We start from the raw sequence: 57,671 nt of genomic DNA, 5'->3' as shown, positions 1-57,671 counted from the left end.
ATCGTATGACTCCAATCTGTGGAAGAGAAGGACCGTCGGAGCGGCCTTGTGATTCAGGGTGATGTGCTTGTTCGGCACATAAACCGGCGCAATGCCGGGCGCGTTGGTCTATTTGTCGGCAGCCTCCTGAGCAATTTGGATAGCGTCGGAGAGCTGGAAAGCCCCCTCGTACAAAGCACGTCCGACAATGGCACCCGACAGGCCCGCCTGAGCCAGGTCGCGTACGTCGTCGAGCGTCGTTACTCCACCGGATGCGACGACCGGAAGATCGAGCGCGGCTTGCATATCTCGCATCGCCCGCACGTTGGGGCCGGCCATCATGCCATCGGTGGCAATATCGGTATACACCAGCGCGGCAATCGGCTCACCTTCGAACTGGCGGGCGAGTTCCAAGGCCGACACGCTGCTGGTCTCCAACCAACCGTCGGTGGCGACCATGCCGTCGCGGGCGTCGATGCCGAGCACCAGCTTGTTGGGGAACTTCCGACAGGTGTCGCGGAACCAGTCGGGCTGCTTAATGGCCGAAGTGCCGACCACCAGTCGATCGATGCCAAAGCCCAGCAGCTCGATAATCGCTTGTTCGTCACGCACGCCGCCGCCGAGTTCGCATTCCATGTCGACCGCGTTCACGATGTCCTGCACGCTCGGCAGGTTCACTGGCAGCCCTTCGCGGGCGCCGTCGAGATCGACGATGTGTAAATGCTTCGCGCCAGCAGCCGCAAACTCCTTGGCCACGGAAACAGGGTCGTCGTTGAACACGGTTTCCTGCGCGTAGTCTCCCTGTCGAAGACGTACGCACTTTCCTCCGCGTAGATCAATGGCCGGCCAGATCTGCATGTTGGCAGCGCTCCTGTCGCTGTTGAGGACGCGCCCAATCGAGCCAACACTCGGGCGAGCCCCCATTGGTTTGGGGAGTCCCCGAGCCCCGGAGGGCCCACAGCCGCCGACGCCCTTTTGGGTGGAGAATTCCTCGGTGAAAACTGTATGCAATATCCCAAATCGCCCCCTCTAGTTCAAGTAGCGGACAAGGCTATCCACGCCTGCTGGGACGTAAAAGATACGAGCTTTTCGAGCCCTCCAACAAAGGGCCCATTCCTCGCTGCACCGGAGCGAAGGTGGCGATTCCGCACACTCTTAATCGACGCGATAGGTACTCTTGTGCAATACGCTGGCAATCGACAAACAGGCCGAAAACACGACGAATCCTACGACCATTGCAACCACGAATCCAAGACCACGCTGGCCTAATAGTAGCTGGATGCCGCTCGCCCCGCCCACCACGAAGCCACCGAGCCCGATGCCCCGCACGAGTCCCACCATGGCCCCTGCTGCAGGGTTACCTCGCCGCTGCTCGACGTTGGGAAAGTACTCGCCACACAGTGCGCAGCGATTCGCCAGCGGGGGTGTCGGTTTGCCACACTTGGGACACAGCAGCCCCGATTCATCCGACGGTTCCGCAGGGCTGCTGGAGGATAGAAAACTCATCGCGGTCTACAGCCCATTTATGAATCAGCGAGACTCGGTGTTCACCACCGCACTCGCCTGTGAATCGGCGACTTCAGGGAGGGCCAGCAACGCTTCTGGGGCTAGATCTGCTCCACTAGGCCAAGACACCGTTTTGGCGATGGGATCCAATTTCACCTGCCGAAACACTTTCAGATCGCGAATCGGTACAAAGACGGGTCCTTGCAAGAGTGGACTGACATCAACTACTTTCTCCGTCGCGTTCGAGAACCGCAGTCGCAATTGGTAAGCGTCGACAGGTTCAACATATTCGATGTGCAGGAGCATCAAGTCATTCTAATACGAGTTCTACAGAATCCCAACTGCTACAGGGCAGCGAAATTTGCTAGCAGCTTGAGTCCCAGTTTCTGACTCTTTTCCGGATGAAACTGAGTGGCGAACAAATTCTCGCGCTCGATGCTGCTGCAGAACGATTCTGGATAATCGGTAGTGGTCGCTACGACGGCCGAGTCGTCGGGCACTACGTAGTAGGAGTGCACAAAGTAGAAGTACGACCCGGCATCGATCCCCGCGTACAGCGGCGACTCCTTGGCCGGCGCAATCTGGTTCCATCCCATGTGCGGCACCTTATACTCGGTAGGCACCGAGAAACGCACCACCTTGCCAGGCAAGATGCCAAGGCCCTGGTGCTCGCCATCTTCGTAGCTGATGTCGAACAGCAGTTGCATGCCCAGGCAGATGCCGAGCGTTGGCTTGCCAGCGGCCACTGCGGCCCGCAACGGTTCGACCAGCTGCCGCTCGCGGAGCGCGGCCATCGCATCGGCGTAGGCCCCCACGCCAGGCAGAATCAGCTTGTCGGCCTCGGCAATCACCTGGGGATCGTCGGTGATCACGCTCGAGTAGCCCAACGACTCCAGCGCCTTCTCCACACTGCGGAGATTCCCCATTTCGTAGTTAACAATTGCGATCACGGGTCGAAAGCCAAGGGGCTGAAGTTCAGTGGGTGCCGAGGGAGAGCAAAAACGGTTCTCGCTAGCCGAGCCCCCTATTCTATCCCAACCGGGGCCTTGGCTGAATAGCCGGCGTCTGGTGGAAAAAGAATGGTCAAGGAGCTTGCTGCGCAGCTCTCATCTGTAAGAGGGTAAAAAAATCGGCGAGGTCGACCAACTCTTTCGCTTCCTCCCGCTCGGCAGTGGTGAGCGTTTGCCCCAACGATTGACGGTCGAGCAGCGTTTGCAGACGTGCTGCTACCCCTTTTGGTAAGTGGAGATGCTTTAGTTCCCCGGGAACCTCGACATCGATGGTGATGGTCATTTAGACTCCTAGTGGACTGGGCAACAACATTGTATCTGAACGCGAATTGCGGCTAACTCTCAATTCATGAACATTGCGGGATTAGATGGTAATGCAACTCCCCCAAACCCTCACCATTTGCGGATCAAAGTACTTTTTGGACGGTGGTACTACTATCCTAGAGGCCATCGATCCATCTGGGCGAGAGCGGCGGGTGCTCCTTACTCAGCACGTGTTCCCATCGCACGATGAGACTCGCGATTTCATTCCAGGGAGGCTCTTTTTCGATGGCGAATTGGTCGAAATGCGTTCGAACGAAGAGTATCAGCTACTCCATCTCCTGCGTACCGCTGATTTCAGCCCCAAGACTACTGAGAAGGTCGATGGAACTCCGATAGAACGATCTTCTGATGCGATCGTATTCGGCAACGACCTGAAGAACATCTTCGAACGCAGCCCCGAAGACAATCTCCGTGCGTTCGCCGACCAGATCGTCGGTTATGTGGAGTCTGACGCATACCTCCAGTTTTCGCTTCGTGTTGCTCAGGCGTCAGATACGAATCGCTACAATGTTTGGATCGTCTGGGAACCCGAAACACGTAATCGCATCATCGTTCGTCTGGCTCGATTATTGGGAACCGGAATTCCTGGCGCGAGGGAGTTCTTAGACAGTGAAGCTCCTATCGCAACAAACGCGACTGCTCTAGAAGTAGTAGAACTAGCGAACCAATACCAAAAGGCTGATGTTCCCTTGCGGACCGAGCCTCAATTTCCATGGGCTCTTCAATAGCGTGCTACAACGCAATCGCCAAATGTTAAATGGTGCCACCTAGTTATTGCGATCACCATCGTGCAGCACCTGGTCGATCACGATGCAGGTACAGAGGATGGCGAGGTCGTCTTCGTTGTCGACCGTCTGCACCCCGTAGCTGTCGGTCCACGCCCAGTAGCTTTTGCTCACCCGAGCGACATCGCGGCCTTGTCGCGTGAAGCTAAACTCGTGCTCCCAGAACGATCCAGTGATCGAGTAATCGTTGGGGCCAGGCACATCGAGCGTGAACTTCTGGTTGAACCAGCTCCACTCTTTGATCACCTCGGCGAACACGGTGCCATCGATCTGAATCTGATAGCGTGGCTTGAAGCTGAACAACGTTTGCGTGATGCGGGCGAGTTGGCGACCGCTCATGTCCTGAAACGAAAGGTCGTCGCCCCAACTGAAGGCCGCGCCGTCGACCTGATAGACCGGCTGTCCAAACTGGTCGCAAATCGCAGAGTCGTCGCCCCACGACCAGAATGCTTCTTTGATGCGATAAATCATCCTTTATCTCCCTCCCGAGTGCGATGCCAAGTACTTCTGCGACTGCGATGTAGCAGTACTTCGCTCACCGAGCCTCGGTATTGGATGACTGGCCAACTAGTTCGCGTCGTGCTTATCGAGCAACTGCCCAAAGTTGGTCCAGAAGTCGCGTTGCTCCTCGTACTGCTCGCGGGTCATCCACCGTTTAGCGAACTCGACCCCTTCCAATGCGTCGGCGGCTGCTTGGCGGTACGAGTAGTTGCCGCTCGCCATGGGATTGGTGAAATCGGGGTCGCCCGGCTCGATCATGCGGACGAACTGACCATTCTCGTCGGTTACGATGTTGCTGATAAGCATCGGCAGCATCATCTGCATCTCGTAGAACATTCGATCGCCGAAATCCAAGCCGGCGGTCGCTTCGTCCCAGGCGGCTACCACTTCGGGCGGGGTATCGCTGTTCGGGAAACTCATTCCCATCGCGATGCCGGTTTGCTGGAAGCCGTCGTGGTTCAGGTCGACCTTGGCCGCCTGTGGCAACAACAGGTTGAGCGCCCCCTCTTCGGTGAGCGAATCGACATCAATCGGATCGACCAGGCGATTCGAGTGCTGCACGACCTCGAGTTCTTCGCTCGATAAGCTAGCCAGGAACTGCTGCGGCGCGGCATAGCCCCCTTCGGAGTATGCCCGCACCATCAAGTCGCCAAACTGTTGCTTCATGTCTTGCCGGCTAAGCTTGTCGAATGACTGGTTCAAGCTGGCGGCCGAAAACCAATCGTTCCATGCCTGGCGCACTGTGTCCTGCGATAGCACGACATCATCTGGCAATTCCTCGGCCGAGGCGTACCCCTGCCGCCCCACCGATTCGAGCACTGCTGTAAACACGCTTTGCGCAGCCCGCTCGGTGCCGCGCAGGTAGGCGTCGGTGCCAAACGTCGCGGCCCGCGTGCTAGCATGGTCGACTTGCATCGCATTCCCCCTGTTAGACAAGCCCTCTCTAGGTTCTCTATTCTCTATCGACCAAACAGGGGCAGTCGCGACAGCCGAACGCAGCGTAAGCCTGGTCGAACTCGGCGGTTCGCGGATCCAACTGGGGGGGTAGAGGCTCGACGTATTTGCGTAGGCGATCTTCTCCTGGTTTTCAATTAGATGCTTGCAATTCATGGAACTTGTGTTCCAATGACCGCCTGGAGTCCTTCTGCGGATGTCCGAACTGGGGAGTAACCTCGCTTGCGCGTTTATCCAACGCGCGGCTGCGGCGAGATATTGCTGATTCATTGCAGTGTTGGGGAACAGGCGTAAACCGTATCGGTAGGCGTCTGCGCGCATTTCTATGGTCACTGGGGAACCTTTTTGGGAGGAATCATGGACAACACCACTATTCATCCATCGAGTGTGAACAATGCCCACCATATCGACTTGCATCTGTGGCGCGGCGCAGAATCTCGACGCCGAACGGCCGATACAGATTCTGGTAAACCAAGGGTACGTGGTAGGTTTTAGCCCCGAACGGCTCCAGCCCGCCTGGTCGGCTTATCGCGTGGCCCACGCCGATGCGGATGTCGATTACGATCGCCCGCTGGTTTACTACGACGACATGCGACTGCCCGAGGAGCACCGGATCGGTCGTAAGACGTTCGGCAAGATCGGCGGCATCCAGCTCAACGTGGGGCACATGTCGCCCAACGAAGTGATCAATCGCCAGTTTGGTCGGCTAGCGCAGCTCGAGACGTTTCTCATGTCGAACATGAGCCCGCAGTACGCCTCGCTGAACAGCGGAGTCTGGCTCAAACAAGAAACCGCGATTCGCAACATCGAAGACGGGCCGGGCAAAGACCATGTGTGGGCCATCGCCGGCCCCGTGTTTGATGATCAGCCTTCGAGCATTAATCGCGGTCATGGCAAGTACCTGCCAGTTCCTACGCATTACTACTACATCACCGTCGACCCGCATCAGTACCCTTACGATACCCCCTCGCGGGTGATCATCGACTGCTTCCTGATTCCTCAAACGGCTCCACGAGATTCTAACCCGCTAGATTACCGCTCCTCGCTCAACGAAATCGAAGGGCGAACCAAGCTCAAGTTTTTTCGCTCCTGGGGACGGGAGTTACCGATGGGAGTGCTGGCCTCCACCGACGAGCCGATTGCCCAAGAGAGCCGCTTGACCAAGGTGCTCAAGACCATGCAGGCGGAAGAAGCCATGGTCCGGGCAGCCATGAAAAGCGACTACGACGACATCGACTCGATCCAAGGGCTGATCGACGAGTTAAAGGATCAGGCCGCCCAGATTCGAAACCAAGGCTACGAGTTGGTCGATAGCGACTTGGAGAAATTGCAGACCCTGCAACACACGATCTCATGGCTAGTACGCGCCCGAGGCATTGCTTCGGAGACCGCCGAGCCAGAACAACCTGAGTCGACTCTCATCACCTACCATGTGGTGGACGACATGGACGGCAAGCTCGACCAGGCAGCGCGAACCGCCTGCAACTTCTGGAATCGATTTGTCGAACCGAAGCAGTCGATCGTGATCCGCCTGGGGACTTTCCATAGTTTGGGCAACACCATCGCTCGGGCTTACTTCCCTTATGAAAACGATGGCGTAATGTACGGGCGGGTGGAGTTCAACACGCGATTCCTTGCCACTTTTACGGAAGAAGAAATCGCCGGCACCATCGTGCACGAAATCGGCCATACTCTTGGGATTGGCTGGGAACGGTGGGAAACACTTTTCGACAAGGATACCGGTCTGTTTAACCCCAAGGCGATTCGGCGGTTGAGCGAACTGCAGTTCATGGAAGTGGAACGAGACGGGGGCTCCGGTACCGCGCTCGCGCATTGGGACGAACTGAAGTTCGATAAGGAGCTGATGACCGGCTACAAAGACCCCGGGGAGCACGTGCTACCGGTCACCATCGACTTGATGAAGATCCTCGGGCATAAGGTGCTGGAGAGGTTGGATCAGCAGACTCCGTTGTCCGATCTACTGGTCGAGGCCGCCAGCATGATGTTCTCCCGCCAGGACGAAGCCCAGAGCCTGAATCTCGAGCACTTCGAAGAAACCGGTCTCATGGAAACCATCCCGCACATGTAACGCGGCGGCGAAATTACTTATCGGGAAGGTCGTGTTCCGGCAGCAACGCTCCAGAGCAGGTGCTTCGGCTCAAGAAGCGCGCCGGTGCGTTCGCTTTGCTGGGCGAAGGATCTCTTTCTGGGAATATCTCAGTTTTCACTGGGAAATGGCCACTACTGGTGATCTAATGGACAGGTTCCGTATTGTCCGTTGTTAGTCGTCTGTAGTCCGTTGTTGGAGGATGGAAAGATGTAATCGAGTGAACATGAAATCCACTGAAACTATCTACCACGCAAGCGCGCTGTAGGAGCGGTCTCTGACCGCGATGGCCTTGCGTTGGGTTCGCTGCTGCGCGGTTTCAAAGCGGTAGGCTGAGATCTTTCAGTCGCTGGAAGCTCCTTCAAGATGACATCCCCTGATTCCTGCCCCCCGAATCCTGAATCCTCTCCAGAATAGTTTCCCACCCCTGGGAATCTATTTTGGGCAACTATTGCGAAGGTGTTGATGTAACACGTGACAACCTAACGACTTGCGATCGTTGCACGCCGCGAAAATAGATTCCCACTCGATGCGTTTTGGGAAATGGGAATCTATTCGGCCGCGAAAACCACTGGTTTTGCAGAGTGAGCGCGGATTCAATTTTCCCATCGGTGGGTAAATTGGGAAACTATGCTTCGCTTCGCACGATTACCGGCTGCGGGTCGTTTCGGGATAGATTACCAACTCGATCCGGCGGTTTTGGGCCTGGCCGGCGGCGGTGGCATTCGAGACCACTGGGTGGTTGGCTCCGTGCCCGATCACGAACAACTGCTGCGGCGAAACGCCGAGCGAGCGGACCAGCAGGTCGTACACGGCGGTCGACTGGGCAACCGACAGATGGTGCGGAGTCGAGTACTGCGGCGACGCGGGAGTCATCGGGTCGGTGTGACCTTCGATGCCGATCAGGTGATCGGGGTAATTGGTCATCAAATCGGTCGCTACCGTGCGAAGCGTTTGCTCGGCTCCCGACTGCAACTGCGGCGAGCCCGGCACGAACAGCATGTCGCCCGCCAAGGCAACGCGAATGGTATCGCCATCCTGTCGGGCAGTGACGCCTGGCACGTTGGTCGATTGCAGCGACTTGAGCAGCGTATTGTTGGCGCGAATCTCGGCTCCCGGCATCTGCTGCACACTCGCGGTGAGCGCCTGGGTGCGTTGCTCGAGTTGGGTGTTGGTGCTCTGCACCGCGGCAAGTCGATCGGTCGTCGCTTTCAGCTGCTCCTGCAGCGCGAGCGCCTGATTGTGCTGAAGCTGCAACTGCTGACCGCGTTGGGCGATGATCGCTTCGAGTTCCTGATTGTCGCGGTCCAGCGCGTCGGCTCGCTGCTGAAGCTGCTGCATTTGAGCCGCGAGGGTTTGCTGCTGCTCAGGCGAGAGCGACAACGCTTGCGCTTGCTGAGCCTTCGGCGTAAACACTACGCGTCCGCAACCGGTCGTCACAACAACGACGGTCAGGAGCAACAGTGCGGTAGCTTTCGACAAGAGCGACATGATCGCCGGTGGGGTTGGCGAATGAAACGAACAATTCAAAAACGAACAGCCCGATGCGGTTCGCGTGCATGCGCGGCGAATCGTAGCAATCGACCTGCACCGCTACAAGAGCAGCAGGCGGCAGTGCTAGCACCCGACAGCAAGAATCCGCGCAGCAAACCGTTACGCAGGCTGAAAGAACGACCGCACGCTAGCGGGGTACTCGCCATAGAATCGGCGAATGAAGTTGCGATGCCAACGCTCGGGCTTATGGGCCTCCCAGCCCCAGCGGTGCATCAGACGATCGGTCAACCGAGGATTGGCCACGTCGCACAGGATGGCGTCGATTTGCTTGATGCTGGCAACCGCGTCGAGCACGGCCAGCGCTGCCCGAAATGTCGCGTAGCTGGTCCGCTCGGTCGAGACAATGTACTTGAGCGCCAGGTAGTTGGGCGACGTGAGCGGCTGGTTGTAGTACAACCGGCAGCGATCCATCGGCCCGCGAGCATGGAACCTCAGTCGCACCGGCCAAATCTCCGGCCAGGAGATGAGCTTGGGAAACGGTCGGAGCTGCAAGTGATAAAGCTCGCCGGCGCGGGCTTCGATCACCCCGTAGCGGCAGCGGTCGATCGCCCCGCGAGCAGCAGCAATATCGTGAATGTTCGTAAACAGCGGCATCGTCGTGTTCCCAGGATTGGTAGCCAGATCGCAACCAGCGAACTGCCCACCAAAAACCTAGTTCACGATGCCGAGTCGATCGGCCAAATCGCGTCCTTAATCGCCTGCCAAATCGCTAAAACCGCGCCACACATCACTAAACAGACCAATAAAGTTGCCACGATGAACCACGGCCGGTCAAAGAAGATGCGAGCTTGCGCCCAGATGGCGTCCCAGCGAACGATGGCGATCACCGTTGCCGAGCAGAGATATGGCCCGTACGGAATCTCGTTTTCGCCGCGGGTGATGAACTGCACCAAGGCGAACACCAACGCGGCGAAGGGAGCCATGAAGAAGATCAGAATGCCAGCCTGCCAGCCGACGAGCGTGCCGACCATCATCATTAGTAGCACGTCGCCAAAGCCCATGGCTTCTTTCCGTAAAGCCACGCCGGCGAAGATGCGAATGAGCCAGACGACTCCGCCGCTCCCGACCAGACCAACCAGCGAGGTGAGTAGTCCCACCCACGCGGGCCCACCCCACCACCAGACGCCGACGATCGCGAGCGTGCCGAGCAGGGTAACGTCGCGGAGCGGGCGGCGACACCAGTCGCGGACCATCCGTACGATGAAGAACTGGAGTGCCTTGAATCGTCCTTTGCGAGTGATCCATCGCCGACGCACGAACGCGAAACACCAGAGCCAGAAACAGCCCAAGGCAAGTGCCAGCGAGTTGGCATCGGGCGCGAGCGACATCGGCCATTCGCTCGCTGCGGCCAGATGCACCGGTTCGAGGTACTCGCCGGTCGGCGCTCCCGCGTTGTTGAACAACTGCTCTCCCGCAACGGGAATCGCGATCGGATTCGTGACCTGCGGCAACAACGAAAGCGGCACCAGCGTTGCGAGCAAGAGCCCCAGCAACGTGCCAGGCACGGTGACGATGTCGGGAATGATGCGATCGTCGATATCAATAAAGGTAGCGATCAGCATGAACCAACAGAGCATCGCATGGGCCAGGAACTGCCAGTGCGCTGGGCCGATGAGGTTCGCGCGATCGGTTCCCAAAGCGAGTTGCGAAGTAAACAGCCCGAACGTCTCGGTCTCCCACCAGTACAGCCAAGCGATGCCGATGGCAAAGCAAAGTTCGATAGCTAATGGTCGCACCCAATGGCCACGGCCATGCACTACCGACTCGCGGCGCAGATGCCACCACCCGAGGATCGGCAGGAAGTCGATCCGGCGGCGGGGCGCGATGCCTTCGGCCCGCGGCTGCCAAGGGGAACGCAACCGGGTAAACCAGGCGAAGTGATAGATCATTCCGTTGGCCAGCGAAGCCGCGATGGCCGCCAGACAGAACACCAATACGAGCCGAACTTCCAGAGGTATGACAAGCAAGAACGGCATGAAACTACAGGCGTGGCAAATCGAGCTGGCGGAGAATGTCGTCGGCCACCTCGGCGGGCGACCGGTTTTCGGTATCAACCACCATAGTAGCACACTCTTGGTAGATCGGCTGCCGCGCAGCGAGCACTTGCTCGATTTCGGCGAACAGTCCGCCGCCGGTGAGACTCGGCCGCTGATCGGCCGATACCTCGTCGGATGCAAGACGCTCGGCAATCGTGGTGGGCGAAGCCTGCAGCCATGCGACGTGGTGCCCCTTGAGTGCCAGGCGATTTGGCTCGCGAAGCACCGCACCACCGCCGAGCGACACGACTTGCGGGTCGACCACCGCCAAGTCGGCAACTACCTGCTGTTCAAGGTCGCGGAAGCGGGGTTCGCCCTCCTGGGCAAAGATCTCGGCCACGGTTCGTCCGTCGCGTTGCTGCAGCAGGTGATCGGCATCCACCGCCTGGCATCCGAAGCGTTCGGCCAACAATCGAGCGACGGTGGTCTTGCCGGTGCCACGATAGCCAATCAGAAATACGCAACGATCGAGTGGCATGCTTGTCTGTCCCTACGGGTTCACTCGAGTTTCTTGGCCCCTTATCGCTCTACATCCATCGAGAGACCATTACTTCACCGGGCCAGTCACCCGCTTGAGTGTCGCGCGCATGATGTCCATCGGGGCTTCCTTACCGGTAAAAAGCCAGTACTGCAGACCAGCCTGACGCACAAACATCTCGACTCCGGTCACGGTCGTACACCCGTGCAGACGGGCTTCCTTGACCAGCAAGGTCGACTCGGGATTGTAAACCGTGTCGAACACGACCATCGAGGGCTTGAGATGCGACCGATTATAAGGCGTTTCGTCGACGTTGGGATGCATGCCGATCGGAGTGCCGTTGACCAAGATTTCGGCCGGCACAGTATGACGGGCGTTCCAGTCGATCGCCTTGGCGTCGAACTCTGCAGCCAGCTTCTCGGCACGTTCGCGGGTACGACTGGCGACCACGGCGCGAGCGCCGCGGACTTTCAAACCGTAGAGAATGGCTCGCGATACGCCGCCCGCTCCCAGCACAAGCACCCGCTTGTTCGCCAAGGGACTCGGCTGTGCTCCCACGGTACCCAGCGTATATTCCAGCGAGTCCATCGCGGCCTTACAGTCGGTGTTGTAACCCAGTACTTCGCCATCGCGGAACACCAGGGTGTTCACCGCCTTGATGCCCTTTACCGCCGCGTCGACCTTGGTCAAGTGCTTGGCGACCGCTTCCTTATGGGGAATGGTAACACTCAGACCTTTGATGCCGAGCTTGGGAACGTCGGCAATAAATTGCCCCAGCGAATCGGGCGGCACCCGAAACGGCACATACACTGCGTTGAGGTCTTGTTCTTTGAGTGCGGCGTTGTGAATGTGCGGACTCAAACTGTGGGCGATCGGGTCGGCAATCACTCCGAACAGCGAGGTGTCTTTGTTCAGCGAGTCGTAGCGGTAGATGTCGGTCATCTGATCGAACGACAACTGCCCTGGTGCGAGCGCCCGCTCATGATGGAACGTCGCGTAGGTGAAGGGGGCACCGTACTTGCCGAGCAAAATTCGCGAGGGCGTACCGATGTCGCCCATGCACATGGCGACGGTCGGCAAGCTGGCCTTCTTGACCATCTCGAGCATTCGCACATTGTCGTGCGGGTTCTGAGCCATGGTGGTGATCTTCACCACGTCGGCATCGAGCTTCGAGAGCCGTTGGTAGATCTCGTCGAGGTCGTCGGGAGTGTGACGGAAATTGTGGTAGCTGATGATTCGCTTCGTCTTGCCGTAGCGCGGAATGCTGGCCGCGATATCGTCTTCCAGGTCAACGTATTCGGCCTGCAAGGCGATGGCCTCGCGGAGGATCATCTGCCGCTGCTCTTCGGTGCCGTTGAACTTGCCGCCATCGGCTTCGCGTCGACAGGTAATCACCACTGGGCTCGGACGGTCCTTGAGCAACCGCTGCAGATTGAGCCGGCTGGCAACGTAGTCGAGGCGCAGCTCCACCAAACGGGCGCCCCGTTTGACCAGTTCCTGGTACTCGGCCAGCAAGTGCTTGTGACGGCTACGACCAATAGAGACGCAAATCATGGGAAGAGAAGTCGGGGGTCAGGGGTCGGGAATCCGGGGGCCAAGCAGGCAGGTCCGCCGAGTTATGGAACATCCAGTTTGATTGAAGGGAAAACCGTTTGCAATTTATCTGCGGTTCTTGCCATGGGGGCCGGGTGCTCCGCGTCCAGATGGCTAGATTCGCTTGAATTGTTTGTCGAGGTCGTCGCAACTGTAGACCAAGGCCGTGGGGCGTCCGTGCGGGCAATGGTGGTGGTTCTGGGTCAGGTGACGGTGCTCCAGCAGGGCGACGATTTCGTCCGGCGTCAGCCGATCGCCATATTTTACCGCAGCTTTGCACGCCACGGTATGGAGCAATTCGTCGAACAAATCGCTCGCTTCCGGCAGACGGTCGGACGACATCAGCCGATCGACGATATCCCCCAGCACGTCGCGGGGGGCCAATTTGGCCAACATGGCCGGATAGCTGGAAACCAAGACCGTATCGCCGCCAAAAGGTTCTACGGCGACCCCCAGTTTCTTCAGCAAATCGCGGTGCTCCATGACCATGGCTGCCTCGTCGGCCGACAAATCGACCGGCTCCGGCACCAAAAGCGACTGGGTTTCGAGCCCCTCGGCAGCGACCTTCACGCGGATTTGCTCGTACAGCACCCGCTCGTGCAATGCGTGCTGGTCGATGATTTCCATGCCATGTTCGGTTTCCACCACCAGGTACCGATTGTGCACCTGAATCGCTTTGATCTCCCGCGGACCAGTGGACGACGCGTCGTCGACCTCGCCTTGGGACGATGCGTCCAGGTGGGTGCCGTCGGCTGTGGGAGCGGGGCCCTGCGCTGTCGGGCTCGCCATGGCCGGCGCCCGACCACCAGCATCCGGAAACGGTTTGAACGGCTGCGACACGCGATGCATCACCAACGGCTCGCCTGCGGGACGACTGGCCGGGGCCGAGTCGCCAGGGCCGTCGAACCGGCGCTGCGTGAGTTGCTGCTTGGCCCAATCGACGATCTGGCTCGGCCCACTCGCGGCGATGTCCTCTTCGCGGGTGGGAGAGACCCCCTGCCCTGCCGGGCCGGCTCGCAAGTCGGTCGACAAGAACTTGCTCCGCAGCGTGCTGAGCAACTGGCTGTACAGTCGCCCGCCATCCTGGAAGCGAACCTCCAGCTTGGTGGGGTGCACGTTGACGTCGGCCAGGTTGGCCGGCATATCGAACCGCAGAAAACAGATCGGGAACCGACCGGTCAACAGCAAGCCGCGATAGGCCTCGCCGAGGGCGTGCTGCAGCGCGCGATCGCGAATGTTGCGACCGTTGAGAAACAAATACTGCAGACGATTGTTCGCCCGACTGTACTGCGGATTGGCTACGTAACCGCGAAGCGTGATCGGAGGATCGATACTCTCGACATCGATCAACGCATTGGCCAGCTCGTCGCCGAACAAGCCCGCGATACGCACGCGCCAGTCGTCGGTCGGCGGCAAGTCGTGCACTTCGCGATTGCCATGCTCCAGCCGAAAATGAACCTGCGGGTTGGCCAGCGCGATCCGCACGAAGGCTTCGGTCGCGTGACCGATTTCGGTTTGCGGGGTCCGCAAGAATCGCTGCCGAACCGGAGTGTTGAAGAACAGGTCGCGAACCTCGATGGTGGTGCCGACCGGGCAACCGGCTGGCACGATGGGCTCGGCGACGCCGCCGTTGACGCGCAGCTCGGCACCGCTGGCCGCCTCCGGCGTCCGCGAGCGGAGCAGCGTGCGGCTGACCTCCGAAATCGAGGCCAACGCTTCGCCCCGGAACCCCATGGTGCCGACTTCGAACAAGTCGTCGGCCGTGGTGATCTTGCTAGTCGCGTGATTCAGCACCGCCAGGGTGAGCTGCTCTTCGTCGATGCCGCACCCGTTGTCGGTCACCCGAATCAGCTCGCGTCCCCCCTGCTCGAGACGCACATCCACACGAGTCGCCCCCGCGTCCATCGAGTTTTCGAGCAACTCTTTGACGACGCTGGCCGGTCGTTCGATGACTTCGCCGGCCGCGATTTTATTCACGACCGAGGCAGAGAGTTGGCGAATGGTGGGCATCGTTTGTCGTCCGTGGTGAAGTATCCGTCGTCCGTTATCGCGCAGGCCAAGGGGTTGCGGTGCAAATCCCCAACCTGCTCCAGGCACGCACAGCGTTTGCAATTGCTGCTGGCCTGGGGTCTCTACAGCTCGTACTCTTTGATCTTTCGATACAAGGTGCGTTCGCCGATGCCGAGCATCTTGGCGGCTTCCTCGCGATTGCCTCCGGTGACCTTCAGCGTTTCGGCGATGAACAGCCCTTCGATTTCCGAAAGTGGTTTGCCGACCAGCGTGTGCAATCCGTCGGCGGCCGAGCCTCCCGACTCGCTTTCGGGCGGGTTGAACTCGGGCGGCAGATCGTCGAGATCGAGCACCTCGTCGTAGTCGACCACGATCATGCTGTCGACCGTGTTCGAAAGCTGCCGCACGTTGCCGGTCCAGATGTGGGCCATCAACCGTCGGCGGGCGGCGGTGGTCATGCTTTTGATCTTCTTGCCATGCCGCTGGGCGTGGATCTTCATGAAGTGATCGATCAGCAGCGGAATGTCCTCGGTACGCTCGGCCAGGCTCGGCAGCTTCAGGCTGATAACCTTGAGTCGGTGGTACAGATCCTCGCGAAAATCACCGCTGGCTACGGCCTCTTCCAGATTGCGGTTGGTGGCCGACAAGATGCGCACATCGACTTTCACGGTCTCGTTCGAACCGACGCGGGTGATCTCGCGACTCTCCAGCACCCGCAGCAATTTGATCTGCGTCGGCACCGGCATGTCGCCCACTTCGTCGAGAAACAGCGTTCCACCGTCGGCGTATTCGAACTTACCCATGCGGTCGCGGGCGTCGGTGAACGCCCCCGGCACACTGCCGAACAATTCGCCTTCGAGAATGTGCTCGCTCAGCGCTGCGCAGTTAAGTCCCACGAAGTGGCGATTCTTGCGGGGGCTGTTCTGATGAATCGCCTGGGCGACCAACTCCTTGCCGGTGCCGGTTTCGCCTTCGATCAACACGGTTGCGTCGGTCGGAGCGATGCGGCGGAGCCTTTCGGTCAGGTCGCGCATCGGTGGGCTGTTGCCGATCAGGTTTTCGAAGCCGAACTTCTCATCGAGTCGACGATTCAACTCCGCATTGGCCCGTCGCAAGTGCTGCGCCCGCGCGGCGTTGTCGACCACGCTGCGAAGCTGCCCCAAATCGAGCGGCTTAAGCAAAAAGTGCGAAGCCCCTTCGCGCATCGCCTCCACGGCGGTTTCAATCGTGCCATGCCCGGTCACCAGAATCACCTCGGCGTCGGGCAAGTCGTTCTTAGCCTTGGCCAGCAATTCCAGCCCGCCGAACTTCGGCATCTTGAGATCGGTCACCACGATTTCGAACGAGCGACGCTCGATCAGATCGGCTCCGTCCGCACCCGAGGTGGCAATCGTGCAGTCGTAGCCTTGGCTCGTCAGGCTATCGGCAATCGTCTCGGCATGGGCCTGGTCGTCGTCGACCACCAGGACATTGATGGGAGGTCCAACTTGTGCGTTCTTACTTTTAGCCATGATGACAGTAAAAAGGCTACTTCGTGATCAATGAAACCAGAGGGAGAAACAATGCCTTGTTAGGTGGGAATATCGAGTTGCTGAACGGTGGCCGCCTGGGCTGCCAGGCGCGGAGGAACCGGCAACGTAATCGTGAAATGCGTGCCACGATCGACTTCGGTCTCAACGCGAATCGCCCCGCCGTGGGCTTCGATAATCTTGCTGGTGGTCGGCAATCCCAGCCCCGACCCGCCCGGCTTGGTCGAGAAGAAGGTCTCGAACATCCGCGCGGCCGTGCGATCGTCCATGCCAGTGCCGGTGTCGATCAGGTGCACCAGCACCCAATCTCCCTCCGACGTCGTGGCAACGGTAAGCTGGCCGCCGTTGGGCATCGCCTGCTTGGCATTCAGCAGCAGGTTGAGCACCGCTCCGCGGAACGACTCGCGATCGAGCAATACCGTGGGCAACTCGCGATCGAGATACCGCACGACCTCCACGCCTGCTTCCTCCGCTTCGGGCACGAAGAAATCGAGCAGGTCATCCAGCTCCTTATTGAGGTTCGTCGGTCGCAGCGTGAGCTGCCGCACCTTGGCGAAGTTCAGAAAGTCGTCGAGCAATCCCTGCAGTCGGCGGCATTCGTTCTGCATCGTTGTGACTCGACGCAGCGAACGTTGCTGGTGGGGCGACGGCTCGTCTTCGATATCTTCGGCCAGCAGTTGCAGATTCAGCCGAATCGTCGAGAGCGGATTCTTGATCTCATGCGCCAGGGCTCCCGCCAACCGAGCGATCTCGGTGTACTGATCCATCAAGCGTTGGACAGCGGTGGCAGTTTGCTCGGACATCGGAGTTGGGGAATCACCATTTACCAGGGAGTAAAGACGAAGCCGCGGGCGTGTAACCACCCGCGGCTTCGCCGGATTGGATTAATTCCGTCCCCGACGCCGCTATTCAGCGGGTGCGGGCTCGTCTTCCGACTCTTGCTCGGCCAGCACAGCCTTGCGGCTGAGCTTAACGCGATCTTGTTCGTCGACCGCGATCACCTTCACTTGAATCGGATCGCCGACGTTCAGGATGTCGGACACGCTGGAGACGTAATCGTTCGACAGTTCGCTGATGTGGCACAAACCATCTTTGCCAGGCAGGATCTCGATGAACGCACCAAAGTCCTTGATGCTGGTCACCTTGCCGTCGTAAATACGACCGACTTGCACCGTGGCCGTTACGGCCTCGACCCTCGCCAACGCTGCCTTCAAGGCGGCTTCGTCAGCGGCTGCGATCGTCACGGTACCATCCTCATCGATATCGATTTGCGAACCGGTATCTTCCTGAATCGAACGGATGTTCTTACCACCAGGACCGATCAACATGCCGATCTTATCGGGCACGATGTTCGTGCGAACCAAACGCGGTGCCGAAGAAGCGGTGTTGGTGCGAGGACGCTGAATGGTGGTAAGCATCGACCGCAAGATTTCCATGCGAGCTTCACGCGACTGCGTGAGCGTGCCGCGGATAATCTCTTCGCTGATGCCTTTGATCTTCAGGTCGAGCTGGATACCGGTGATACCGTTTTGGGTACCGGCAATCTTGAAGTCCATGTCGCCGTAGTGATCTTCGTCGCCGATGATGTCGGTCAGCAGCACGAAGTTATCGCCTTCTTTGACCAGACCGGTCGAGATACCAGCCACGGGATTCGAAATCGGCACACCAGCGGCCATCAGACCAAGGGTGGCACCACAGACGCTGGCCATCGAGCTCGAACCATTCGACTCGGTGATGTCGGAGATCACGCGAATCGTATAGGGGAAGTCGTCGTGGTCCGGCAGAATGGGATTCACGCTGCGTTCGGCCAACATGCCGTGACCAATTTCGCGACGTCCGGGGCCACGAATCGGGCGGCACTCGCCCACCGAGAAGGAGGGGAAGTTGTAATCCAGCATGAATCGCTTGGAGTACTCTTCGAACAGGCCATCAACACGTTGTTCGTCGCGGCCGGTGCCGAGCGTCACGGTGATCAGTGCTTGGGTCTCACCACGTTGGAAGATCGCCGAACCATGCACGCGAGGCAGCACGTCGACTTCGCACTCAATCGCACGCAGGGTCTTGCTGTCGCGTCCATCGGAGCGGGTACCAGCGAGAATCTGATCGCGGACCACCTTCTCTTCCAGGTCGTGCCAGTTCTTGCCGAACGAGCCCATGGTAAAGGCACCTTCTGCGGCGGGATCGGGAATCAAAGCCGCCAGGGCTTCTTCCTTCACGCTGCTGCAGGCGGCTGCACGATCGGCTTTGCCTTCGGTCTTCTTCGCGGCGAAGAGCTTATCGTAGAACTGCTCGGTGAGCTTGTCCCACAATCCGTCGTCGGCCGGAGGAATAAAGTCCATCTTCTGCGGCTGCACCTTCTCGACCAATTCGAGCTGCAGGTCACAGAGCATGCCAACGTAGCGATGAGCTTCGAGCAATGCTTCTACCATGCGATCTTCCGGCATTTCGCGAGCGAAGCCTTCGATCATCAGAATGGCATCTTTGGTGCCCGAAACAATCAGGTCGAGGTCGCTGAACTCCAACTCGTCGGCAGTTGGGAAAGCGACAAACTCGCCATCCACCTGGCCGAGTCGTACCGAACCAAGAGGGCCTTGGAACGGAAGATGCGAAATCGCCAGCGAAGCACTGGCACCATTCATCGCCAGGATGTCGCCATCGGTCTGGCGATCGCTCGACATGACGAACGCCTGCACCTGCACTTCGTCCATGAAGCCGTCGGCGAACATGGGGCGAATGGGACGGTCGATCAGGCGGGCAGTCAGTGTTTCTTTAGTCGTGGGGCGGCCTTCACGTTTCAGGAAGCCACCGGGGAACTTACCAGCCGCGGCATGACGCTCGCGGTAGTCGCAAGTAAGGGGGAAGAAGTCAGTACCAGGACGAGGATCGCTGTGGGCGGCTGCAACCAGCACCACGGTTTCGCCATATTGCACCAAACAGGAACCCGCCGCCTGCTTCGCCAGCGCGCCGGTCTCGATACTCAGCACTTGGCGTCCAATTTGTTTTTCTACTTTAACTCGATTCACAGTTCTTTTTCTTTCGTTATTACCGACGGACAACGTTGGCTGTGGGAAAAGGCGCGACGAGCCCCCAAACAAGCACAGAGCACTAGCCTCTGCTTCCGCCGATGCGGATAGAGGACCAGATCAAGTGGGGCGATCTTTGAGAAATGACCAGCAGTCCCGGCCTGTCAACGCATACGCGTTGACAGTGAGAAACACCAGGCTGCTGTGATACGTCGCGAAACGAAGAGATTACTTACGAATCTCAAGCCGACGTAGCAAATCGAGATACAGCTGCGGATTGTGCCGCTTCACGTAGTCGAGCAACCGGCGACGGCGGCTGACCATACGAAGCAATCCCCGGCGACTTGAATAGTCCTTCGGGTGCTGCTGCATATGCTCGGTCATTTGGCTGATACGGCTGGTAAGCAGCGCAATTTGGACTTCTGGCGAACCTGAGTCTTCGCCCTTGCGTCCAAAATCGCCGATCAGCTGTTCTTTCCGTTCCTTCGTAAGCGGCATGCTCGATACCTATTATCTATCTCTGACTTTTACACAACAAAAAATACCGGTGCTTCGTGTTCCTGGCGTCCAGCCACCCCTAATGAGTCGCGCCCTGGATTTCTCCGACCCGATGGAGCCGGAACTTCCTACGGCTCTGGCATCACGGGGGGCGCTTCACTCCTTTTCCCAAGGGCCCGATGCCCTTGCATCATATAGGGTTACATTTGACTTTCAATCACACGTCGCTGCTAAGCCCAGTAGTTTAACGCGCATGCTGGCGGTCACAACCCCCCTGTCTGCAATTTTGGCAGGTTCACCCCGTCGCTAGCAACCTCTGGTGCCCGTCGCCGTTCAAGGCAGGTCGCGCGATACTTCGGCAGGCCCCGCTCCGAGCAGAACGAGGGCAATCAAGCAGGGCCGCGGAGAGGTGCGGATCTTGCTGGCACGCTTGAACAGGCGGGGAATCGCTCGTCGCTTTCGGTTGCGGGATCGAGGGGCAAAACGGCGATTCAAAGTGACCACTTTTCGCTGGAATTTGGCCACTGATGGTGTTCTAATGGACAGGTGATGTGGCTTTCGGCTATCAGCTCTCGGCTGTTGGCTGTTGGCTTTTTAGTGATTGGAGGTGATTGCGATGTGATGCTTGTTTTGAACTCGAACGACTAGCGACGCGCAGACAAAGGGTTGCCTGCGTGGACGTTCGTTGCTGCGCGTGTGGGTAACACGCTCGAAGTGGCAAGCCGAGATTCTTCAGTCGCCGGAAGCTCCCTCAGAATGACATCCGTAAGTCAGAAATCATCATTCAGAAATCATAAATCCCAAACTCCCCTGCCCCCCGAATCCTGAATCCTCCCAAGAATAGTTTCCCACCTATGGGAATCTATTTTGGGCACTTTCCGTGGAGGTGTTGATGCAACCTGTTACCTGCCAACGACTTGCGACTACGCCACACCGCGAAAATAGATTCCCACTCGATGCGTTCTTGGGAATGGGAATCTATTCCAGTGCGAAAACCACTGGTTTTGTAGAGTGCGTGCAGATTCAATTTTCCCATCGGTGGGTAAATTGGGAATCTATTTGCCCAGCGGTGGGAATCTATCCCTCCCAGCGGGGCGGGAGGATGCTATCGGTCGTGCGCTTCGAGTTCAATTTGCGATGCATTCCCCTCGACAGGCGACGCACGGCCAGCTCCCTTCCCTGGCGGGCAAACAGCAGACTGTCAGCCGCTTGGCGTTGAATGTGAATAAAGTGTTAAACCGCAACTGTTTGCGCTACTATCCCAGCCTACCTGGTATGACCTTGTAGAGGGTTTGCACGGTTAGCTTGCCCTCGTGGTTTGCCATTGGGGTGAACCGCACTGCTACTGATTTGCTTTCACGATTCGACAACCGGAGTAGTTTCTAATGCGTCGACAATTCACCTGGCTGCTCACGCTGGCAGCCAGCCTTTGCTTGAGCACCGCTCAGGCGACGGTTTTCTGGACCGGTGCGGTAGACACCGACTACGATACCGCTGACAACTGGGATTCCCTGGCGGTCCCCGACAGATCGGAAGAAATCGAGGTCGAGATCGGCACCCCCGTGCGAAACGGCAACTGGGACCGCGCCGCGCAGTCCGATTTCACCAGTTCGGGTAGCCTCACGGTCAACGGACGATTGCTGAACGCCAACGGCGGCGATGCCACGATCAATTGGAACAGCACCGGCACCCTGACCCACAACGGCGACTATTTCATCGTCGGTACCAACAGCACCGGGGCGATCAATCAGTCGTCCGGCACGGTCGACGCCACGATTAACCGCGGCTTCTTCCTGAGCGACGGCGGCGGGGTCAAAGGTACTTACCACCTGACCGGCGGCGAGCTGAACGTCCATTTCACCGGTTACTACAATTCGACCTGGTCCAACGAGTTCATCGGCCGCAACGGCGACGACTTGTTCCACGTCGATGGCGGTACCGCGAGCTTCTCCACCGCGTCGAGCGATCGTCGGCTGTACATGAACAACGACTCGCAGTTGTTGATCGACAGCGGTTCGTTCACGGCCGACGACTTCCAGTACTTCATCCTTGGTCGCGACGAAACGAAGGATGGCACCCCCACGGTCACCATCAACGGCGGCGAGCTGAACGCCAACATGGCCTCGGGCACCGCTGCGTTCATTGTTGGTGCTGCTCAGGACGGCTTGCTCGAAATCAATGGTGGTTCGCTCACCATCACCGGCAACGAGTTGTGGATCGGCGACGGTCTGGGGCAAGGCATCGTGAACCAAACCGGCGGCGACGTGCTGGTCGATGGATACGACATTTACCTCGGCCGTGGCGGCGATGCCAATAGTGATGAGTACAACATGTCGGGCGGAACGCTCACGGCCAGCAATCTGGTGATGGGCAGCGACACCTCGGCGGTGTTCCACTTCACCGGCGGCGAGATCTACCTGCTCGGCGACGACCGCAGTGTAGTGAACGAGAGCTGGTTTGTCGCATCGCCGAACGCCCAGGCGTTCTACGACGCCAGCACCGACATGACGACTATCACCATCGTGCCGGAGCCAACGAGCATCGCGCTCGCAGGCTTGCTACTCGCAGGTGGTTTGATGGTTTACCGTCGCAAGTAAACTAACTGCTCCTCAGTTTGAACTTCAACAGCAGGCAGTCGTCCCTCAAGACGGCTGCCTGTTGCCATTGATTGCAGTACACCAACTCAACGCGACCAACTAGAAAGGAATCGTCGACTGGCATATCGCAACCGTCGCTGCTGCGTTTTCAGAAACTCCAACATCGAGTGGGCGCTATCGAACTTAGGGGGTCGCCAGCCTGACCACTCGGTTCGATCCAGTACCTTAAAGAACTGCTTTCGACGGGGATGAATGCAGGTGATCTTCCAAGGTTTGAACTTCGTGGTGAAATGAATGATAAAAGGGTGCTCAAGCACCTGCAGATAGGTTTCGCGATCGTAATAGCTGCGATCCCAACGACTGAAGTTGTACACATTGGCTCCTTGGTTCCATCGAGGGTCCAGCATCCCCCAACGATCGGCCAGCACCACGTTCAGCGCGTACTGATCCCACCAGCGTATATAGGAGCGATTCTCCTCGAGACAATCCAACAACTGCTGCGACAGCGACTCACGACGCCAGCCATCGACATCCACGACCATCACGCCCGAGTTGAAATACGGCATCAGCGGATTGAGCCCTAGCTCCTGGTAGTTTTCGATCGGCATCGTCGAGCCAAGGTGAGGACAACAGTTCTCGGCGTTCTCGATCGCCAGCATGGCATCGATGTAGGGAGCAGCACAATCCTGTACCGCCAAGCAGAGAAACCCTCGCTGATCGCACTGCCAAAGCTCAGAAAGATCGCCGCAAACCAACAGGTCGCAATCCAGAAAGATCACTCGCGAAAGATGCTCAGGCAGTAACTTCGGCAATAGCAGTCGATAGTAGGCGACCTGACTCACATGCCCCCACACAGGAAGCTTGGCAAATAGCTGCTCATCGACGGAAAGCCAGTTCAACACAAACCGACCCGCTGGCCAGGACCTCTCGACGCGTTGCTTCGTCGACTCCTGAATCCCTCCATCGAGCACATAGATTTGAAGCTTACGCCCCTCGGCCAGATTCTCCAGCGCCGAACGAACCGTCACCGCCAGCGGCATGGCAAACGCTTCATCGGCGGCCAACACCACCACTGGATCCATGAAAATTACTGCTTGCTCGGATGGCTGACTCAAAACCAGACTCCCCACACCTATCCGCGTAGACACTCTCGAAGACACCGAGGCCGCTTCCAGTCCACTTCATCATGCGTGAAGCTCGCCCTTAAAGTCAATCAGTGCTACTCCGCTCGAACAACCTGGCAACCCACAACAAGAGATTCTTGATCGACCTAGTATAAGAGCACCGACTACAAACACCAGTAACCACCTGCACTTTAGCGAGTTCGTAACACCGGTGTGCCGCTGCGTTGCTCCCAAAGAAAACAAGCCTGTCTAAATGGTACTCTCGGCGCATCGGGTGCAGTAGCTAGAGTTTTCGATGGCATTCCTTGAGATGTGGTTTTACGAATACATCCCTTGAGGTACATAACTCAAAGCGTGGATCGCCATCGTCCTGCGGTGCTATCTGAGACAAAGAACGCACAGGCAAATGCTGGCATTTAACTCGACACCGGCACCCCATATGGGGTCTCCGTCGACGGGCAAATGCGGGGTAGGTACCAGCCTTTAGAGAACATTTTCCATTCGCAGCAACGAGCGTCAGCGTTTGCCAACTACAGCACGGTAGCGCTCACGGAATTCGATAATTGGAATAGCGCGTTCGGTGGAGCCCTTATCGAGAGCTCCACGCTGAGTGAACAGATCAGGCTGAGAGTCCCCCCTAACCAGAGAAGTGGAAGAGGCTAAGTACAATGACGTTTCGCAGCAAGATGATCGCCAGCTACCTGGCGTGCGGGATCCTGCCTGTGCTGGCAGCATCGTTATTGATCTGTGCCATTTCAAGTCGTGGACTGAATAACCTCCAGGACCACGTGAACCAAGGGCTTTACTCGACCGCCCAGGCGAAGCTTCGCGCGCAATACTCACTGAAGCGGTCGCACGTGGAGGACTACTTCGCTCAAATCCGCGATCAAGTCATCACCTTCGCAGAAGACGGCATGGTGGTTCACGCCATGCGGTCGTTCCGCACTAGTTTTGCGACCTACCGCCATGAAGCGGGCATCGACGACACGCGACTTGAAGAGCTTGGCCCTCAACTGCAAAGCTACTACACCGGAGACTTCAGTCGGGTCTACGCAGAGCAGAATCCCGACATGCCGCTCGATACTACTCAGTTGCTTGAACCGTTGGATCCTGACTCGATCGCATTGCAACATGCCTATATCAGTAACAACAGCAATCCACTCGGGTCGAAGCACTTATTGAATGAGTCGGAGCATGGCACGCAGTACGATCGGCTTCACAGCCGCATCCACCCAATTGTGAGAGACTATCTAGAGAAGTTCGGCTACTACGATATTTTCCTAGTCGACGCCGAAACGGGCGACATCGTTTACTCGGTGTTTAAGGAACTTGATTTCACCACTTCGCTGTTGGATGGGCCGTATGCGGAGACTAATTTTGGCGAATGTTTCCGCCTGGCACGCAAGCTACCAAAAGGCCAGTTTGCGATCGTCGACTTCGAACAGTACACCCCCTCGTACGAAGCCCCAGCCAGTTTCATTGCGTCGCCTATCTACGATGGTTCTGAACTGATCGGCGTAGCAATGTTTCAAATGCCGGTCGATCGCATTGTGGGTATCTTCAGCAATCGTGAAGGTCTCGGCGAAACCGGCGAAACCGTTGTGGTTGGCTCTGAGCACCGCATGCGGAGCAACTCGCACCTTGATTCTGAATTCCACAATCTTGTTCAGTCGTTCAAAGATCCCGAGAGAGGCTCGATTAACACGGCCGATGTCGACCGTGCATTGCAAGGCGAAACCGGAGTGATGAAGATCACCGATTACCGCGGGATCGAAACCATCAGTGCTTACGGACCGATCGATTTCCTGGGACTTCGGTGGGCACTGGCTGCAAAAATCGACCAATCGGAAGTCGCTTCAAGCATCACCGACAGCGCCAAGTCAACCGAGTCGAACATCTGGTTGGTCACTATCGTTTCTCTCCTAGGTGGAGCCCTTATCAGTAGCCTGCTTGGCTGGACAATCTCTCGCTGGTTTTCCAAATCGTTGCTCGAGGTAAACGGTATCGCCGAATCGGTGGCGGCCGCCTCGCGGCAACTAGCCAAAGCCACTGCTGATCTTTCCAGCGGAGCCCAGGACCAAGCCGACAGCCTAAAACGCACTGCCGCCAGCCTCGAAGAGATGACGAGTACTATTCAACAGAACGCCGACAATGCCCAACAAGCGAATGAACAATCGCTAGGATCTCGCGACGTAGCCGAGCGGGGAGGATTGATTACCCAGCGTGCGGTAGACGGCATGTCGGAAATCAATCAGTCGTCTCGAAAAATTGCTGCCATCATCTCCACGATCGACGAAATCGCCTTCCAAACGAACTTACTTGCTCTGAATGCTTCGATAGAAGCAGCCCGTGCTGGAGCACAAGGCCGAGGCTTTGCTGTGGTAGCCGGTGAAGTTCGCAACCTGGCGCAACGCAGCGCCCGGGCTGCAAACGAGATCACGGAACTGATTGACAACTCGGTATCGAAGGTTGAAACCGGTTCAGTCCTGGTGACTCAATCGGGAACCACCTTGAATGAGATTGTGAGCTCGGTGAAACGAGTCACCGACATCATCTCGGAGATCGCGGTCGCTTCACGGCAACAAGCGGGTGGGATCGAACAGGTGAACCTCTCGGTGAATTCCATGGAACGAGTCATCCAAGCGAATGTAACTCAAACCGAATCACTCACGAGTACCGCCCAAACTCTGGCCTCCCAAGCTCGGCAACTGCAACGGGTAGTTGATCAATTCGACCTCAAGAAGCACCCGTCCCAGGCTCCTCAAGCGGAAGAGCAACAACTGCAGGAGTCACCCTCATAGCTGTGGCTGCTTGCCAGAAGTGTTTTGACGACTATCGGGAACGCGCACAGGCAATGCTGGCTAAACCGACGATTCCTAGCAACAGCCAAACGCCCGTCGGCTCCGGCACCTGTGCTTCAGACGGTCCAGTGCTGTCGAGAACCTGGCCGAATTGCGACTTCCAAACGTCGTAGTCAGCAGCATCCACTATGAAATCACGATTTCCATCCGCAGCAAGCTTCAGCCCTGTTGCCCCCAGGCTATCACGCCACAGGGTGTAGTCAGCAAGATCAACGATGCCATCCGAGTTGTAGTCGCCGGGAAGACTAGCCAGTTCGTAGACAACCTCTTCAAACAACAAATCACCGGAGTGGCTCACGCGGCGACTCTCCATCACGAAACTCAGTGTCAGATCTTGCACCCCATCGACATCAAACAGGTACCCCAGTTCCAACACTTCGTAAGGAGCCAATTCAGTAAGCATGGTACTGTCGTATTCAGCGACTGTTTCGCTGGTAGTGAAGGACTCTGCCCAGTTCTCAATTCCTTGCTTTTCCAGGCTCTCCCACGAATCGGCCAGCAACGATCCCGATTCCGACTGAATCGAGTAGCCGTTGAATTGGATGGTGGTGTTACTCTCGTTCGTTAATTTAGCTAGCCCGGTATCTGGATCTACAGAAAGCACCACATTGTTGAAAAGTGGGTCCCCTACAAAATTGACAACGCCATGCACGTCCTTGAATTCTCGCCCCTCACGTATGGTATACGAGAAACTCATCGACTCGTCGGCGTGAGCAGTACCAAAGGGTTCTGTAATTGTCGGACTATAGGGACTACCGATGGTGGCCTGACCATTAGCCTCAAGATTAAGCCCCGTCGACTGGGTTTGTTCGGCCAACATCGAAGCAGTAGCGGAAGTCTCACTGAAAGCTCCCACCTGCTGATCCGTTAAGCTGTTCCATGCTCCATCGCTAGGGTCGAGTGCATTGACTTGCGACTCCAACTCATAGGCAAAGATGCTGACTCGTTCGTTCAATTCCGACTTAATAGCCGCTGCCCCGGTCCGACGATTGATTTCGACCACTACCTCGGCAAGCTCCACTTCAACATCCAGTTGATAGAATTGATTCGCATCTTGATCGCCAACGACTCTTACGTAGTAGTCGTCGAAAGCGGAAAGCGAAACTCCCTCGGCAGATTCGCTTCCCCCCAAGCCGGTGCTGTTGATCGTGGTAATCAACGTAGCGCCCGGCCCGTAGATTTCGAGCGTTAAATCCGACTGCTGCGTTGCATCGAAATCGCCTTGGTCCGAAGTATGGTAAGACGGGCCCAGAGGAGTGATAGAAATATTGGCGAGCCCTGGCTTCAGGGTATTGAAGGTGAACCAGTCTTGATCGGTATCCCCGTCGATTCCCAGCCAGTCGTCGTCGAATTGCTCGACCACCGAGTCGATTGCATCGGTCCCCAACGAAATGGCTCCTGAGAATTCGAACTGCCCTAGACTGGTAGCTGTTGCAGAGCCATCGTTGCCGCCGCTCTTTTCACGCGGATCGCCGTAGAGACGGTTAACCCCATAGACATCGTCAAACTGCAATCCAAAAAAATGTGTTTGCAATCCACCTTCCATGATCGACTCTGCACCTACAGGGTCGGTATGGCCGAGCCCAACGCCGTGCCCACTTTCGTGAGAAATGAGATTCCGAAACGCCGCATACCCAGTAACCTGCTCGCCAGGCGTGGTGTCGATACGCATGTCGCCGCCGTTGGGATAGGTGTTATCAGCAAGCACATTCACGTTGGGGTTGGTATCGAATGCCTCGCCGCCAATCCGCATATCACCGAACTGACCGGTCGACCGCCCACGCTCGTCCTGCTCGGCGACGTAGACCATCGATATTCCCGAGACATAAGAGTACTGGTCGTAGGCATCCTGAATCGGTGCAAACCAGGATCGCTCGGTGAAAGTGTTTATTCTTGACTCCGTAGGCACGTTCCACAGGTTATCCATGAACTGCACGAGATCGCTGTTGTCTGATCGATCGTAGCTACTGCCATCTGGAACAATACTCCAGAGCAACGTGACAGGATCTCCTCGTTCGATACCGTTGCCATCGGATTGGGTACGAGTCCATCGTCCTCCCAAGTCGTAAGCATCGAGTCGGCTACCTGCAAACAAGCAACAACCCAGAGTCAGCAGTAGCACAGCACGCAGTATATTCATGATCGATAGGCCATCATGCCTAGTTCATCGAGGCGATTCGAGGTGCAGAGACAACACAGCTCGGCTCGATTCATCAGAAGAGTTATCGAGCGAAGAATCCAATTCCACTTGTTCCTGCTACAACGGTACCAATCCAGGCGCAATCCCACCAGATATGCACGCCAAAAACGGAATCCACGAGCTGACAAACCAAACAAGATTCGACGCGTACCCGCAGCTTGGCGGATAGCCACTCCCCCAAGAAGCCGCCAAGCACCAACAAACATGCGGCTATCAGCACGAGCCTTATCGGTTTTCCCCGTTCCAAGACAAGTCGGAGAAGCTCTACCAACTAATACCGATTTCAGCCCATTCGTAACGCGCAGGTTGACAGAATCTCCCGCTCTTTCGTGAACCTAGCAAGAGTTTTGCGCACCCGTAGATCCCCCTCTATAGAAAGAGGGGGTTGGAATACCGCTACTGAAGATAAGTTTGGTTGCTAGGCGAATCGCCCCGCTCCGACTATGGCCCCCTAGGAATAAGACGAACTAAGCCGACGACTCTGGAATACTGACCGAAAGAGTCGCGCCAGCCGTTACTTACCCGAACTTCAACTTCTGGATCTCGCAGACCAGCGAGACGCCAAGATATGGCAAACAACAACTGAATAGTTGATTTGCATCCCCCGAAAGCCCGGCGGTATGATACCGGCCGTGCTTGGACACTCTTTCTCCTGAACGCGAGGCTTTAAAATGCTACGGGCTCTTCGATCCATGGTTGCCGTTTGCTGTTTGCTAATCCTAGCTGCGTCTGTTGCGTATGCTGAGGAAACAGATACGGTATCCCTCTTCAATAGCAAGGATCTAACTGGCTGGCATGCTGACGTGCCAGCTTTAGACAACGATTCCGATGCAACAGGGCCATTTATAGTGCGAGACGGCAATCTTGTGAGTCTCGGCACGCCTGGTGGTCATCTCATTACCGATGAAGAACACGAAAACTACCGGATCCAGGTCGAATACCGGTTCGCCGGCAAGCCAGGAAACTGTGGGGTGCTCGTGCATGCTTCCAAACCACGGGCACTTTACGATATGTTTCCTCAGTCAATCGAAGTGCAGATGATGCACGAGAATGCAGGTGATTTCTGGTGCATCGTAGAAGATATCACCGTCGATAACATGGTCGAACGACGTGGCCCGAAAGACAAATGGGGCATCACCGAAGGCAAATCTCGCCGCATTCTCAACCTGACCGACGGATCAGAAAACAAAGTCGGCGAATGGAACACCATGATTATCGAATGCGTCGGCGACGACGTAAAAGTCTGGGTTAACGGCGACTTCGTAAACCACGGCTACAAATGCACTGCCAGCAAAGGGCATATAGCAGTGCAAGCCGAAGGCTCTGAGGTCGAGTTCCGTAAAATGGAGCTTACCCCTATCAAAGAACTAAGTGCCGACGATACGAAATGGGAAGAGAAGTAGCAGCTAATCACCCCCATCTTCTCCCTTATCGATGCTATTAGGTATTCCCACTCTAAGAAACGCCCTCCTCTGCTTCCTTCCGAAGCGAGGAGGCGTTGCATCTAGGACTCTCTAAACCACCTCCACAAAAAAGAATCAGTGGAACCACAGGTGGTTAGTAAAAATGCCCTGTTGAACGTCGTAAGACAACCGGCAGCAGACAGCAATAATACTGCTACCTAAAACTCGACGAGACCGTAACCAGCATCAGATCGTCATCCGCACTCTCAAAAGACAGTAGCCCCCCTGAGATACAGTACACACAGCCAGTAGCAACTGCTGTGGTGAGAACAACTACTCTCCTGACAAGTGACATTCGATCGCTGAAAACGCAAAAACCCCGTTAGAACCGAAGTTCTAACGGGGTTTTTAAAAAACCTGGCGATACCTACTTTCGCACTGGTAGGCACTATCATCGGCACCGAAAGCTTAACTACTGTGTTCGGAATGGGAACAGGTGTTTCCTTTCGGCTATGGTCGCCAGAAATCGACATGTGGGCTGCGAAACCGCACATGCCGCTTTGACTTGGTGATGCAAGAGTGGATGGAGAATAACTCTCCCTCTTTGGCCTTCTTGACTCGCACTTTCGACTCTCAATTGAGAATCGTCAAGAGCGTAAGATTAATGTGGCCAAGCGTTCGTCCGTTAGTATCGGTTAGCTGAATACATTACTGCACTTACACATCCGACCTATCAACCTGGTAGTCTTCCAGGGGACTTTCGAGCATTGCTCAACGAAACCTCATCTTGGAGCGGGCTTCACGCTTAGATGCCTTCAGCGTTTATCCTTTCCGACCTTAGCTACCCTGCCGTGCCGCTAGCGCGACAACAGGAACACCAGAGGGTCGTCCAACTAAATCCTCTCGTACTAAAGTTGAACCTCCGCAAGTTTCGTACGCCCACAGTAGATAGGGACCGACCTGTCTCACGACGGTCTGAACCCAGCTCACGTACCACTTTCATTGGCGAACAGCCAAACCCTTGGGAGCTTCTTCACCCCCAGGATGTGATGAGCCGACATCGAGGTGCCAAACCGCTCCGCCGCTATGGACGCTCGGGAGCGATAAGCCTGTTATCCCCGGAGTACCTTTTATCTGTTGAGCGATGGCCCTTCCATACGGAACCACCGGATCACTAAGCCCTACTTTCGTACCTGCTCGACTGATAAGTCTCGCAGTTTAGCACTCTTCTACCTTTGCGCTCGATGCCTGATTGCCAACCAGGCTGAGAGTACCTATTGGGCTCCTCCGTTACTCTTTGGGAGGAGACCGCCCCAGTCAAACTGCCCAACTGACACTGTCCGTTGCCTGGATTCACAGGAATCAACGTTAGAATTAAACCATGAACAGGGTGGTATTTCACCAACGGCTCCACCGACACTAGCGTGCCGGCTTCAAAGCCTCCCACCTATCCTACACAGTACATAGCTCAACCCAATATCAGCCTACAGTAAAGGTTCACGGGGTCTTTCCGTCTAGCTGCGGGAACGTGGCATCTTCACCACGACTACAATTTCACCGGGTCACTGGTTGAGACAGTATTCCTCTCGTTACGCCTTTCATGCAGGTCGGAACTTACCCGACAAGGAACTTCGCTACCTTAGGACCGTCATAGTTACGGCCGCCGTTTACTGGGGCTTCGGTCAAAAGCTTCGTAGTTAAACTAACCTCTTACCTTAACCTACCAGCACCGGGCAGGCGTCAGACCCTATACTTCCTCTTGCGAGTTTGCAGGGTCCTGTGTTTTTGATAAACAGTCGGAGGAATCGATTTACTGTGGCCCGCTCTCACGGGCATCCCTTATCGCGAACTTACGGGATCATTTTGCAGAGTTCCTTAACCAGTGTTCTCCCGAGCGCCTTAGACTACTCGTCTCGCCTACCTGTGTCAGTTTTAGTACGGTTAGCTAAGCTTCAACCCTTAGAAGCTTTTCTTGGACGTCCTTCCAGCGACTACCTCTCAAACGGAGTTCGGTTCCATGACTTGAATTATATGGGCGGATTTGCCTACCCAACATCTCGTCATGGCCCACGGGCTGATCTAAGATCCCCGATCGCATTCTGGACGCCGTCCCTCCATCGGTCCACTTAGCTAGCGCAGGAATATTCACCTGCTGTCCATCGACTACGCCTTTCGGCCTCGCCTTAGGAACCGGCTAACCCTGGGCGGAATTACCTTCCCCAGGAAACCTTAGGCTTTCGGCGGGCAGGATTCTCACCTGCCTTATCGTTACTCATTCCGGCATAATCACCTGTAGGCCCCAACACCGCTCCTTACGGTACGGCTCGTATCTGACCTACAGCGCTCTCCTACCAATCTATAAAGATTCTATGGCTTCGGTGTCGCACTTACTCCCGTTCATTATTGGCGCAGAATTGCTCGACCAGTAAGCTGTTACGCACTTTTTAAATGATGGCTGCTTCTAAGCCAACATCCTGGTTGTCACAGCAATTCAACCTCCTTAGTGACTAAGTACGACTTCGGGACCTTAGCCGATAGTCTGGGTTGTTTCCCTCTCGACCGCGAAGCTTATCCCACGCGGACTGACTCCTGAGATAATTACATCGGTATTCGGAGTTTGGCTCAGAGGGGTACCCCGCGAAGGGCCCGCCTCCAAATCAGTATCTCTACCCCCGATGCATAGTGGCTCAAGGCTAGCCCTAAAGCTATTTCGGAGAGAACGAGCTATCTCCTGGTTTGATTAGACTTTCACTCCTCCCCACAAGTCATCCCCTCGGTTTTCAACCCAAGTGGGTTCGGTCCTCCACGCGGTACAACCCGCGCTTCAACCTGCTCATGGGTAGTTCACCAGGTTTCGCGTCTACCGCCAACGACAAATGTCGCCCTATTAAGACTCGGTTTCCCTGAGGCTTCGGTCCGTAAGACCTTAACCAAGCCGCAGACGGTAACTCGCCGGATCATTATGCAAAAGGCACGCCGTCACCCGTTGCCTAAAAGGCCATAGGGCTCCGACCGCTTGTAGGCGTATGGTTTCAGGTTCAGCGCCTCCCCTAGCAGGGGTTCTTCTCATCATTCAGTCACCATACTGAGTTCACTATCGGTCATTAAGTAGTATTTAGCCTTACGGGATGGTCCCCGTAGATTCAGTCGGGATTCCACGTGGCCCGACTTACTCAGGTACCTCTCGAGAGATTGCTAGCTTTTGCATACGGGGCTGTCACCCTCTACGGCCTACCGTTCAAAGTAGTTCTGCTAGCCGGCAATTTTGTGACTCTCATGTGAAAGGCCCTACAACCCCGCGGAGGAAACCTCCACGGTTTGGGCTATTTCCCGTTCGCTCGCCGCTACTGAGGAAATCGATTTTTCTTTCTTTTCCTGTGGGTACTTAGATGTTTCAGTTCTCCACGTTCAACCAGGTATCTCGGGATCATCGCTTGTTTGTCAACTCCCCCAAGCTTTTCGCAGACTTCCACGCCTGTTCACTTAATGCCAAGACATCCCCCATACGCCCTTAGTAGCTTGGCCACATTAATCCAGCGCTCTTGCAACCAACTTCCAACGACCACAGATTGCGAATCCACTTAACTCGCTTCGCTGACCAACGCTGATGAAGCGATGCCGATGAAGCTTGGGAGATGAACCCGGGGACTGCAGTGCACAGAAGTGAGTGCGAGAACAAGAGATCAATGGGACTGCTTACTATGCCACCGCTTGGTTACACCCCGCAGGGTGAACGGTGGCGAGTAACTAGATCCACATTTTTACTTCCCTCACTCCAACGATATAAGGAGGTCTAATTGAGGGAAGTGTCCTGTCTAAGGACAAAGAGCTCGGAATGGAGACTCGCCAGCGTCTGCTGCAAAACAGACTTGGCTATCTCCAATTTCAAGATGCCACTCTTGCTTGTATCACCAAATTGTCAAAGAGCGATTCGCAAACTGCAACCAAACCCTTGCGGGCTCAGCCGCGGTCGGCTGAATCAGCCGGCCACATTCTGCCGGCTCTGGTTTACTGCCTTAAGGCTTCCGCCTCTCAGCACCAGGGAAACGCAAATACTACCAGCAGGTTTCAGAGCTGTCAAAGGGCCGGAAGGCATTTTTGACAAAAAACTTCTGAGGCTGGTTTCCGGGGTCTACTCTCTCACGGGTTGTGAGGAAAGTAAGTTCCGGAACTCACTACGTCGGCTCGAATTGTACGTAGACTTGAGCCAAGCACAAGTGGGTGGTGGATATATCGGCGAAACATTCTTTCAACGCGAGTGTTACGCCTTGTTTTTGCAGTCGTCCGAATGGGCTACTCGGTCTTTTGTTTGTCGATCCAGTAGGGTTCGAATCGCAATGCAAGCCAACCACCAACGACTGAGATCATCATGTGCTGCAGAGGTTCCAACATCTCAGCGAACCCTCTGACAAACCTACTTGGAAGTGTTACTTCAACTAGCAGCTGGATTGGCATGAACCGATAACTGCTGCTGACTGACAATCCCAGGCACACTAATGCAGCAACAGCGAAAAGCCGTGTCCGCCCTGATGCGCCTAGTGCTCCCGCAACGAGAAACGAGCTGTAGCAAATCAGGCCAAGGTTCAAAGCGAACAGGACACCCATCCAGAGAAGCCCCGGCAATACACCAGCCACTACGCAGGTCACGGCAACCAAAGCCATCAGGCCCAGCAGGGTCGCGGTGTTGTATTGCAGGCGACGAGCTTTCGGTCGCTTTGAATTGAGCACCGGAGGTGGTTGTGGATGTTCCATTGCTTCGACCCCATTCGCTAGACACAACATGAGCCTACGCTAACAGGCTCTGCGGTTCGCGAAGTAGTCTACCACAGAGAAACTCTGGTTACTCCGCGTCGAATTGGTACTGCAGCACTTTATCCGGCTCGCTTTGCTTGGCGAGGTCGTCGACTGCTCGACCGACAAGCGACTCCACGGTGTCCCCTGCTTCGAGTTCTGATACACCGTACTCGACTTCGAACTCAGGCACCTCGTCGCCCAACTGCTGACGACACTGATTCAGAGCCAAATTGATCCGCAGTGCAACCGACGAAGCGGTTTCCGAGTCGTTCTCGGGAAGCATCACAATCAGCCGACTATCATCGAGTCGGGCCAGGAGATCCATTTCGCGAATCGTGTTTTGGACCCCTACCGCAATCACGTCCAAAGTAGCTCGTGCGACGTCGAGACCATGTGTCTTTGCGATGTATTCGTAGGAGTTGGGCTCGAACACAACCAGGCTGATGGGCCTGCCAGTACGGGCCGATTCGGCCATTCGGCGGCGAATTTCATCGGCAAATTTAGTGCGACTTGGCAAGGTATCGATCAAGAGCGAGTTGGCCTTCTTTACTTTTTTGGTCGGCTCGTCGTTCTTCAGAAGTCGCGGAGTGAAAGGAATGTTCTCACCAGCTTCGTTCCAATGGCAGCAGTTGCGGCCAGCTTTCTTCGAAGCGTACAACGCATCGTCGGCGCGTTTCAGCAGATGAAAGACATCCTCCGAAGTGTTCCACTGTGCCAAGCCAATGCTGGTGGTAATCTGCAATTGCTTGCCTTCGTAAACAACGGTGAGCGACTCAAGGTCGGCACGGATCCGCTCGGCGGCCGTCTTGGCATCTTTCGCCGAAGTGGCCGGCATCACAACGGCAAACTCTTCGCCGCCGTAGCGACAAGGCAGGTCCATATCGCCGCATGTCTTCACCAGTTGGCGACCGACAGCCCGCAGCACTTCGTCCCCAGCCTGGTGGCCGTGGGTATCGTTGAACTTCTTGAAGAAGTCGATATCGAGAATCAGCATCGAGAACACGGTGCCTTTGCGAGAAGCTTCCGAATGGCGCCGGCGCATCTCGTCGTCAAACGCACGACGATTGGCTAAACCGGTTAGCGAGTCGGTGCGTGCTTCGGATTCGTGCAGATGGATTTCACGGGCCTGGGCAGCTATTTGCTCTTCGGCCTTTGCCAGGCGTTCTTGCAGTACTTCGTTGGCCGTGACGATTTTCGAGAGAGCGTCGACGAGCCCCGCACCAGTTGCTTCGACATCGGTGACGTCGAGCGACTGCAAACCAGCGGTGATTTCGCCCATGCTTTTGTTGTGTTCGCCAACATCACTAGCAACGTTGCCAGCCAAGTCTCGCAAACGTTCGGTAGCTAAAGCCGCGCGTTCGCGCTCCAGTTGCTTTTGCAGTTCGACTTCTTCGTCGAGACCGGTCTCGTGCGCAGCACGCCGCTTTCCGGTTAACCAGACACCGGCAACAAAACCAACAGCCAACGCAATGACTGCGAAGGTCAGATTCAATACAACTAACAGGCTCATGGAATCGGTGGAGGCCATCGTTCTCTAAGTATGTAGGAGCCAAAAGGGGAACCAGTGAGCCTCTTGCTGCCCCCCGCTCTAACTCGGAGTTGCAAACAGCAATCGACCACTGGCAATACTTCTACCGCAGAAAAGTAGGTTGCCCTGTAGGGGGGTCAACATTTTGGCCCGGAGGTTTTCGGTGATTCCACCTGCATCGATTCTGCCGCTTTCAATAAGCGATGAACTGGCCAAACTGCAGCTGCGATTTTCCGCATGCAACAGCTAGGTAAAAACTATGAATTACGCGGGGTTCACCGCATCTTTCAATCTTCCAGCTTTCACCTACACATAGCAAACCTATGGTTGGGCATGTCCAACTCTCGCCGCACAGTACTTGTTGCAGACAGCGACCCGAGCACTCGGGAACGCACCTTTCTTGCCTTTCAACAGGCAGGCTACAAGTGCGTATTGGCCGAGGATGGCCACCAGGCAGTGGCTCGGCTGAAAGAGGGTTCGTTTGACCTGCTGGTAACCGACGTGGTGCTTCCCAAGCTTCACGGGCATGCACTCATCGTCGAGACACTGAGCCAGTATCCCCAGCCACGGATTATCGCATTAAGCGACTTGGTAGACGCCCGGATTGTCCGCGATTTGCTCTCGCGGGGCATCGACGACTACATGCACAAATCGGTACCAGTGGAACTACTGGTAACCAAGGCACAATCGCTCTTCGATCTGGGAACTTGGCGAGCAGGCCAGATGGCAGCCACCGATGATCCGGAACCACAACTCACGACCTACGACCGCCTGGAACTAATCGAACAGCAACTACAGTTGCTGTCGGATTACTTTGCGGATCGGGTGGCGGATCTCTTTGAGCAGGAGTACTCCGTACCGGAAATCCCGCCAGGCTTGATGAAGTATATTGATCGACTCAAAGACGAAGAAACCGCCCAAAAAGAGGCTGGAATTTCCAGCGAAGCGAACACTCGCGGGGCGCATCGCGTCGACATCAAGGTAGTTGCTACAGCTTTTCAAGTAGACGAAAACTATGAGGCTGTTGACTTCCCAGTGAACGTCGTACTGAGTGACATTTCCGCTTCTGGCGTGCGACTTTTGCATACGCGGGCGATTCCGGCAACCGATTTAGTGGTTGCCTGGTCGTCGATTACGATGCCTCACTACATCTTCCGCATCCCGCTTTGCGTCACCCGATGCCGTCCCTCTGGACGCTTTTACGACATCGGGGGCCAGTTTGATATTCCGCAGGAATTAGAAGCCGACATGAAAGCCATCGCCGGAATGCATGGTACGGCTACCAATTAACGCCCACGCGAGTGCTGAGGCCAAAGAAGCCAAGCGTGCCATCTTGGCTCGAAGCGTTGCCGGCTCCGTCCCACATCTGACCTTCCATGGCTACCGAATAGAACGGCTGCCAAGGACGATAACGAACAATCGGTCCTTGCCAACGGTAGCCAATTTGCATCTCATAGATCGACAGAATGTCGTCGCTGCTCGTGGTGCTGGTGGTAGTCGCGGTGGTGGTGGAGATATCTTCTTGGGCTAGCAACGAACTGTCGTTGTCGCCAAACAAGAGCGATCCACGAGCCTTGCAGAACGTGCCCGATCGGCATCCAAGCGGACGATAGGCTTCGATTGCTACCGTAGGACCGATCCCCGAAATCGAATGGGTATAGGTAATTTGGTCGAGCAGCGTGGCAGTATCGTCGCTCATGGTCGCGTAGTAGCCTTGCTCCGCATAAGCGTATCGCAAGCCACCGGAGACTCCAAACTGCCACTTGCAGAACTCGGTGTTCTTTACCCCTTCGAGATCGATGGTATAGGCGTTCAGATCGGTATAAGCACTGAAGGTATCGGTGGCCGTGACCGACGAGATATCGACATCGGCGAACGTGGGATGAGTCAAGCTTCCCAGCCCCGACGAGGGAGGATTGCCAGTCGCGATGTTCGACTCGTGATCGAACTGCCACCAGGTGGCCCGCAGTCCGACGTCTCCGCCACAGCGACTCCAACCGAGGAAGACTCGGGGAGTAAACTCGAAATCGTAGTCGAAATCGGTCTGCGAAATCGTGGTATCTGCCGGAGTGGTATTCGTATCATCCGAGATGGTAAACGCAGTGTTGCTACCCAGGTGAGGTTTCACAAAGGTGGCTTCGAAACCTGCGTAGAGCACTGCTCCACGGGTCGTCATCGAGCCACAGATCGAGTCTCCACACACGGTGTCGCAGCAGCCGATCTCGGTGCCGCAGGCGGGCTCAAAAGGCATGTAGGCGGCTTCGCCTTCGTAGTACGAAGTTTGTTCAATCGCCGGATTCGCCATTGGCACCTGGCTTCCCACGTTCTCCGCACGATAAGACGGATCTTGCAGCCCAGCCTGGTACCTGGCTTCAGATTCGGCTTGCGAACGGTAGCGAGCATCTTGCTCGACTCGCCCGTTCACTGGGTTGTAGGCGGTACGCTGCGTTGAAGAACGCTGAGCATAGCTGGTCGTGGCGAAAGCCGTCAGACTCAAGGTAGCGAGTAAGAGAGTCAGTTTCGAAGTTCGGCGGCAATCCATTTGCCTGGCCCCCTGAACGAGTTATACGCGAATTGCAGAAAAGACACGGTACCCCAAGCCCCATGGCTTCAGGGTGTCCGTGTGTTGTTATCGGCAAGCTGCGCAAACAAATCCAGTTGAAGCGACTTTTCCGCTCAACGAATGCTAGCAATTCGGGCAACTCTTGCGGGCTAGGTGCCTAGCACCGCAAAGTCGAAGGTGTTATCTCCTGTCAGTAGGTTTTCGGCCAGGTCGTCGATCAGCGAGTTATCGAGCGTTAGTTCGTAGCTCTCGATCGCCAGATCGGTCGCCAGATTGAGCGTTACCGAAGTATCACTCACTTGAGTCAGATCCACAAAGCTAACAACAGTGCCATCGTTGGTGCCCCCTACGATCTCCAGCGTGTAGTTGCCGATGTCGAAGGCAGCCGACCCCATGGCCTCGCTGAAGGTCACCGTGAGCGAGCCGATAGAGCCCGTCAGATCACCGCTGGGGGCCGTAACCACCGTCGGAGCGGTCGTATCGTCGACCACGGTGAACGTTACGAGTTCCTGGTCGACGTCGCCTTCGCTGTCGACCAGGAGGATGCGGAAGCTATAGGTGCCGGTCGCATCGGGAGTCCAGCTGAACACCCCGCCTGGGTTGGTGATCGTGGGGATCGCCGCTCCGTCAGGCAGGCCGCTGTCGTCAGAGTCGATAAGGAATTGGAGTTCATCCGCAGTATGGTCGAGATCGGTTCCGGTAGCGGTGAAGCTAACCGTGGTGAACTCGGTGACCTCCACCGGTGTTTCGGGGGCGTCGTACGGTGCGGGTAACGTCAAATCAGGCACGTCGTTTATCGCGAACACGGTAACCGTGGCCGTAGCCGGCAGGCTATCGACCACTCCGTCGTTCACGACGACCTCGATAGCTCGATCCCCCGCTGTGGGGTCCTCAGAGGTGTTCTGGTAGCTCAGCGACGCAATTACCGATTGATAGTTCGCGATCGTGTCGACTCCAGTCAGGCTCAGGATGCCCGTCGTGTCGTCGTAGCTGGCGGTAATGCTGGTACCCGTAGTGTCGGCCGCCAGCACTTCCGCGGTTCCGTCGGAGAAGTTGGTGATCGTCACGGTAGCCGAAGTGATGGTGGTGCTTGAATCGGTGGTGATTGCCACATCGGGTTCAGCCAATGGCACCGCAAAGTCGTTTTCGATGAACGACACCAGGAAGCCAGTTCCCTCCGAATCGCCATTCAGATCGACCGTTGGGCGGGCCGCGTTGACCATGGCCGAGAACTCGAGGTTATCCGACATCACGGGGGTGCCGTCGTCGCTCACCAACACGGCGAAACCAACCGAGTTACCCTCGTCGCTCGCCCCCGGAGTCCAGCGAATCTCAGCGGTGTTCGCACCCGTTTGCGTAATGGTCGCACTGGCTGGCGAGTTGCTTGTATCCAGACTGAAGGTCAGTGTGTCGCTGCTGTCGACGTCCGAGGCGGTGACCACCACCACCATTTCTTCGCCCACGTAAGCGGTCTGAGTCTCAAGATCGGCAAACGCGGGGGCGTCGTTCGCAGTGGTAATTGATATGGTCGAGGTGCGAATCGTGCTGTAGTTCGCACCATCGCTGACGATCACCAGAATGGCACGAGGGTCCGTCGAAGGATCGTCCGAGGTATTGTTGTAGGTCAGCGTACGAAGCACCTGCTGGTAGTTGGCCACAGTGTCGCTACCCGACAGGGTCAAAACGCCGTTCGCGTTATTATAGCCGGCGGTAATATTAGTACCGGTGGTATCAACAGCCAACAGCTCTGCATCGCCATCCATCAGGTTGCTGATGGTAATCACCGCGATGTCGAGGTTGTCGTTGTCGGCGTCGACCACGGTCATGGACGCGTCGACAATGGAGACGGCCCCTGCCCCTTCGACAAACGTTGCAGTGCTGTTCTGGCCATCCGTTTCGCCGTTCAGGTCGACTTCCGGCGTGGTATTTTCTCCACTTACGGTGACTGTTGAAACAGCCGCGTCGCTCACCGCATCGCCATCTCTAACGAGCACTTCGATGGTGCGATCGCCCTCGGTCGGTGAGGCCGAGGTGTTCTCGTAGGTAAGCGTTCGCAGCACTTTTTGGTAATTCTCGAGCGTATCGGCACCCGTCAGGGTGAGAGTATTAGTCGACTCGTCAAACTCGGCGCTGATATTGGTATCTGTCGTATCGACCGAAAGTACCTCGTCTTCCCCATCGGAGGCATTGGTGATGATGATCGAAGCCGAAACTAGTTCGGTATTGTCCTCATCCGATACGGTAAGGTTCTCGTCGTCCACAATCGTGACCGGATCATCCCCTTCAGTAAACGAGGCTGCGTAGCCGGTTCCCTCTTCCGAACCATTGAGATCGACCTCAGGCGACGCATTCGCCGAGCTGACCACCACAGTAATCGTCTCGGCATCCGCCAAAACTGGCGATCCCTCGTCGACCACGATAATCACGATCTCAAACGTGCCTAGCTGACTCTCGGTCGGAGTCCACGTAAGCACACCATCGGAAGTGATAGTCGCCCCGGTTGGCGTGTCGTCGGGCACGTCGGGATCGAGCATGAAGCGGAACGTATCGCCCGATTCGTTGCCTTCTCCATCGGGATCTGAGATGGTACCACCGGCGGTTAGTAAGTCGAGCGTCAACGTGTCGCCGGCAACCACCTCTTGAGTGGCGATGGCCGACAAATCGAGATCAGGAGTGTAAGGATTTCCTTCTAACCCTGTCGCGTCGAGTACGATGCGCTGCTCAAGCGACTCATGCCCCAGAGGGCGACGCTGAGCGGGTGCAGTCTTGCTCTTGGTCCGAGTCATAAAATACTGCAAGCGTCTTCTCATTCCGCCGTTTTCAAATCGTGCCACTGTGGTCAATCCTTCGTTGCCTGAACGTATTAGCCAGTGAGTGCGACCTATTATCCTGGCCACATCCGGCATTGCAAGTTTACTCAAGTAATTTCGCTATATATTCTGACACCGACCGTGCCATGGCGTCGGTCGGTGTCAGCGTAGTTATCTTTGACTAGGTCATGCTGTCGGCCAACACCTCGATGGTAATGACCTGCGAGTCGTAGTCGCTGGAGTTCAGCGGCGTTTCGCGGGCGACGAGCACGCCGATCTGCATTTCGCCGGTGAATCCATCGGGGGGAGTCACGGTCAGCAGGCCGGAATCACTCAATTCGTAGGTGTAATCGACATCGCCCACCGTGTACGCCTGGTACACCACGGGGTCGTCTTCCGCGTCGAAGTACTCCAGCTGAATCGAAACGGCTGTCCCCTCGGTAGTCGACACAGGATCGATATCCGCCAGGAACGGCCGCGTATCGTAGGTGTCGTCCTCAACATCCACTGTGAACTTCTGCTCATAGGAATTGCCGAGGCTGTTAGTAACCGTTACCGTGATCTCCACGGGCCCGCTAACTCCTTCGGCGGCCTTAAGCAGGACGACCGCATTCTCGTTGTCGGTAAAGATTTCGACATCGTTCATGATGAGGTCAAACGCGGGGCTCGACACTTCGCCGGTCGAGGCCGACTCTTCCACCGCAATGTCGCTCATCGCCGCTCGAGCCGATTCGCCCTCGACCAACAGACCAAATATCGAATGGTTGAAGTCAAGGTTTCTTAGGCTGTCGCGGCCTTGTTGACTAACTCCACTCGAACTGTGGAAGCCCGAGTTGGGTGAATTGATTGATGATTTTACAGCGCAAGCGGGCTTCCGTTTGTTGGTTTTCGAATACTCGGTTTTTGAGATGGCTCCCAAAGCTTTGTTTCACTCGGTACATGGTCGTTTCCGCCAAGCTTCTACGATGATAGCCCACTTCCTCTTTCCAACTCCTACGCCCCTTGCGTCGAATCTGACGAATTGCCTCGTCCCGGGGCAAAGGCTCCTCCGCAGAGTTGCCATGTTGTTTGATCTTGGCGTTGTGCTGCGGCGGAATCACCGGCTCAATGCCTTCGGATTCCAGCCCTTCATAAACCTTCCACTTGTCGTAACTACCGTCGCCGTGAAACTTTTTTACGGGCTGCTCCACCTGCTCCAGCATTTCGGGAACCGCATCGGCATCGTGGCAACTGTTCTCGGTCAAAATCTCCGCCACAATCTCGCGGGTGTCAGGATTCACCGACAAATGCAGCTTCCGCCATGTCCGCCGCTTCGACTTGCCATGCGTCCGCATCTTCCATTCGCCCTCGCCAAACACTTTCATGCCGGTGCTATCCACCACGATATCGATGTCGCCCCTCTTGTTAGCGATATCGAGCGAAACATTCAGCTTGCTGGCTCGCTTGGCGAGCGAAGAATAATTGGGAATCGCTGCCTCGACGCCCAACATCGCCACCAGCGAGCGGCCGAATCCCTCAGTCTGCCGATAGGGAAGTTTCAGCAGTTCGCGAATCGTCAGCAAGCACTCGATCGCCGTATCGCTGAAGACAAAAGGGCGACCGACTTTTGTCTGGTCGTTAGGATGTTCCCAGTTCTCCAACGCCTCGTCGCTAAACCAAATAGTGATGTTTCCACGCTCGATGAGCGACTTGTTATACTCCTTCCAGTTCGTGACTTTGTAGGTTCGTTTTTCTTTCGTAGCCATGTTCGATCTCCGTAAAAAAGGTACGTGGTTCCATTCCACGTTAGTTTTTACGGAGGTTTGTGACTAATTGTTCAACAAGGCCGGCTGTCGCTGTCCCCTTCGGTGATGAAAAATTGCGAATCGTTGGTGTCGTCGGCACTCTTCGCAAACGACAGCAAACCAGTGCGATTGTGCTGCAGATCAAGATTGAACTCGTCGTCGAAGTCGCCGAGGTCCGATCCGCCGGTGCCATCGCCATCGGGATCGCCACCTTGAATCACAAAGTTGTTCAGTACGCGATGGAACGACACACCATCGTAGAAATCGGCCATCGCCAGATCGATGATCCGCTGCGTAGCGGTCGGCGTGTAGTTCTCGAACAACTGGAAGACCAAGTCACCGTAGCCTTCGACATCGATCACCATCGAACGATTGCCGGTTAGCAGTTCGGCGGTGACGTCGGCGTTGTCGGTGGTGATGGTATAGGTCAATGCCCCGCCGGCTGGATCATAGCCGTCGAGTGGAATCAACAGTGGCGAACCAACCAGCAACGTATCGTCGGCAATCTCTGCCAGGTACGGAGTATCCGAGACCGGAATCGTCACGCCCGCTGCGGCCGCGAGTGTCTGTAGCGACTGCACACCAACCAGGCGAGTGCCATCGGCAAACACCCAGGTGGGGAACTCTTCGATCTCGTTCTCTTCTCCCACGTCGTTCAATTCGCGATTTTCGTCGGATGACTCAACAAAGGGAAGCAGTTGTGCCCCGTCTTCAAACAGTTCTTTCTGTTCGGTGCAGTTCTCACACCAGGCAGCTCCGTAGAACTTGGCGCCCGAGTCGGTGATCGCCTGGGCGAGGCTTACCAAGTCCATCGCTCCGATCGAAATCGTAATCTCTGCGAGCTCGCTCGTTTCAAGGCTATCGGTGGCACTCACTGACACAGTGCGTGATCCGGTCGCCGAGTCCGAACTATTCTCGTAGGTCAGCGTTCGCAACACGCGAGCATAGTTTTCGGCAGTATCACTGCCGGTGAGCGTCAGTGTGCCGGTCGCGGTATCGTAGGACGCGGTAATCGCGGTATCGAGCACATCGACAGCCAGCGTTTCGACAGTACCGTCGGCCGAATCGTCGAGCACCACGGTCGCGCCCGACACCGTGTCGTCTTCGGCTCCATTGATGACCAGCACGTCTTCGACGATGGCCACCGCTCCACTCGAAACCGCATAGGTTGTCGAGGTATCGGTTCCATCGACCTCTTCACCGTTCAGATCCACGGTCAGTGGAGTATTCAATACTTCCACCGTGAAGTCCTGGTAGGCTTCCATCACGGGATCACCGTCATCGGTCACCACCACACGGAAGTTCACCGAGGTGCCTTCGAAATCACTGCTCGGAGTCCAACGGATAATCGCAGTATTGTTGTCGGTTTGTTCGATCGTCGCATCGGCTGGTGAGTTGTCGCCATCGAGCGAGAACGTCAGCGTGTCTTGCGTGTTGATATCGGTGGCGGTGATCGTGATCGAGTACTCTTCGTCGACCGATGCTTCGCCGTCGTCGATCGTATCGATGACAGGAGCCTCTTGTTCAACGACGGTCAGCGTGAATTCCTCGGAGTCGACCATCACCGGCTCACCATCATCGGCTACGAGCACGCGGAACGTGACTGTCTCGCCGAGCAGGTCCTCGGTGGCGGTCCATCGAATCACTGCCGTGTTGTTATCGATTTGTTCAATCGTCGCTCCTTCTGGCACGTTCTCGGTATCGAGATAGAAGCTCAGCGTGTCGCGCGAGTTCTCGTCGGACGCTGTGACCGTTACCGAGTATTCTACGCCGACCGTCGCGTTGTCGTCGTCGATCTCTTCGAGATCCGGAGCGACCTGGGCTTCTAGTTCATAGTCGTAATCCTGTTTATAAACGCCATAGCGATCGGTCGTGCCACGGCCCGACCACACGATCACCGCCTTGTCGCCTTGGATAGCCACCGAAGCGTAGTGCTGATGCCCGGAATTGGCTCCCGCCATTTCCTGGTTCACCGCAAACGAATCGTCTTCGGGGGTGCCATCTTCGTCGAACGACCGGGCGGCGACCTCCCATCCGGCTCCGTCGTCGGTTCCGGTGGTCCAGGTGACGAGCCACGAGCCATCGTCGGCGATCGCTAGCTTCGCGTCGTATTGTTGTCCTTCCGTTTCGTCGTTTACGAGGATTTCGTCGCCGAAGGTCTCGCCATCGCTAGCGAGCACCCGGGCGACAATGCCCCAGCCATCGCCATCCTGCTCGCGCGATTGCCAGATGGCGACCACTTCGCCATCGGGCCCAGCAGCGAGCGATACATTCTGTTGTGCGTCGTCCGTCGTTGTATTCCAGGCAAACTCCTCGCCGAGTAGCTCGCCATCGGTGTCGTACCGTTGACCATATACTCCCCAGTCGCTGCCATCCTGGCCCATGCTGCTCCAACTGGCGACCAGCACGTCTTCGCTGTCGAAGACCAAAGCGATTCCGGTTTGGCTCTTCTCGGTTGTCGTGTTCACCAGCACTTCGTCGCCGACCATCTCGCCGTCGGCGTCGAACCGTTGCAGGTAGACGCCGGTCGAGTCGTCGGTACTCTGACCACTCCAACCAATAGCGAACGACCCGTCGGAGGCCATTGCGATCGCCGGATCGAACTGCTTACCGCCGACCGTGGTGTTCACCAGTACTTCGTCGCCCAAGGCGGCTCCATCGGCGTCGAACATCCGCATGAAGATGCCTTGGCTATCTCCTTCACCGCGTCCGCTCCAGGTGATCACAAACGAGCCATCTTCGAACACCTCGACCGATGCTTCGGACTGCGTGCCGGCGAAGGTGCTGTTTACCTGAAAGTCCTCCAACAAGACATCGCCGTCGGAGTCGTATACTTTGGCAAACACGCCTGAGTTGTCAGTCGCGCCGGCGCCGCTGTAGACGACCACGCTGTTCGAGTCGCTCATACCGACCGCCATTTGCGAGCCGGCTGTCGACTGGGCGTGGACGACCAGGTCGTTTATTAACGACTCGTCGCCGACCGTATCGGCGGCCATCATCCAACGAGGTTCAAGCGTTTGGAAGGTGCGTTGCGGGCGGGCGGGACGGCGGGAGGGTCGGCGATAGCGCCAATACCACTGGCGAAGATTCATTGCTGAGAGTGCCTGTAGTGTCAATCAATGATGCGGGGAAGTGAAGCTCTCAGTATGATCGCTAACTCCCGAATCAACAATCAATTCGCAGGATTCTCGGCTTTCTGAGCATCGGGGGGTTCGAATTACACCAGTTGCAGGCCCCCAGGCGTTACAACCGGTCCTCCGCAATTCGGTCCCCAGTGAGCCGATTCGCCCCACGAGCAATGCTCTCTACAGGCAGTTTTTTGCTTTATTCGATCAGATCTCCTAGTTAACTTCTAGTTTTTGCAGGAAATGGCAGTTCGGGCATCCCCATCTAAGAAAGAGGATGCCCGAACGCCCGATGCGAACGGCTGCCGCTCGTCGTTCTCGTCATCCCTTGCCGAGTTCGACGAGCATCGCCGCTTTACTTCAATTTCACCTTGAGCACCTGCACCGAGATCGGCGGCAGCTCTAGTTTCATCGTGCGAGCGGCTTTCAGCTCGGTAACGACCGGCTGCACCGCTTCGGACTCGCGGGTGTTCACCGCCCCGGCGGGGCCGTCGATCGTGGTCAGCGTGGCCTCGTCGGCCAGGCGGCCCCCCTGCAGCACCACGGTCGTTTCGACTGGCTCGTCGCTCGGATTCACCAGCTTCACCATCACTTCGCTGTTCGAGCGATCCATCGTCGGCGATACGCACAACTCAGGCGACATCGCTTGGAAGTCGTGAATCAGCTTGCCATCGATGTAGCAACGGATGCGGCCGCCATCGAGTTCGACCTTCAGGTCGTACCAGCGGTTCGATTCGATGCTGCCACGGGTGGTGACCAGGCGATCGGTCGATTGGCCGTTCTGGCGGACTTCGATGCCATGCTGGGTGTTGCCCCAGCCGCCGATGTTCCACCAGTAGTAGTGGCCATCGTCGTAACCAAACGCCAGCAAGAAACCTTCCTCGCCGCCGGTCTTGCGAGCCCGCACTTCGTACACGGTCTTGCTGCCATCGGCACTTTCGGGGGCGAGGCTCATCGCTGGCTCGGCACGAACATCGCGTTGGAAGTAGGCACTCTTCGTGTTGTCGTAGTCGCCTCCCAGCACTTCCCAATCGGCGAAGTTGAGCGGCTTGCCATTGAGCTTGGCCGATTCGACCTCGATGGTGGTCAGCCAGGTACCAATGCCAACTCGGCCCGCGTATCGCTTATCGACCACGTTACGAGCCATCTCGACACTGTTATCCAGGTAAACATCGCCTTTGTTCGTGGCGAACATCTGCTGCACGTAGTAGTTCGGCGTGCGAACCACTTGCGTGTTGTCGAACCAAATCAGGTCGGCCTTGGGCCACTGCGTGTAGTTGTACTTGGCCAGCAGCGGGGCGTAGCAGGTCATGTCGACGATGTCGGCATTGCGTTCGATGCCGGTCAAGTAGGCGGCTTCGGCCATGGCATTGAACATGCTGTTGCCTTCCGAAGCGTACTCGCCGACGAAGATCTTCGGCTTGTTACGATCGAACGAATCGAACCGGCGAGTGTTGCTCAAATACCAGTTCGGATTCATATAGTAGTGCTCGTCGCTGCTGTATACCTGCTCGCGAGTCATCAGGTCGTACAGCGGGATTCCCTCGCCGAGGCCCGAGGTACCGACGATTTTAATGTCGGGATAACGCTCACGAATCGCCGCGACAAAGTAAGGGAACCGCTCCCGCACTTCGGGAGTGTCGTGCTCTTCGTTACCCAGGCAGACGTACTCCAGATTAAACGGCTCGGGGTGGCCCATCTCGGCTCGCAGCTTGCCCCACTCACTCTCTACCGGGCCATTGGCGAACTCAATCAGGTCGAGCGCGTCGTCGACCCAAATGTGCAGGTCTTCCATCGGCACCTTGTCGAACGGACGCGTAAAACCGCAGGCGACGCCCACTGGCACCACTGGCAGCGGAGTCGCACCGATGTCTTCACACAGCTGCATGTATTCGAAATAGCCGAGCCCGTAACTTTGGTGATACCCCCAGCGGTTCCAGTTCGGCTTCCGCTCGGCAACGTCGCCCACAGTGTCTTTCCAGCGGTACGCATTGGCCAGGCCGCTGCCATGGGCGATGCAGCCGCCAGGGAACCGGAGGAACTTGGGATTCAACTCGGCCAGGGCTTGGCCCAGGTCTTTGCGCATGCCGTTTTTGCGGCCTTTGAACGTCTCCTGCGGGAACAGCGAAACCATGTCGAGCGACAGCACACCGCCGCCGGTGGTGGTGACCACTAGCTTGGCCTTGGTCGCGTCGTCGCTGGCGGTGAGCGTCAGCTCGTACTTCTTCCACTCGGCCGAAACCGCATCGATGGAGCCTTCGGCCAGTACCGAACCATCGTCCTTCACTAGCTGCACGTTGATCGCCTTGTCGGCATCCTCGGTCCTGCGGGCGTAGACCGAGAAGTCGTACTTCGCATCCTTCTCGAGCACAATGCCGGCAAAGCCGCTGTTGGCGATGCCAGCGGTTCCGGTGCCATCGAGGGCGATGTTCACATAATGGGTGTTCTTGTCGTTCAGCGGCGCTTCGTCGACCACGGCCAACTTGGCGGTGCCACCGTCGCGTTGCACACGCTCCCAGGCACTCAGCGGATGCAGCCGGCGATTGTTACTGAGCGGGTAGTACTCGAACGAGCGGTTCTGCACCAACTCGGCATACAGCCCGCCGTCGGCTGCGTAGTTGATGTCCTCAAAAAATAGCCCGTACAGTACCGGGCTCAGTTCGACCGATGGCCGATCGAGATGCACGTGTACTTCGGCCTCGACGGCCAGACTCTGCGAAACGGATCCGGTCGCCAGCACGCAGGCAGCAACCCCAAGCAGCAGACGATTCGTCAACTTGCCAAGCATGGGAGAAATCCCTCCAGTTGATAGAAGACTAGGATGCTGCCCGCCCGGCCAAGCTAAGTTCCGCCGATGAGGGGAGCAGCACAATAAAAAGCAAAATAGTTTAGAAATCATTATTCCCGCCGGTCGTCCGCTTGTCCATAACAGACAGCGGATGTTGCGATAGTTTTCGAGGGGCAAATGCCCCCAAAGTACCGAAAACGATTCGTGGGGGCTTTATTCGGCCGGGGATCAACCGCGAGAGCATTAAAAACCACCTTGTTTTGCAGGGTAAAGGACATTTGGTGAGATTTCGGTCAAAGGCGATTTCGCCCCACCCACCGGCCGGGTGGGGGCAATACGGTCGTGGTCGCTGAGCCACCACGGCCAGCGGGTCACACCTATACATGCGACCACTTATCATTAGAGCAGATGGGTGGCCAAATTCCAGCTAAAACTGGCGAGAAACGCCCCATTCGGCAAACGCCAAATCGAGCGGGCGATCGGCCCCGATCGGGCCACGCTGCGGTGCGAAATGCTCACGCATCTGCTGCTCATTGGTCTGGCGAGCGCCAAGACTCCTAGAAGTGAATGGAAGCGACTGCGTCTGACGCGGAACCGAAGGCGAAACGACCTCGGAGGAGGTCTCAGAAACACCCCCACCCGAGGGGGCACCAGACAACGCATGCGATCGACTGCTTACTGGTCTGCCACCCTCACCAAGACTGACTGCCAGAGGATTGGCCGCGAGCGGCGACAGTCCACTGGTGCTGTTCGACGAGTCGCCGCTGGCACTACTGGTGGCCGTGTCGCCAGTCACGGCCGCATCGATGTTCGGCTGCCCGTCGGCGGGCGCTGCGTTGCTAGTGGGCTCTGTCGTATCCGGCACCGCGCTGTCGGTAGGAGTCCCGGCCAATAGGCTCCCCACCGCTGGTTCGCTGCTGGACTCCGTCGATGAGGCCGCGGCCACTCCGCTGAGCAGCGGCGTTTGGGCGACCGCGCCGAAGTTCTCTTTCCATACCTGGTAGTCTCCCTGGTCGATCACTCCGTTGTGATCGCCATCGGCGGCCAAGTTGGTAGTGCTACCGAGCCAGTCGCGCCACACGGTGTAGTCGCCGAGGTTCACGACGCCATCCTGGTTATAGTCGCCAGAGAGTTCTCCGCCGAAGAAAAGCGGCGGGGTCGGCGCCTCGCCCATCCCCGCACCAATAAAGTAGCTAGGGTGCGGCGGCTGATTGTAATAGACGTTCTGCCAGGCGACCGCTTCGCGGTACTGCAGGTCGTGCATGAGCGTCGGTAGTCGCATGGTCGAAGGAATGGTCGTCGACCAGATTTCAAGCGCCGAATTATCGGCCCGCCGCCAGATGACCTCCTCGCGCCAGTCGCCAAACAGGTCGGCCGTTAAACTGGGATTACGCTTGGTGCCGTTGTTGCTGCTGAGCCCTGCGTTGTTGTTGATGCCGCTGTTGCCGTACGACACCAGGTTCTGCCGGCCTGGGTTCGCCCACTCGTAATGCCATTTCGAAATCGTGGTGCCATCGAGGGTTTCACGCAGCGGGTCGGCATCCCACCAGATGCCAAAGTTCATGTGCACGTTCGATGGAGCTTCGTAAATGGCTCCCACTTGCACGTTGTAAATGGTCGGCCCGCTGTTGCCCGGCTCGACGTACGAGGTCCAGAACTCGTAGCCCGGGTAATTGGGATCGATGTCGAACGCTACCCCGCGACCGACGTCGCCGGTGGTCTCGATGCCAATCAGCAGTTCGCCGGTCATCGCGTCGCGATAGTCGCCGCCGGCCAATCCGTACTCGCCGGGACTTTCGTGCGGCTCGAAGATCTCGAGGCCGGGATTGTCGGGGTCCATGTCGGCCACGTGCAGCGCGTCGCCATGCCCGCGACCGGTGCTGTACAGCCCGGTGCCATCCTGATCGACCACCATCGCTCCCCAGATGACTTCGTCGTAGCCATCGCCATCGACGTCGGCAACACTCACCGCCTGATTGCCCTGCCCTACGTAGTCGGCGTTCACGTCGTTGCCGGTGCCTTCGGTCGCGGTGAAGGACCACAGGTCGGTCAGTTGGCCGTCGCCAAAGTTCCAGGCGGTCAGTTCCGTTTTGGCGGTGCCATACTGGGCCTGGCCATGATAGATGCCTCGGCCGGTGACGAGACTCGGGTGCTGCCCGTCGAGGTAAGCGACCACGTATTTATGGGTGGTCGAGCGGTGGCCGTAGTTGTCGCCCCAGTCGGTTACGGTGCCGCGGGCGGGCAGCAGGTTGGTGCTGGCGAGCACGTCGCCGGTGTAACCATCGAACACGGTCAGGTACTCCGGCCCGGTGGTGATCCAGCCGGAGGGATCGACCCAGTTGGCATTCGGATCGCCCACGACATCGTTGGTGGAGAAACTCAACCGCCCGCCGTCGTTCATGGCATGGTACGAGGTGGTGCCATCGGCGGAGTTCATGGCCACCTCGGCGCGGCCATCGCCATCGAGATCGTACACGATAAACTGCAGCGAACTGGCAATGGTGCGAATGTTTGGGCCCGCGTCGATTCGCCAGAGCAGCGTGCCATCCATGTCGTACGCGTCGACATACATGTTGGCCGTAGGAGCGTACAAATAATTGGTATCGGGATTTGGATTGGTGATTTCGGGCGTCCACTTGAGCACCACCTCGTAGTCGCCATCGCCATCGAGGTCGCCCACGCTGGCGTCGTTGGCCGTGTAGTGCCAGTTCTCACCGTTCACGATGGTATCGGGTGGGGCGACGATCGGCACCTCGATAAACTGCTGAGCCGCGGTGCTCGAAAGCAGCGTGTAGGTTTCGCTCGCTGCTTGCTCGACCCCATCGATCACCGGGCGGATCGAGTAGGTGTAGCTGAACGCACTGCTAGCCGAGTTATCGACGTAGTCGGTGGTGTTGGTGATCGGAGTCGCGTTGAGTTTGTAAGCGGTGCCGTTGTTGGTAGAGCGATAGAGATTAAAGCCGACGCCCGCCGGATCGTCGCCCAGCAATCGCCAGCCGACGTAGGCCGAACTGCTGCTGGTGCGCATGGCGATGACTCCCCGGTCGAGCTTCTCCATCTGCCGCGGCAACACGACGGGCTCATCGGGATAGGGATCGGGCAGCGGATCGCTGGGGAACTCCAACTCAAGCGTTGGGCGAACGGCTGCGTTGGGATTCTCCCGGGTGCCAAACGCGTAGCCGCGCACGTTGCCAGCATCAACATAGGTAATGAAGGTCACCAGTCCGTTGGCATCGGCCCGCTGCTGTAGAAACGCAACCAGGTCGGGCCCGGTGATCGACGAAGGGCTGCCATCGGCGTTGATCACGCTTTCGATGACGTCGGCACCGGTCTCTTGGTTGAGATTCTGAAGTCGCGCGGTGTCGAGCCCGTTGCCGCTGGTGTTGGTGTACTCGGCTCCCAGGTTGCCTTCGGCCAGCGTCGCTTCGTTCCAACCCTGCGGAGTGTTGCCAGCGAGGTCGAGCAGCCCGTACACGTCGAACCGGTCGGTGGTGACATAGTCGCTGCGCCCACCAGCTAGATTCGGCTGCTTGACGAACGACAAGGTGGCCGACTCGAGCGAGTCGAGCGACAGCCCGCTAAGGTCGAACTGCACGTAGGCCATGCGATCGGCGAATCCGCCGTTGCCGTCGATCAGGTCGAACACCTCGGCACTGCCGGCGCCGACTCCCGCCTGGGTGTAGGTGTCGGCGCTCGCTTGCAGCGTGACCACCGTGAGGGCGATGCGAGGTTCGAGCGGCTCGATGCGGAGCTTCGACGAGGTTGCCCGAAGCGTGCGACGTGACTTGGTGCGGTGCATGGCGGCTGGTACTGGGGCAAACGAGCTGGGGAGGCAAGCCAGGAGGCTTCTCTCCCGTTAGAAGTATGTGGATTAGGAGAACTCGCGCAGCGGGCCGACCAGAGGAATCCAATGCGGCAAGCTACCGGATGATGAAGAGTCCGAGGATGTGGACAAGGACATTGAGGCAGCTTGGCGAGCCCGGTGGTCGCGGCGGGCGAACGATTGCTCCGTCGCCTGCTGAGCGTGCTGGCGAACCATTATCTGCAGGTCGAGATTACTCGCAGCAGGTTGCTCCAGCGGCTGAGGACCGATTGCCTTGGGGCTCGGAGCTTGCGATTCGCTACCGAACGCAGCAAACGCAGCCGCCAGAGACGGGCTGGGCTCGGCCATCACCGGCGTATCGGTGGCAGCGGTGGAAGCCGACACGGTGGTCGACAAGCTTGCGAGCTCTCGCGACGAGAAGCTCGGCACCTCGTCGAGCACGGCCCCGAAGTTCTGTTTCCAAATCTGGTAGTCGGCATCGTCGATCACTCCGTTGTGATCGCCATCGGCAGCGAGATTGGTGGTGCTACCGAGCCAGTCGCGCCACACGGTGTAGTCGGCGAGACTCACCGCTCCGTCTTGGTTGTAGTCGCCAGGCAGAGTGCCGCCGTAATAGATCAGCGGCTGCGGCGGGGTGGTCATCCCCTCGCCGATCCAGTAGCTGGTATGGTTCGGCTGGTTGTAAGCCGAGTTCTGCGTAGCCACCGCTTCGCGGTAATGCGTGTCGTGCATCAACGTGGTCAGGCGGGTGTCGGTCGGGGTGGCTGAGATCCAGATCTCCAAGGCCGAGTTATCGGCCCGCCGCCAGACGATCTCCTCGCGCCAGTCGCCGAGCAGGTCGGCCACCAACGAGGGAGTGCTCTTAGTGCTGTTGTTGCTCGCCAGATGCCCGGTGTTGTTGAAACTGCTCGCCGAGTACGACAGCAGGTTCGTACGGCCCGGGTTGTTCCATTCCGAAACGGTGGTGCCGTCGAGCAGTTCCCGCGACAGGTCGCCATCCCAGTAGACCAGGAAGTTGACCATCATGTTGCCCGGCGTTTCGTACAGGGCGTCGCCGGAGACGTTGTAGATGTAGCGCGTGCCCTCGTCGGTGGTGGCCCAGAACTCGTAGCCTTCGTGGTTGGGATCGATGTCGCCGGCGACGCCGCGGCCGACATCGTTGTTCGAGGGAACCTGCACCAGCAGCTCGCCTGTCATGGCGTCGTGCACCTCGGCCCCGGCGTCGCGTCCCTGCGATTCGTAGGCACCAGGTGACTCGTGGACCATGAAGATCTCAAGCCCTGGGTTTGTGGGGTCCATGTCCGATACGTGCAGCGCATCGCCATGCCCTAAGCCAGTGGAGTACAGCCCGGTGCCATCGTGGTCGATGACCGAAGCGCCGTACACGATTTCGTCGTAGCCGTCGCCATCGACGTCGGCCACGACCATGGAGTGGGCTCCCTGCCCGATGTACTCGGAGTTCTCACCATTGGTGGCGGCATTGAACCGCCAGACCTGCGTGAGCTCGCCATCCCGCCAGTTGAGAGCGACCAGCTCGTTACGTGCCTGATAGCCGCTACGGGGACCATAATAGCCCCGCGCCCAGACAATGCTCGGCCGTGTGCCATCGACGTACGCGACCGCGGCCAGAAACCGGTCGGCTCGGTTGCCGTAGTTGTCGCCCCAAGAACTCACGTCGTTGCGTTCGAGCGGAAAGTTGATGGTCGCCAGCTCGCCGCCGGTATAGCCATCGAACACGGTTAGGTACTCCGGGCCGGTGAGGATGTAGCCACCCGAGTTGCGATAGTCGGCCTGGGGATTGTCGTCGTTGAGCAGCACGTAGTTGCCTTGGCCATCGACAGTGCCGGGCGCGGTTCGCAGTACGACCTCGGCGCGACCGTTGCCGTTGAAATCGTAGGCGAGCATCTGAGTGTAGTGCGCGCCGGCGCGGATGTTCACGCCGAGGTCGATCCGCCAGAGCAGCTCTCCTTCGAGCGTGTAGGCGTCGACGTACACGTTGCCGGTGTAGCCGGGCTTGGAGTTGTCTTGCGCGTTCGAGGGGTCCCACTTCAGGATGATTTCATATTGGCCATCGCCATCCAGGTCGGCGACGGTCGCATCGTTGGCCGAGTAGGTGTAGCTCTCGCCGGTGGGGGTGACTCCGCTCGGGGGAATCACCAGCGGGATGTCGATATGTTGCTGCACATCGGTCGTGGAGTCGAGCCAGTAGGTCTCGCTGCTGGCAAGTTCCACCCCATCAACGACCGGCACCACCGTGTAGAGGTAACTGAACGCGTCGCTGGCCGAGTTGTCGACGAACATCGTCGCGTCGGTGATGACCGCACTATTGAGCTTGTAGGAATCGCGCCCGCTAGTCGATCGATAGACATTAAAACCGATGTCGGCGGCATCGTCGCCCAGCAGCCGCCAGCTGAGCATCACGCTCGACGATGAAGTTCGCAGCGCGACCACTCCGCGATTGAGCTGCTCGACCTGGCGGGCAAATCGAGTGGGGTTCTCTGGGTAGGGATCGTTTGAGTCGCCGCCGCCGGAGCCTTCGTCGTAGGTGATCTCGAGCGTGGGGTGCATGCTCTGGTCGGCGTATTCCTTGCTGGCGAGCCCGTACCCGCGACCGTCGGCTTCGACGGGAATCACAAAGGTCACAAAACCGTCGTCGTCGACGCGCGAGTTGAGAAAGTCGACCAACGCAGTTCCCGTAAGGGTCTGGGCCGCTCCGGTGCTGTTGTTGATGGTCTCGGTGACGTCGGCACCATCCTCGGGGTCGAGTGAAGTAAGCCGAGAGCGGTCGATGCCATTGGTGCTGCTGTCGTCGTTCCACTCCGCCCCGTTGTTCGTGCCGGCGACGAGTGTCGACTCGTTCCAATCTTGCGGCGTGTTACCAGCCAGGTCGGCGAGACCATACACGGCGAAGCGACCTTCGTTGATCGCGTCGTTCCGCACGCTGGCCACTTTGGTGACCGTGAGCGTCGCCGAGGTGATCTCATCGATATTGAGCTGCGAGAGGTCAAACTTAATGTAAGGTACAAAGCTGTAGCGGGAGTCGAGCACGTCGACTCCGCCATTGCTATAGCCGGAGCGCAGGTAGGTATCGTCGCTGGCCGAAAGCGTGGTGACCGACAACAACTGCCGCGCTTCGAGCGATTCGAACATGAGCTTACGACTACGATGAGGCGCTTTCGCTTTGGAGCGCGACGAATGTTGCATGGTGCGATACCTGTTCCGACGTTCCACCTGCGGCGCGAGCGCTCTGTGGGAAGAGTTCCGCGCCGTTGAAAAGTTGCGAATGCTTGCGTCAGCGCGACACCGCATTCGCCATGAGGAGAGTAGACAAACGAGACCGCCGATAGCGAGTTGCACTCACCGCGCGACAGGCGAAGCTTTGCGACGATCACAAGCTGCCAACAACGCACAGCGAGTGCCTTCTGTTGCACGTACACCTGACGCTCGCCTGCCGTGCACTCTCTAAAGATTTATTATATCTAGACCATTTGTCGAGTCACACCATATTGCCGAGTTAATTCCCGCAACCTCTAGGCCATATTTCGCAATCGCAGCCCAAACCAATTGGCCGGCTAAATCGCATCTGTATAATTTTTTTAGTCGGACGCGATAGCGGGCGGGACGGCTCTCCTCTATCCAAGCTTTTCAAACGATTTCCAACGCGAAGATTCAACTTCTCGACTTTTCCCTCGTTCGAGGTCGCCAATAAGGGGCCTCCCAGGCTGGAGCTTTTCGATGTTCAAGACTCTGTGGCGTTATCGCCGTATGGATGGACGGTTGCGCGGCTCGCAAAGCGCCTTTACGCTTGTCGAGCTACTGGTGGTGATCGCCATTATCGGCATCCTGGTCGCGTTGCTTCTGCCGGCCGTGCAAGCAGCCCGTGAAGCCGCGCGACACATGGACTGTGCGAATCGTCTAAGACAGCTCGGCATCGCGGCTCATAACTATGCCGACACCTATGGAAAGCTTCCCCCGCACGCCGACGCTCCCACGGCCCTCAGCGCCCATGCGCGGTTGATGCCATTCATGGAGAACCAGGTGCTGGTCGACCTGATCGACCCCGACCAACACTGGTCGCAAGGTGCTAACGGGGTCGCGTATTGGACTCCCGTACCGCAGTTGCGATGTCCTTCGGCCGCCCAGGTGCAATGGACCGAGTTCACGTCTGCGCCGGCCAAGCCCGATGGCTCGTCGATTCCGGACTATGCCGAAACCGATCTGATGCCGCACTACGTACCGATCATGGGTGCCAAGCCTGGCCCTGACGAAGAGGGCAACACCATTTCGGCGTGCCCTCCCTCCGGTGGTGGTCGTGGTGCCCGCTTCAATTTCCCCGAGAATACCTATACCCAGTACAGTTGTGGTGGATCTGGCAGCTCGGGCG

General features: G+C 57.3%; 37 protein-coding genes and 2 rRNA genes (2 of these 39 cut by a window edge). 7 read left to right on the top strand and 32 right to left on the bottom strand.

The window, feature by feature from the left end; genetic code table 11:
- The 6 genes from Pan181_RS08355 to Pan181_RS08330 form a co-directional block, all read right to left on the bottom strand.
- A protein-coding gene (locus Pan181_RS08355; RefSeq protein ID WP_145246391.1) for an elongation factor G crosses the window boundary here: on the bottom strand, positions 1-2 show a 2-nt sliver of it. It extends 2,089 nt beyond the left edge of the window; a 2-nt sliver of its 2,091-nt coding sequence is all that appears in the window; its start codon straddles the left edge of the window (only 2 of its three bases are visible, at positions 1-2); its stop codon lies off the left edge, out of view.
- A 106-nt stretch (positions 3-108) separates the two neighbouring features.
- Positions 109-837, bottom strand: coding sequence for a 1-(5-phosphoribosyl)-5-[(5-phosphoribosylamino)methylideneamino]imidazole-4-carboxamide isomerase (hisA, locus tag Pan181_RS08350; protein ID WP_145246390.1), 729 nt, complete (start codon positions 835-837; stop codon positions 109-111).
- Between the two features lie 297 nt (positions 838-1,134).
- A complete protein-coding gene (locus Pan181_RS08345; RefSeq protein WP_145246389.1) occupies positions 1,135-1,485 on the bottom strand; it encodes a hypothetical protein in 351 nt (116 codons plus the stop codon).
- Positions 1,486-1,509: 24 nt separating this feature from the next.
- Positions 1,510-1,791 carry a DUF2442 domain-containing protein gene (locus Pan181_RS08340; protein ID WP_145246388.1) on the bottom strand — a complete coding sequence of 94 codons (282 nt, stop codon included), beginning with the start codon at positions 1,789-1,791 and terminating at the stop codon, positions 1,510-1,512.
- Between the two features lie 38 nt (positions 1,792-1,829).
- Positions 1,830-2,435: an imidazole glycerol phosphate synthase subunit HisH gene (gene hisH / locus Pan181_RS08335; RefSeq protein ID WP_145246387.1), complete on the bottom strand. Its 606-nt coding sequence runs from the start codon at positions 2,433-2,435 to the stop codon at positions 1,830-1,832.
- A gap of 133 nt (positions 2,436-2,568) precedes the next feature.
- On the bottom strand, positions 2,569-2,778 hold the full coding sequence (locus Pan181_RS08330) for a hypothetical protein (RefSeq protein ID WP_197529043.1): 210 nt from the start codon (positions 2,776-2,778) through the stop codon (positions 2,569-2,571).
- 91 nt (positions 2,779-2,869) lie between these two features.
- Between Pan181_RS08330 and Pan181_RS08325 the strand changes: the two genes are divergently transcribed.
- Positions 2,870-3,547 (top strand): hypothetical protein, encoded by a 678-nt coding sequence (locus Pan181_RS08325; protein WP_145246386.1) that lies wholly within the window; start codon positions 2,870-2,872, stop codon positions 3,545-3,547.
- A gap of 39 nt (positions 3,548-3,586) precedes the next feature.
- On the opposite strand, the gene Pan181_RS08320 is transcribed toward Pan181_RS08325, so the two are convergent.
- Entirely contained in the window at positions 3,587-4,075 is a 489-nt protein-coding gene (locus Pan181_RS08320; protein WP_145246385.1) for an LURP-one-related/scramblase family protein, read from the bottom strand.
- A 96-nt stretch (positions 4,076-4,171) separates the two neighbouring features.
- The gene (locus Pan181_RS08315) at positions 4,172-5,020 is read right to left on the bottom strand and encodes a hypothetical protein (RefSeq protein ID WP_145246384.1); all 849 of its coding nucleotides are present in this window, start codon (positions 5,018-5,020) and stop codon (positions 4,172-4,174) included.
- A gap of 433 nt (positions 5,021-5,453) precedes the next feature.
- On the opposite strand from Pan181_RS08315, the gene Pan181_RS08310 reads away from it, so the two are divergent.
- On the top strand, positions 5,454-7,148 hold the full coding sequence (locus Pan181_RS08310; protein WP_197529042.1) for a DNA/RNA non-specific endonuclease: 1,695 nt from the start codon (positions 5,454-5,456) through the stop codon (positions 7,146-7,148).
- 666 nt (positions 7,149-7,814) lie between these two features.
- Here Pan181_RS08310 and Pan181_RS08305 read toward each other — a convergent pair.
- The 10 genes from Pan181_RS08305 to rpsO form a co-directional block, all read right to left on the bottom strand.
- Entirely contained in the window at positions 7,815-8,657 is an 843-nt protein-coding gene (locus Pan181_RS08305; protein WP_145246383.1) for an OmpA/MotB family protein, read from the bottom strand.
- A gap of 162 nt (positions 8,658-8,819) precedes the next feature.
- Positions 8,820-9,314 (bottom strand): hypothetical protein, encoded by a 495-nt coding sequence (locus Pan181_RS08300; protein WP_145246382.1) that lies wholly within the window; start codon positions 9,312-9,314, stop codon positions 8,820-8,822.
- Between the two features lie 62 nt (positions 9,315-9,376).
- Positions 9,377-10,687 carry a prepilin peptidase gene (locus Pan181_RS08295; RefSeq protein WP_197529041.1) on the bottom strand — a complete coding sequence of 437 codons (1,311 nt, stop codon included), beginning with the start codon at positions 10,685-10,687 and terminating at the stop codon, positions 9,377-9,379.
- 13 nt (positions 10,688-10,700) lie between these two features.
- Positions 10,701-11,234, bottom strand: a complete 534-nt coding sequence (locus Pan181_RS08290; RefSeq protein ID WP_145246380.1) for a shikimate kinase — start codon at positions 11,232-11,234, stop codon at positions 10,701-10,703.
- 69 nt (positions 11,235-11,303) lie between these two features.
- On the bottom strand, positions 11,304-12,788 hold the full coding sequence (gene aroE, locus Pan181_RS08285; RefSeq protein WP_145246379.1) for a shikimate dehydrogenase: 1,485 nt from the start codon (positions 12,786-12,788) through the stop codon (positions 11,304-11,306).
- A gap of 153 nt (positions 12,789-12,941) precedes the next feature.
- Positions 12,942-14,837, bottom strand: a complete 1,896-nt coding sequence (mutL, locus tag Pan181_RS08280) for a DNA mismatch repair endonuclease MutL (RefSeq protein WP_145246378.1) — start codon at positions 14,835-14,837, stop codon at positions 12,942-12,944.
- A gap of 122 nt (positions 14,838-14,959) precedes the next feature.
- Positions 14,960-16,348 (bottom strand): sigma-54-dependent transcriptional regulator, encoded by a 1,389-nt coding sequence (locus tag Pan181_RS08275; protein ID WP_145246377.1) that lies wholly within the window; start codon positions 16,346-16,348, stop codon positions 14,960-14,962.
- A 59-nt stretch (positions 16,349-16,407) separates the two neighbouring features.
- Positions 16,408-17,169 carry a two-component system sensor histidine kinase NtrB gene (locus Pan181_RS08270; protein ID WP_145246376.1) on the bottom strand — a complete coding sequence of 254 codons (762 nt, stop codon included), beginning with the start codon at positions 17,167-17,169 and terminating at the stop codon, positions 16,408-16,410.
- A 102-nt stretch (positions 17,170-17,271) separates the two neighbouring features.
- Positions 17,272-19,389: a polyribonucleotide nucleotidyltransferase gene (pnp, locus tag Pan181_RS08265; protein WP_145246375.1), complete on the bottom strand. Its 2,118-nt coding sequence runs from the start codon at positions 19,387-19,389 to the stop codon at positions 17,272-17,274.
- A 228-nt stretch (positions 19,390-19,617) separates the two neighbouring features.
- Positions 19,618-19,887 (bottom strand): 30S ribosomal protein S15, encoded by a 270-nt coding sequence (gene rpsO, locus Pan181_RS08260; protein ID WP_145246374.1) that lies wholly within the window; start codon positions 19,885-19,887, stop codon positions 19,618-19,620.
- 1,385 nt (positions 19,888-21,272) lie between these two features.
- Here rpsO and Pan181_RS08255 point away from each other — a divergent pair.
- Positions 21,273-22,484, top strand: a complete 1,212-nt coding sequence (locus tag Pan181_RS08255; RefSeq protein WP_145246373.1) for a PEP-CTERM sorting domain-containing protein — start codon at positions 21,273-21,275, stop codon at positions 22,482-22,484.
- An 86-nt stretch (positions 22,485-22,570) separates the two neighbouring features.
- On the opposite strand, the gene Pan181_RS08250 is transcribed toward Pan181_RS08255, so the two are convergent.
- On the bottom strand, positions 22,571-23,599 hold the full coding sequence (locus tag Pan181_RS08250) for a glycosyltransferase family 8 protein (protein ID WP_145246372.1): 1,029 nt from the start codon (positions 23,597-23,599) through the stop codon (positions 22,571-22,573).
- 677 nt (positions 23,600-24,276) lie between these two features.
- On the opposite strand from Pan181_RS08250, the gene Pan181_RS25970 reads away from it, so the two are divergent.
- Positions 24,277-26,409, top strand: coding sequence for a methyl-accepting chemotaxis protein (locus tag Pan181_RS25970; RefSeq protein WP_197529040.1), 2,133 nt, complete (start codon positions 24,277-24,279; stop codon positions 26,407-26,409).
- Between the two features lie 31 nt (positions 26,410-26,440).
- Here Pan181_RS25970 and Pan181_RS08240 read toward each other — a convergent pair whose 3' ends face one another.
- Positions 26,441-28,609 carry a matrixin family metalloprotease gene (locus Pan181_RS08240; RefSeq protein WP_145246371.1) on the bottom strand — a complete coding sequence of 723 codons (2,169 nt, stop codon included), beginning with the start codon at positions 28,607-28,609 and terminating at the stop codon, positions 26,441-26,443.
- 752 nt (positions 28,610-29,361) lie between these two features.
- On the opposite strand from Pan181_RS08240, the gene Pan181_RS08235 reads away from it, so the two are divergent.
- Positions 29,362-30,072, top strand: coding sequence for a 3-keto-disaccharide hydrolase (locus Pan181_RS08235; RefSeq protein WP_145246370.1), 711 nt, complete (start codon positions 29,362-29,364; stop codon positions 30,070-30,072).
- Between the two features lie 415 nt (positions 30,073-30,487).
- Here the strand turns inward: Pan181_RS08235 and rrf are convergent.
- The 4 genes from rrf to Pan181_RS08215 all read right to left on the bottom strand — a co-directional run bounded on the left by rrf (position 30,488) and on the right by Pan181_RS08215 (position 36,394).
- Positions 30,488-30,596: ribosomal RNA gene (gene rrf / locus Pan181_RS08230) — 5S ribosomal RNA — on the bottom strand.
- Between the two features lie 142 nt (positions 30,597-30,738).
- Positions 30,739-33,597: ribosomal RNA gene (locus Pan181_RS08225) — 23S ribosomal RNA — on the bottom strand.
- A 768-nt stretch (positions 33,598-34,365) separates the two neighbouring features.
- Positions 34,366-34,824: a hypothetical protein gene (locus tag Pan181_RS08220; RefSeq protein ID WP_145246369.1), complete on the bottom strand. Its 459-nt coding sequence runs from the start codon at positions 34,822-34,824 to the stop codon at positions 34,366-34,368.
- Positions 34,825-34,912: 88 nt separating this feature from the next.
- Positions 34,913-36,394 (bottom strand): diguanylate cyclase domain-containing protein, encoded by a 1,482-nt coding sequence (locus Pan181_RS08215; RefSeq protein WP_145246368.1) that lies wholly within the window; start codon positions 36,392-36,394, stop codon positions 34,913-34,915.
- Between the two features lie 333 nt (positions 36,395-36,727).
- On the opposite strand from Pan181_RS08215, the gene Pan181_RS08210 reads away from it, so the two are divergent.
- A complete protein-coding gene (locus tag Pan181_RS08210) occupies positions 36,728-37,684 on the top strand; it encodes a response regulator (RefSeq protein WP_197529039.1) in 957 nt (318 codons plus the stop codon).
- On the opposite strand, the gene Pan181_RS08205 is transcribed toward Pan181_RS08210, so the two are convergent.
- The 8 genes from Pan181_RS08205 to Pan181_RS08170 all read right to left on the bottom strand — a co-directional run bounded on the left by Pan181_RS08205 (position 37,674) and on the right by Pan181_RS08170 (position 56,491).
- Positions 37,674-38,891: an Lpg1974 family pore-forming outer membrane protein gene (locus tag Pan181_RS08205; protein WP_197529038.1), complete on the bottom strand. Its 1,218-nt coding sequence runs from the start codon at positions 38,889-38,891 to the stop codon at positions 37,674-37,676. The two genes, Pan181_RS08210 and Pan181_RS08205, sit on opposite strands and share 11 nt — an antisense overlap.
- Before the next feature lie 215 nt (positions 38,892-39,106).
- Positions 39,107-41,743, bottom strand: coding sequence for a beta strand repeat-containing protein (locus tag Pan181_RS08200; protein ID WP_197529037.1), 2,637 nt, complete (start codon positions 41,741-41,743; stop codon positions 39,107-39,109).
- 205 nt (positions 41,744-41,948) lie between these two features.
- Entirely contained in the window at positions 41,949-42,482 is a 534-nt protein-coding gene (locus tag Pan181_RS08195) for a hypothetical protein (RefSeq protein WP_145246364.1), read from the bottom strand.
- Positions 42,483-42,570: 88 nt separating this feature from the next.
- Positions 42,571-43,512, bottom strand: a complete 942-nt coding sequence (locus Pan181_RS08190; protein WP_145244898.1) for an IS5 family transposase — start codon at positions 43,510-43,512, stop codon at positions 42,571-42,573.
- A gap of 71 nt (positions 43,513-43,583) precedes the next feature.
- The gene (locus Pan181_RS08185) at positions 43,584-46,643 is read right to left on the bottom strand and encodes a peptidylprolyl isomerase (RefSeq protein WP_145246363.1); all 3,060 of its coding nucleotides are present in this window, start codon (positions 46,641-46,643) and stop codon (positions 43,584-43,586) included.
- A 388-nt stretch (positions 46,644-47,031) separates the two neighbouring features.
- Positions 47,032-49,464, bottom strand: coding sequence for an alpha-L-arabinofuranosidase C-terminal domain-containing protein (locus tag Pan181_RS08180; RefSeq protein ID WP_197529036.1), 2,433 nt, complete (start codon positions 49,462-49,464; stop codon positions 47,032-47,034).
- Positions 49,465-49,891: 427 nt separating this feature from the next.
- Complete coding sequence (locus Pan181_RS08175; protein ID WP_197529035.1) at positions 49,892-53,263, bottom strand: rhamnogalacturonan lyase family protein; 3,372 nt, start codon at positions 53,261-53,263, stop codon at positions 49,892-49,894.
- 72 nt (positions 53,264-53,335) lie between these two features.
- A complete protein-coding gene (locus tag Pan181_RS08170) occupies positions 53,336-56,491 on the bottom strand; it encodes a rhamnogalacturonan lyase family protein (protein ID WP_197529034.1) in 3,156 nt (1,051 codons plus the stop codon).
- A gap of 531 nt (positions 56,492-57,022) precedes the next feature.
- On the opposite strand from Pan181_RS08170, the gene Pan181_RS08165 reads away from it, so the two are divergent.
- Positions 57,023-57,671: the 5' portion of a DUF1559 domain-containing protein gene (locus Pan181_RS08165; protein ID WP_145246360.1), read on the top strand. It continues 455 nt past the right edge of the window; 649 of the gene's 1,104 nt are visible here — the first part of the coding sequence; the start codon lies at positions 57,023-57,025; the stop codon falls past the right edge of the window.

Source organism: Aeoliella mucimassa (genome assembly GCF_007748035.1).
In the GTDB taxonomy this organism is placed as follows: Bacteria; Planctomycetota; Planctomycetia; order Pirellulales; family Lacipirellulaceae; genus Aeoliella; species Aeoliella mucimassa.
This window is presented reverse-complemented; position numbering and strand designations above follow the sequence as displayed.

Bases quoted from the DNA above. Each gene is read 5' to 3' on its own strand.
- hisA (WP_145246390.1), bottom strand. From the start codon at position 837: ATGCAGATCTGGCCGGCCATTGATCTACGCGGAGGAAAGTGCGTACGT.
- Pan181_RS08345 (WP_145246389.1), bottom strand. From the start codon at position 1,485: ATGAGTTTTCTATCCTCCAGCAGCCCTGCGGAACCGTCGGATGAATCG.
- Pan181_RS08340 (WP_145246388.1), bottom strand. From the start codon at position 1,791: ATGCTCCTGCACATCGAATATGTTGAACCTGTCGACGCTTACCAATTG.
- Pan181_RS08330 (WP_197529043.1), bottom strand. From the start codon at position 2,778: ATGACCATCACCATCGATGTCGAGGTTCCCGGGGAACTAAAGCATCTC.
- Pan181_RS08325 (WP_145246386.1), top strand. From the start codon at position 2,870: ATGCAACTCCCCCAAACCCTCACCATTTGCGGATCAAAGTACTTTTTG.
- Pan181_RS08320 (WP_145246385.1), bottom strand. From the start codon at position 4,075: ATGATTTATCGCATCAAAGAAGCATTCTGGTCGTGGGGCGACGACTCT.
- Pan181_RS08315 (WP_145246384.1), bottom strand. From the start codon at position 5,020: ATGCAAGTCGACCATGCTAGCACGCGGGCCGCGACGTTTGGCACCGAC.
- Pan181_RS08310 (WP_197529042.1), top strand. From the start codon at position 5,454: ATGCCCACCATATCGACTTGCATCTGTGGCGCGGCGCAGAATCTCGAC.
- Pan181_RS08305 (WP_145246383.1), bottom strand. From the start codon at position 8,657: ATGTCGCTCTTGTCGAAAGCTACCGCACTGTTGCTCCTGACCGTCGTT.
- Pan181_RS08300 (WP_145246382.1), bottom strand. From the start codon at position 9,314: ATGCCGCTGTTTACGAACATTCACGATATTGCTGCTGCTCGCGGGGCG.
- Pan181_RS08290 (WP_145246380.1), bottom strand. From the start codon at position 11,234: ATGCCACTCGATCGTTGCGTATTTCTGATTGGCTATCGTGGCACCGGC.
- aroE (WP_145246379.1), bottom strand. From the start codon at position 12,788: ATGATTTGCGTCTCTATTGGTCGTAGCCGTCACAAGCACTTGCTGGCC.
- mutL (WP_145246378.1), bottom strand. From the start codon at position 14,837: ATGCCCACCATTCGCCAACTCTCTGCCTCGGTCGTGAATAAAATCGCG.
- Pan181_RS08275 (WP_145246377.1), bottom strand. From the start codon at position 16,348: ATGGCTAAAAGTAAGAACGCACAAGTTGGACCTCCCATCAATGTCCTG.
- Pan181_RS08270 (WP_145246376.1), bottom strand. From the start codon at position 17,169: ATGTCCGAGCAAACTGCCACCGCTGTCCAACGCTTGATGGATCAGTAC.
- rpsO (WP_145246374.1), bottom strand. From the start codon at position 19,887: ATGCCGCTTACGAAGGAACGGAAAGAACAGCTGATCGGCGATTTTGGA.
- Pan181_RS08255 (WP_145246373.1), top strand. From the start codon at position 21,273: ATGCGTCGACAATTCACCTGGCTGCTCACGCTGGCAGCCAGCCTTTGC.
- Pan181_RS25970 (WP_197529040.1), top strand. From the start codon at position 24,277: ATGACGTTTCGCAGCAAGATGATCGCCAGCTACCTGGCGTGCGGGATC.
- Pan181_RS08240 (WP_145246371.1), bottom strand. From the start codon at position 28,609: ATGAATATACTGCGTGCTGTGCTACTGCTGACTCTGGGTTGTTGCTTG.
- Pan181_RS08235 (WP_145246370.1), top strand. From the start codon at position 29,362: ATGGTTGCCGTTTGCTGTTTGCTAATCCTAGCTGCGTCTGTTGCGTAT.
- Pan181_RS08220 (WP_145246369.1), bottom strand. From the start codon at position 34,824: ATGGAACATCCACAACCACCTCCGGTGCTCAATTCAAAGCGACCGAAA.
- Pan181_RS08215 (WP_145246368.1), bottom strand. From the start codon at position 36,394: ATGGCCTCCACCGATTCCATGAGCCTGTTAGTTGTATTGAATCTGACC.
- Pan181_RS08210 (WP_197529039.1), top strand. From the start codon at position 36,728: ATGTCCAACTCTCGCCGCACAGTACTTGTTGCAGACAGCGACCCGAGC.
- Pan181_RS08200 (WP_197529037.1), bottom strand. From the start codon at position 41,743: ATGACTCGGACCAAGAGCAAGACTGCACCCGCTCAGCGTCGCCCTCTG.
- Pan181_RS08195 (WP_145246364.1), bottom strand. From the start codon at position 42,482: ATGAGCGACATTGCGGTGGAAGAGTCGGCCTCGACCGGCGAAGTGTCG.
- Pan181_RS08190 (WP_145244898.1), bottom strand. From the start codon at position 43,512: ATGGCTACGAAAGAAAAACGAACCTACAAAGTCACGAACTGGAAGGAG.
- Pan181_RS08185 (WP_145246363.1), bottom strand. From the start codon at position 46,643: ATGAATCTTCGCCAGTGGTATTGGCGCTATCGCCGACCCTCCCGCCGT.
- Pan181_RS08180 (WP_197529036.1), bottom strand. From the start codon at position 49,464: ATGCTTGGCAAGTTGACGAATCGTCTGCTGCTTGGGGTTGCTGCCTGC.
- Pan181_RS08175 (WP_197529035.1), bottom strand. From the start codon at position 53,263: ATGCACCGCACCAAGTCACGTCGCACGCTTCGGGCAACCTCGTCGAAG.
- Pan181_RS08170 (WP_197529034.1), bottom strand. From the start codon at position 56,491: ATGCAACATTCGTCGCGCTCCAAAGCGAAAGCGCCTCATCGTAGTCGT.